Origin of the sequence: Hyphomonas sp. CY54-11-8, from assembly GCF_000682735.1 — a bacterium.
Taxonomy (GTDB): domain Bacteria; phylum Pseudomonadota; class Alphaproteobacteria; order Caulobacterales; family Hyphomonadaceae; genus Hyphomonas.
Genome location: NZ_AWFD01000012.1, coordinates 163,669 through 215,541 on the forward strand (window position 1 = coordinate 163,669; position 51,873 = coordinate 215,541).

Annotated in this window: 75 protein-coding genes and 1 tRNA gene (2 of these 76 cut by a window edge); 44 read left to right on the plus strand and 32 right to left on the minus strand. The window is 59.3% G+C overall.

The genetic code is table 11. The features are described 5' to 3' along the window. From HY17_RS09280 to HY17_RS09375, 22 genes are all read right to left on the minus strand, one after another. On the minus strand, positions 1-497 hold the 5' portion of the coding sequence (locus tag HY17_RS09280; protein WP_197020255.1) for a site-specific integrase. Its footprint begins 313 nt before the window's first position; only the first 497 of its 810 coding nucleotides appear in the window; it begins with the start codon at positions 495-497; its stop codon lies off the left edge, out of view. A gap of 59 nt (positions 498-556) precedes the next feature. Beyond that, positions 557-841 carry a helix-turn-helix domain-containing protein gene (locus HY17_RS20695; protein ID WP_034766100.1) on the minus strand — a complete coding sequence of 95 codons (285 nt, stop codon included), beginning with the start codon at positions 839-841 and terminating at the stop codon, positions 557-559. Further along, positions 838-1,326, minus strand: a complete 489-nt coding sequence (locus HY17_RS09290; RefSeq protein ID WP_034766102.1) for a hypothetical protein — start codon at positions 1,324-1,326, stop codon at positions 838-840. The genes HY17_RS20695 and HY17_RS09290 overlap by 4 nt, the downstream gene beginning before the upstream one ends. Continuing rightward, positions 1,313-1,510, minus strand: a complete 198-nt coding sequence (locus tag HY17_RS09295; RefSeq protein WP_034766107.1) for a hypothetical protein — start codon at positions 1,508-1,510, stop codon at positions 1,313-1,315. The genes HY17_RS09290 and HY17_RS09295 overlap by 14 nt, the downstream gene beginning before the upstream one ends. Continuing rightward, complete coding sequence (locus HY17_RS19365; RefSeq protein ID WP_197020256.1) at positions 1,500-2,195, minus strand: Lar family restriction alleviation protein; 696 nt, start codon at positions 2,193-2,195, stop codon at positions 1,500-1,502. Before HY17_RS19365 ends, HY17_RS09295 begins: the two co-directional genes overlap by 11 nt. A 119-nt stretch (positions 2,196-2,314) precedes the next feature. Continuing rightward, on the minus strand, positions 2,315-2,728 hold the full coding sequence (locus tag HY17_RS09305) for a hypothetical protein (RefSeq protein WP_034766109.1): 414 nt from the start codon (positions 2,726-2,728) through the stop codon (positions 2,315-2,317). Continuing rightward, positions 2,715-3,188 carry a hypothetical protein gene (locus HY17_RS09310; RefSeq protein ID WP_034766113.1) on the minus strand — a complete coding sequence of 158 codons (474 nt, stop codon included), beginning with the start codon at positions 3,186-3,188 and terminating at the stop codon, positions 2,715-2,717. Before HY17_RS09310 ends, HY17_RS09305 begins: the two co-directional genes overlap by 14 nt. Further along, on the minus strand, positions 3,185-3,544 hold the full coding sequence (locus tag HY17_RS09315; protein ID WP_034766117.1) for an HNH endonuclease: 360 nt from the start codon (positions 3,542-3,544) through the stop codon (positions 3,185-3,187). Before HY17_RS09315 ends, HY17_RS09310 begins: the two co-directional genes overlap by 4 nt. Beyond that, on the minus strand, positions 3,544-3,792 hold the full coding sequence (locus HY17_RS09320) for a hypothetical protein (protein WP_034766120.1): 249 nt from the start codon (positions 3,790-3,792) through the stop codon (positions 3,544-3,546). The genes HY17_RS09315 and HY17_RS09320 overlap by 1 nt, the downstream gene beginning before the upstream one ends. Then, positions 3,789-4,181 (minus strand): recombination protein NinB, encoded by a 393-nt coding sequence (locus tag HY17_RS09325; protein ID WP_051599882.1) that lies wholly within the window; start codon positions 4,179-4,181, stop codon positions 3,789-3,791. The genes HY17_RS09320 and HY17_RS09325 overlap by 4 nt, the downstream gene beginning before the upstream one ends. After that, entirely contained in the window at positions 4,181-4,870 is a 690-nt protein-coding gene (locus HY17_RS19370) for a hypothetical protein (protein WP_155843569.1), read from the minus strand. Before HY17_RS19370 ends, HY17_RS09325 begins: the two co-directional genes overlap by 1 nt. Next, a complete protein-coding gene (bet, locus tag HY17_RS19920; protein ID WP_081813073.1) occupies positions 4,854-5,750 on the minus strand; it encodes a phage recombination protein Bet in 897 nt (298 codons plus the stop codon). Before bet ends, HY17_RS19370 begins: the two co-directional genes overlap by 17 nt. Beyond that, a complete protein-coding gene (locus HY17_RS20220) occupies positions 5,743-5,916 on the minus strand; it encodes a hypothetical protein (protein ID WP_155843571.1) in 174 nt (57 codons plus the stop codon). The genes bet and HY17_RS20220 overlap by 8 nt, the downstream gene beginning before the upstream one ends. Further along, entirely contained in the window at positions 5,916-6,098 is a 183-nt protein-coding gene (locus HY17_RS09340; protein WP_034766122.1) for a hypothetical protein, read from the minus strand. The genes HY17_RS20220 and HY17_RS09340 overlap by 1 nt, the downstream gene beginning before the upstream one ends. After that, entirely contained in the window at positions 6,091-6,450 is a 360-nt protein-coding gene (locus HY17_RS09345; RefSeq protein ID WP_034766124.1) for a hypothetical protein, read from the minus strand. The genes HY17_RS09340 and HY17_RS09345 overlap by 8 nt, the downstream gene beginning before the upstream one ends. Before the next feature lie 3 nt (positions 6,451-6,453). Further along, on the minus strand, positions 6,454-6,951 hold the full coding sequence (locus tag HY17_RS09350; RefSeq protein WP_034766127.1) for a hypothetical protein: 498 nt from the start codon (positions 6,949-6,951) through the stop codon (positions 6,454-6,456). 1 nt (position 6,952) lies between these two features. Continuing rightward, a complete protein-coding gene (locus HY17_RS09355) occupies positions 6,953-7,150 on the minus strand; it encodes a hypothetical protein (RefSeq protein ID WP_034766128.1) in 198 nt (65 codons plus the stop codon). Further along, positions 7,147-7,560: a hypothetical protein gene (locus HY17_RS09360; protein WP_034766129.1), complete on the minus strand. Its 414-nt coding sequence runs from the start codon at positions 7,558-7,560 to the stop codon at positions 7,147-7,149. The genes HY17_RS09355 and HY17_RS09360 overlap by 4 nt, the downstream gene beginning before the upstream one ends. Further along, positions 7,553-7,762, minus strand: a complete 210-nt coding sequence (locus HY17_RS09365) for a hypothetical protein (RefSeq protein WP_034766131.1) — start codon at positions 7,760-7,762, stop codon at positions 7,553-7,555. Before HY17_RS09365 ends, HY17_RS09360 begins: the two co-directional genes overlap by 8 nt. Beyond that, the gene (locus HY17_RS09370; RefSeq protein ID WP_034766133.1) at positions 7,759-8,013 is read right to left on the minus strand and encodes a hypothetical protein; all 255 of its coding nucleotides are present in this window, start codon (positions 8,011-8,013) and stop codon (positions 7,759-7,761) included. The genes HY17_RS09365 and HY17_RS09370 overlap by 4 nt, the downstream gene beginning before the upstream one ends. Next, a complete protein-coding gene (locus tag HY17_RS20225) occupies positions 8,010-8,186 on the minus strand; it encodes a hypothetical protein (protein ID WP_155843575.1) in 177 nt (58 codons plus the stop codon). The genes HY17_RS09370 and HY17_RS20225 overlap by 4 nt, the downstream gene beginning before the upstream one ends. Continuing rightward, complete coding sequence (locus tag HY17_RS09375) at positions 8,186-8,467, minus strand: hypothetical protein (protein ID WP_034766135.1); 282 nt, start codon at positions 8,465-8,467, stop codon at positions 8,186-8,188. Before HY17_RS09375 ends, HY17_RS20225 begins: the two co-directional genes overlap by 1 nt. A 121-nt stretch (positions 8,468-8,588) precedes the next feature. On the opposite strand from HY17_RS09375, the gene HY17_RS09380 reads away from it, so the two are divergent. Then, entirely contained in the window at positions 8,589-8,954 is a 366-nt protein-coding gene (locus HY17_RS09380) for a hypothetical protein (RefSeq protein ID WP_034766136.1), read from the plus strand. Here the strand turns inward: HY17_RS09380 and HY17_RS09385 are convergent. Next, a complete protein-coding gene (locus HY17_RS09385) occupies positions 8,951-9,262 on the minus strand; it encodes a helix-turn-helix transcriptional regulator (RefSeq protein ID WP_051599884.1) in 312 nt (103 codons plus the stop codon). The two genes, HY17_RS09380 and HY17_RS09385, sit on opposite strands and share 4 nt — an antisense overlap. A 74-nt stretch (positions 9,263-9,336) precedes the next feature. Here HY17_RS09385 and HY17_RS09390 point away from each other — a divergent pair, with 74 nt between their 5' ends. The 35 genes from HY17_RS09390 to HY17_RS09570 all read left to right on the plus strand — a co-directional run bounded on the left by HY17_RS09390 (position 9,337) and on the right by HY17_RS09570 (position 40,127). After that, positions 9,337-9,597, plus strand: coding sequence for a hypothetical protein (locus tag HY17_RS09390; RefSeq protein WP_155843577.1), 261 nt, complete (start codon positions 9,337-9,339; stop codon positions 9,595-9,597). Between the two features lie 719 nt (positions 9,598-10,316). Beyond that, positions 10,317-10,469: a hypothetical protein gene (locus HY17_RS20230; protein WP_155843579.1), complete on the plus strand. Its 153-nt coding sequence runs from the start codon at positions 10,317-10,319 to the stop codon at positions 10,467-10,469. Positions 10,470-10,473: 4 nt separating this feature from the next. Next, positions 10,474-11,235 (plus strand): DNA cytosine methyltransferase, encoded by a 762-nt coding sequence (locus HY17_RS19925; protein WP_034766139.1) that lies wholly within the window; start codon positions 10,474-10,476, stop codon positions 11,233-11,235. Beyond that, positions 11,232-11,624: a hypothetical protein gene (locus HY17_RS09405; protein WP_034766140.1), complete on the plus strand. Its 393-nt coding sequence runs from the start codon at positions 11,232-11,234 to the stop codon at positions 11,622-11,624. Before HY17_RS19925 ends, HY17_RS09405 begins: the two co-directional genes overlap by 4 nt. Further along, the gene (locus tag HY17_RS09410) at positions 11,621-12,028 is read left to right on the plus strand and encodes a hypothetical protein (protein ID WP_034766141.1); all 408 of its coding nucleotides are present in this window, start codon (positions 11,621-11,623) and stop codon (positions 12,026-12,028) included. Before HY17_RS09405 ends, HY17_RS09410 begins: the two co-directional genes overlap by 4 nt. Positions 12,029-12,454: 426 nt before the next feature. Continuing rightward, positions 12,455-12,817: a hypothetical protein gene (locus HY17_RS09420; RefSeq protein ID WP_034766146.1), complete on the plus strand. Its 363-nt coding sequence runs from the start codon at positions 12,455-12,457 to the stop codon at positions 12,815-12,817. Further along, complete coding sequence (locus HY17_RS09425) at positions 12,814-13,002, plus strand: hypothetical protein (RefSeq protein ID WP_034766147.1); 189 nt, start codon at positions 12,814-12,816, stop codon at positions 13,000-13,002. Before HY17_RS09420 ends, HY17_RS09425 begins: the two co-directional genes overlap by 4 nt. Before the next feature lies 1 nt (position 13,003). Then, the gene (locus HY17_RS09430) at positions 13,004-13,681 is read left to right on the plus strand and encodes an endonuclease domain-containing protein (protein ID WP_034766148.1); all 678 of its coding nucleotides are present in this window, start codon (positions 13,004-13,006) and stop codon (positions 13,679-13,681) included. Further along, entirely contained in the window at positions 13,678-14,436 is a 759-nt protein-coding gene (locus HY17_RS09435; RefSeq protein WP_034766149.1) for a DUF1376 domain-containing protein, read from the plus strand. The genes HY17_RS09430 and HY17_RS09435 overlap by 4 nt, the downstream gene beginning before the upstream one ends. Then, complete coding sequence (locus tag HY17_RS09440; protein WP_034766150.1) at positions 14,433-14,612, plus strand: hypothetical protein; 180 nt, start codon at positions 14,433-14,435, stop codon at positions 14,610-14,612. Before HY17_RS09435 ends, HY17_RS09440 begins: the two co-directional genes overlap by 4 nt. Continuing rightward, positions 14,609-15,013 carry a hypothetical protein gene (locus tag HY17_RS09445; protein ID WP_034766151.1) on the plus strand — a complete coding sequence of 135 codons (405 nt, stop codon included), beginning with the start codon at positions 14,609-14,611 and terminating at the stop codon, positions 15,011-15,013. The genes HY17_RS09440 and HY17_RS09445 overlap by 4 nt, the downstream gene beginning before the upstream one ends. 77 nt (positions 15,014-15,090) lie before the next feature. Further along, positions 15,091-15,876, plus strand: a complete 786-nt coding sequence (locus HY17_RS20615) for a site-specific DNA-methyltransferase (RefSeq protein WP_197020258.1) — start codon at positions 15,091-15,093, stop codon at positions 15,874-15,876. Positions 15,877-15,973: 97 nt separating this feature from the next. Next, positions 15,974-16,531: a hypothetical protein gene (locus HY17_RS09455; protein WP_034766152.1), complete on the plus strand. Its 558-nt coding sequence runs from the start codon at positions 15,974-15,976 to the stop codon at positions 16,529-16,531. Positions 16,532-17,018: 487 nt separating this feature from the next. Next, positions 17,019-17,345 (plus strand): hypothetical protein, encoded by a 327-nt coding sequence (locus HY17_RS09460; protein WP_034766153.1) that lies wholly within the window; start codon positions 17,019-17,021, stop codon positions 17,343-17,345. Positions 17,346-17,369: 24 nt separating this feature from the next. Continuing rightward, entirely contained in the window at positions 17,370-17,594 is a 225-nt protein-coding gene (locus HY17_RS09465; RefSeq protein ID WP_034766154.1) for a hypothetical protein, read from the plus strand. Between the two features lie 180 nt (positions 17,595-17,774). Then, positions 17,775-19,439 carry a hypothetical protein gene (locus HY17_RS09470; RefSeq protein WP_197020259.1) on the plus strand — a complete coding sequence of 555 codons (1,665 nt, stop codon included), beginning with the start codon at positions 17,775-17,777 and terminating at the stop codon, positions 19,437-19,439. Positions 19,440-19,590: 151 nt separating this feature from the next. Then, complete coding sequence (locus HY17_RS09475; RefSeq protein WP_034766156.1) at positions 19,591-20,325, plus strand: hypothetical protein; 735 nt, start codon at positions 19,591-19,593, stop codon at positions 20,323-20,325. Positions 20,326-20,327: 2 nt separating this feature from the next. Next, positions 20,328-20,954 carry a hypothetical protein gene (locus HY17_RS09480; protein ID WP_034766157.1) on the plus strand — a complete coding sequence of 209 codons (627 nt, stop codon included), beginning with the start codon at positions 20,328-20,330 and terminating at the stop codon, positions 20,952-20,954. Between the two features lie 84 nt (positions 20,955-21,038). Beyond that, complete coding sequence (locus HY17_RS09485; protein ID WP_051599888.1) at positions 21,039-21,509, plus strand: hypothetical protein; 471 nt, start codon at positions 21,039-21,041, stop codon at positions 21,507-21,509. After that, positions 21,478-22,995, plus strand: coding sequence for a hypothetical protein (locus tag HY17_RS09490; RefSeq protein WP_051599889.1), 1,518 nt, complete (start codon positions 21,478-21,480; stop codon positions 22,993-22,995). The genes HY17_RS09485 and HY17_RS09490 overlap by 32 nt, the downstream gene beginning before the upstream one ends. Next, positions 22,995-25,211 carry a hypothetical protein gene (locus HY17_RS09495; protein WP_034766158.1) on the plus strand — a complete coding sequence of 739 codons (2,217 nt, stop codon included), beginning with the start codon at positions 22,995-22,997 and terminating at the stop codon, positions 25,209-25,211. Before HY17_RS09490 ends, HY17_RS09495 begins: the two co-directional genes overlap by 1 nt. A 56-nt stretch (positions 25,212-25,267) precedes the next feature. Next, positions 25,268-25,654, plus strand: a complete 387-nt coding sequence (locus HY17_RS09500; RefSeq protein WP_034766159.1) for a hypothetical protein — start codon at positions 25,268-25,270, stop codon at positions 25,652-25,654. Then, positions 25,647-26,555: a hypothetical protein gene (locus HY17_RS19395; RefSeq protein ID WP_051599890.1), complete on the plus strand. Its 909-nt coding sequence runs from the start codon at positions 25,647-25,649 to the stop codon at positions 26,553-26,555. The genes HY17_RS09500 and HY17_RS19395 overlap by 8 nt, the downstream gene beginning before the upstream one ends. Next, entirely contained in the window at positions 26,548-27,195 is a 648-nt protein-coding gene (locus HY17_RS09515) for a hypothetical protein (RefSeq protein ID WP_034766163.1), read from the plus strand. The genes HY17_RS19395 and HY17_RS09515 overlap by 8 nt, the downstream gene beginning before the upstream one ends. 19 nt (positions 27,196-27,214) lie before the next feature. Beyond that, positions 27,215-27,808 carry a hypothetical protein gene (locus HY17_RS09520; RefSeq protein ID WP_034766166.1) on the plus strand — a complete coding sequence of 198 codons (594 nt, stop codon included), beginning with the start codon at positions 27,215-27,217 and terminating at the stop codon, positions 27,806-27,808. A 3-nt stretch (positions 27,809-27,811) separates the two neighbouring features. Continuing rightward, a complete protein-coding gene (locus HY17_RS09525; protein WP_034766167.1) occupies positions 27,812-28,723 on the plus strand; it encodes a Mu-like prophage major head subunit gpT family protein in 912 nt (303 codons plus the stop codon). After that, positions 28,723-28,974 (plus strand): hypothetical protein, encoded by a 252-nt coding sequence (locus HY17_RS09530; RefSeq protein WP_034766169.1) that lies wholly within the window; start codon positions 28,723-28,725, stop codon positions 28,972-28,974. Before HY17_RS09525 ends, HY17_RS09530 begins: the two co-directional genes overlap by 1 nt. Next, positions 28,974-29,660, plus strand: coding sequence for a hypothetical protein (locus tag HY17_RS09535; RefSeq protein ID WP_034766171.1), 687 nt, complete (start codon positions 28,974-28,976; stop codon positions 29,658-29,660). The genes HY17_RS09530 and HY17_RS09535 overlap by 1 nt, the downstream gene beginning before the upstream one ends. After that, complete coding sequence (locus tag HY17_RS19400; RefSeq protein WP_051599892.1) at positions 29,660-31,102, plus strand: packaged DNA stabilization protein; 1,443 nt, start codon at positions 29,660-29,662, stop codon at positions 31,100-31,102. The genes HY17_RS09535 and HY17_RS19400 overlap by 1 nt, the downstream gene beginning before the upstream one ends. Position 31,103: 1 nt before the next feature. Continuing rightward, a complete protein-coding gene (locus HY17_RS20235) occupies positions 31,104-31,295 on the plus strand; it encodes a hypothetical protein (RefSeq protein WP_155843584.1) in 192 nt (63 codons plus the stop codon). Then, positions 31,288-31,878, plus strand: coding sequence for a hypothetical protein (locus HY17_RS09550; protein WP_034766174.1), 591 nt, complete (start codon positions 31,288-31,290; stop codon positions 31,876-31,878). Before HY17_RS20235 ends, HY17_RS09550 begins: the two co-directional genes overlap by 8 nt. A 10-nt stretch (positions 31,879-31,888) precedes the next feature. After that, the gene (locus tag HY17_RS09555; RefSeq protein WP_034766177.1) at positions 31,889-32,791 is read left to right on the plus strand and encodes a hypothetical protein; all 903 of its coding nucleotides are present in this window, start codon (positions 31,889-31,891) and stop codon (positions 32,789-32,791) included. After that, positions 32,791-34,173, plus strand: a complete 1,383-nt coding sequence (locus HY17_RS09560) for a hypothetical protein (RefSeq protein WP_034766178.1) — start codon at positions 32,791-32,793, stop codon at positions 34,171-34,173. The genes HY17_RS09555 and HY17_RS09560 overlap by 1 nt, the downstream gene beginning before the upstream one ends. After that, entirely contained in the window at positions 34,173-37,475 is a 3,303-nt protein-coding gene (locus HY17_RS09565) for a hypothetical protein (protein ID WP_034766179.1), read from the plus strand. Before HY17_RS09560 ends, HY17_RS09565 begins: the two co-directional genes overlap by 1 nt. Positions 37,476-37,514: 39 nt before the next feature. Then, complete coding sequence (locus tag HY17_RS09570) at positions 37,515-40,127, plus strand: hypothetical protein (RefSeq protein WP_034766181.1); 2,613 nt, start codon at positions 37,515-37,517, stop codon at positions 40,125-40,127. Here the strand turns inward: HY17_RS09570 and HY17_RS09575 are convergent. Next, positions 40,124-40,897, minus strand: coding sequence for a bifunctional 2-polyprenyl-6-hydroxyphenol methylase/3-demethylubiquinol 3-O-methyltransferase UbiG (locus tag HY17_RS09575; protein WP_034766182.1), 774 nt, complete (start codon positions 40,895-40,897; stop codon positions 40,124-40,126). The genes HY17_RS09570 and HY17_RS09575 overlap by 4 nt on opposite strands. 28 nt (positions 40,898-40,925) lie before the next feature. Here HY17_RS09575 and HY17_RS09580 point away from each other — a divergent pair, with 28 nt between their 5' ends. The 6 genes from HY17_RS09580 (at position 40,926) to HY17_RS09605 (ending at position 45,242) form a co-directional block, all read left to right on the plus strand. Then, the gene (locus HY17_RS09580) at positions 40,926-41,519 is read left to right on the plus strand and encodes a hypothetical protein (protein WP_155843586.1); all 594 of its coding nucleotides are present in this window, start codon (positions 40,926-40,928) and stop codon (positions 41,517-41,519) included. Positions 41,520-41,539: 20 nt separating this feature from the next. Further along, a complete protein-coding gene (locus HY17_RS09585; RefSeq protein ID WP_034766184.1) occupies positions 41,540-41,938 on the plus strand; it encodes a hypothetical protein in 399 nt (132 codons plus the stop codon). A 13-nt stretch (positions 41,939-41,951) separates the two neighbouring features. Then, positions 41,952-43,235, plus strand: a complete 1,284-nt coding sequence (locus HY17_RS09590; protein ID WP_034766186.1) for a hypothetical protein — start codon at positions 41,952-41,954, stop codon at positions 43,233-43,235. A 10-nt stretch (positions 43,236-43,245) separates the two neighbouring features. After that, positions 43,246-44,307 carry a lysozyme gene (locus HY17_RS19405; protein ID WP_051599894.1) on the plus strand — a complete coding sequence of 354 codons (1,062 nt, stop codon included), beginning with the start codon at positions 43,246-43,248 and terminating at the stop codon, positions 44,305-44,307. Next, positions 44,307-44,630: a hypothetical protein gene (locus tag HY17_RS09600; RefSeq protein WP_034766187.1), complete on the plus strand. Its 324-nt coding sequence runs from the start codon at positions 44,307-44,309 to the stop codon at positions 44,628-44,630. Before HY17_RS19405 ends, HY17_RS09600 begins: the two co-directional genes overlap by 1 nt. Before the next feature lie 156 nt (positions 44,631-44,786). Then, positions 44,787-45,242 carry a hypothetical protein gene (locus tag HY17_RS09605; protein ID WP_034766188.1) on the plus strand — a complete coding sequence of 152 codons (456 nt, stop codon included), beginning with the start codon at positions 44,787-44,789 and terminating at the stop codon, positions 45,240-45,242. A 113-nt stretch (positions 45,243-45,355) separates the two neighbouring features. Here the strand turns inward: HY17_RS09605 and HY17_RS09610 are convergent. The 4 genes from HY17_RS09610 to HY17_RS09625 all read right to left on the minus strand — a co-directional run bounded on the left by HY17_RS09610 (position 45,356) and on the right by HY17_RS09625 (position 47,561). After that, a tRNA-Pro gene (locus HY17_RS09610) sits at positions 45,356-45,432 on the minus strand. Between the two features lie 68 nt (positions 45,433-45,500). Then, positions 45,501-46,163, minus strand: coding sequence for a glutathione S-transferase (locus HY17_RS09615; RefSeq protein WP_034766189.1), 663 nt, complete (start codon positions 46,161-46,163; stop codon positions 45,501-45,503). Beyond that, a complete protein-coding gene (locus tag HY17_RS09620) occupies positions 46,163-46,564 on the minus strand; it encodes a GFA family protein (protein ID WP_034766190.1) in 402 nt (133 codons plus the stop codon). Before HY17_RS09620 ends, HY17_RS09615 begins: the two co-directional genes overlap by 1 nt. After that, entirely contained in the window at positions 46,557-47,561 is a 1,005-nt protein-coding gene (locus tag HY17_RS09625) for a rhodanese-related sulfurtransferase (RefSeq protein ID WP_051599896.1), read from the minus strand. The genes HY17_RS09620 and HY17_RS09625 overlap by 8 nt, the downstream gene beginning before the upstream one ends. A gap of 175 nt (positions 47,562-47,736) precedes the next feature. On the opposite strand from HY17_RS09625, the gene HY17_RS09630 reads away from it, so the two are divergent. Together HY17_RS09630 and HY17_RS09635 are read left to right on the plus strand one after the other, a co-directional pair. Beyond that, entirely contained in the window at positions 47,737-48,267 is a 531-nt protein-coding gene (locus HY17_RS09630) for a cytochrome c (RefSeq protein ID WP_051599899.1), read from the plus strand. Between the two features lie 6 nt (positions 48,268-48,273). Further along, complete coding sequence (locus HY17_RS09635; protein WP_034766191.1) at positions 48,274-48,945, plus strand: cytochrome b/b6 domain-containing protein; 672 nt, start codon at positions 48,274-48,276, stop codon at positions 48,943-48,945. A 13-nt stretch (positions 48,946-48,958) separates the two neighbouring features. Here the strand turns inward: HY17_RS09635 and HY17_RS09640 are convergent, their stop codons facing one another. From HY17_RS09640 to ispH, 4 genes are all read right to left on the minus strand, one after another. Further along, the gene (locus HY17_RS09640) at positions 48,959-49,669 is read right to left on the minus strand and encodes a glutathione S-transferase family protein (RefSeq protein WP_034766192.1); all 711 of its coding nucleotides are present in this window, start codon (positions 49,667-49,669) and stop codon (positions 48,959-48,961) included. Positions 49,670-49,843: 174 nt separating this feature from the next. After that, a complete protein-coding gene (locus HY17_RS09645; RefSeq protein ID WP_034766194.1) occupies positions 49,844-50,959 on the minus strand; it encodes a ferritin-like domain-containing protein in 1,116 nt (371 codons plus the stop codon). Positions 50,960-51,110: 151 nt separating this feature from the next. Then, positions 51,111-51,806 carry an alpha/beta fold hydrolase gene (locus HY17_RS09650; RefSeq protein ID WP_034766195.1) on the minus strand — a complete coding sequence of 232 codons (696 nt, stop codon included), beginning with the start codon at positions 51,804-51,806 and terminating at the stop codon, positions 51,111-51,113. Positions 51,807-51,818: 12 nt separating this feature from the next. Beyond that, a protein-coding gene (gene ispH, locus HY17_RS09655; RefSeq protein ID WP_034766197.1) for a 4-hydroxy-3-methylbut-2-enyl diphosphate reductase crosses the window boundary here: on the minus strand, positions 51,819-51,873 show its end. Its footprint extends 893 nt past the window's final position; 55 of the gene's 948 nt are visible here — the last part of the coding sequence; the start codon falls outside the window, past its right edge; its stop codon occupies positions 51,819-51,821.

A 51,873-nucleotide genomic window follows, 5' to 3' on the forward strand; every position in this document is an offset into this window, starting at 1 on the left:
GGCACGTAGGGCGTGCGGGACTTGCGCGAACCCGTCTGCGGGAAGAATATCCCCGCGCGGTTCCAGTCGATGCAATCCCATGTCAGATCCAGGATGGCTTGTTTCCGCTGGCCGGTGAACAGGGCAAGCGCGAGGAATGTGCGCAGGTGGGGCGCTGCGGCGTCATAGAGCGCCATGAACTCTTCCCATGACAGGAACCGTTCGCGCGGCGGAGCAGGCCGTGGCGCTTCGATATGGGGCACGCTGTCAATCCATCGCATCCGGTGCGCCCAATTGAGGGCAGCGCGCAGCGCGCGGCATTCGGCATTGATCGTGCTGTCTGATACGTCCTTGCGTCTCTGAGCGTGATAGAAGCGCACCTGCGGGCGTGTCAGGGCGTCCGGCTCATAGGCGCCAAGGATGGCCTTCACGGGCATTAGGCGAAAGCCTACGGTCGCAGGATCGGCAATCCCGTCCTCTATCCGGTCAGCAAGGTAAGCATCACAGATCGCGGACACGGTAGCCCCCGGTTCTGGCATTTCCATTGCGGTGATGAATCGTGCGCGCCATTCTTCTGCTAACCTTTCATTCGTTTCGCCGGTAGAGCGGCGATGACTGCGGCCATTCTCGGACCACGTGACGAACCAGACGCGGCTTCGCTTTCCATTGATGATGGGGCGTTTAAGGCTGTACTTTCGCATTCGATATAGTCCTCCAGCCACTCCACCCTGAACCGCAAAAGTTTCCCAAGTTTGACCGAGCGCAACTTACCTTCATCCACGCGCCTGCGCACTGTGGAATCCGAGCAGGCGAGGTATTCAGCCGCTTGCTGCACGGTCAGGAGAGGCGCGGGGCGTGTCACTGGCCGGGCTCCTCTGCTTTGGAGATCATGGCGGGTGGGTCTGGAAGTGGGCGCCAGTGGGTCGGGATTTCGACACCCTCAAGGCGCACAGCGCCGTTCGGGCCCCAATACCACCAGTCAAGCGCCTCAAGAGCCTCGTTAGACCATTGTCCGCTTTCGATCTCTTGCTCGGAGATGTATCCGCTTTCTTCCAGTGTCGTGCGCTCGCCCCAGAAAACGCCAGCGTCTTCCCGGTATAATTCGACTTCTCCGGTATATGGCGGCGCCGTCTCAATCGGCCTCCACCCCTGTTCGATCACATAGCCTTCTTCCGCTATGGCGGTGAGGTAGGCGGACAGAGCTGATTCCAGCATAGCATCCGTTTTTTCTGCGACGAGTGCCAAGTCGTCCCTATCGAGCGAACCAATTCCGATCCGTTGCTTTGTCATGGCATCTGCAAATGCCATTTTTGCGGCATGCAGAGCCTCTTCATCAATCTTCGTCATGGCTTCCCCCTGCGGCAAACACCGGTTGTTTGGCTGATACAGCCCTCGCCATGCCGTACACCGCTTTACGAGCCCGCTCAGCGCGCAACTTAACGTCCTCCGAGATGTCACCTCGCTGTTCGATCAGGAAGCAGAACGTCACGACCTCATTGCGGAGGTTTTCGAGTGCTTCATCAATCGTCATGGTTCACTCCCTCAATCACTGAAAGCAGGAAAGCGCGGTCTGAGAACGCATCGTCCGCGATGGTGTAAATGCGGTTGTCCCACTCATCATCTGCCATGTCCGCGACTGACTCATGCCGCGCACGTATCCCCGCGATCTTTTCGGCATCTACGCTGGGGCGCATGGCTGAGAGGGCTGCGCGGGCTAGAGCATGAAATTTATGCCTTGTTGCGTTCCCTTTTCCGAGAGTTGCTCCAGTGTCCCAATCTGGCCCGATCATACCTGCTGGCGGGTCCGAAACAAACATGGCCCGAGCCACCCGCTCCACCACGTCCGCGTCCGGCTCACTGGCTGGCGGGACAGCGGAGAGGAGGGAGGTGGCGCGGCGGTTCCAGTTCGAAACAAAGTTTTCCTTACGGTCAAACTCGATATTTCCGCTGGCCATGCAACGCTTACAGCACACGCACGACCCACCCGCGTTTTCGCCTTCGTCAATGTTAATAATCTCGGCTTCGCCGCCGCAGAACGGACACGGCCTCAACCCCTCCAGTTCAGTAATACGCTGGCGCATCTGTTCGGTGATGTTAGTCACGGTCAAAGTCTCCACTGTAATCGTAGTCTGAATACCGGCGCTCAATGCCACAGTAGTCGCAGGTCCAGCCTTCGCCATGATGGTACGTGAAGGAGTGCCCAGTCTCTTCGTCATGATGCATCGCTCCGTCTTGGCAGCACTCCCAGCAGATCGTCCGCTCAGGGTGTTTTGGATCCCATACGTAGACATCCACATCATTGCCGCATACGCGGCAGGGCGGGCATACATCGGGATCACCCATCTTCCTTCTCCTTCTCAGCGAGCGCCCTCAGCAGGGCGGCAAGGCGGGCGGCGGGTTCGGTGGGGGCGTGCACTTTATAGCGCCTCGCGCCTATGATGGCCGTGGCCCACCAGCAGTCTTCGCCTGGGCATCGACGCCCGGTCGATATTTCCCACTTTCCTTCCGGCAGCACTCTCTCAGTCAGTGCGGCGATGGCATCGAGAGAGGTGGTGATCTTCAGTGGCGTGTGTGTGCCGCCGACGTGATCCGGGTGGGTAACCATCAGAATTGGCTCGGTTCCGCCGACCAATGCCGCCTCAGATGGGACCCACCCCAATGCGACAAAAATCTCCGCATCCAGCTCCCGCCCCGTCTCCCCCGCTTCAACACGGGCGGCGAGGGCCAGTAGGGTTTCAGTCTTGGTCATGGGTGGGCTCCTTGAGGGCGCGGGTGACGGTCTCAAGATAGAGGCCAACCGCAGATGACAGCAGTATTGGATCAACCCACACTCCGGCGTGGGAAAGCATGGTCCGCATACGCTCTACTCCAGTCTCATTGATGTAGAGCGCCTTATCCAGTTCCTCCCACGCTTTCCGCAGAGCTGCGGTGAGGGCGAGGGTGGTGGTGGGGTCCATGCCTGCGATGTGCTTTGCGATATGGCAGGCGGATTCGCGCGTCGGCTCGTCATGGTCATCACCAAAATCAACGGTTGCAACCGGCATCGTTTCCGGCTCTGAACTCCATTGGATAAACCATGTGCCGTCTTCAAAAATCGGCTTGCTGCCATGCCAGCGGTACTGGCACTGGAACGCAAACCAATCACCGCCACGCTCGGTCGTTGCCGCCTTAGCCCGTGCTTCGATCTCTTCCAGTTGCTCGGGGGTCATTTCTTGCTCCATTGGTACTTGTATCCGGCTGGCTTCGGCTGAAACCCGCGTGACTTGATCCGTGAACCGCCAGCACGTTTCCGCTTGTCGTATTGTGTCCGGCCTTCAGCGTAACGTTTCGACTTGGCACGGGGTGTCACTTCCTTGACGGTCTTCCCCTTGGCGCATTCGTAGCAATAGAGCGCGCGGTTGGTGATCTCGTTTCCGCCGCCGTCAGCGAGCGGATGAAGGTGTTCATCGACTACGCGCTTCGGTTGGGTAAAATCCAGCCGACAAGCGCACTTGCCGCATTTGCCTTCCTGCTGGATAATCAGGAGGCCGAACTCGCGACGGCTGAGGGGCTTGCGCTTCTCCACTACGAGTCCCCCAGATCATCCACGAGGCGCGTCAAAGACGTAACATTGTTGCCTTCGGAGTCGCAGGTAAGAACCACATAAGCGTGGTCAAAAGCTGGGTGGGACTTAATGTTCATTCCGCAGCTGTCGCGATAACCGCCGCGAACACCCGCCACGACAAGGCGCAGCAGCGCTTCCCGGTGCCGATCTCTTTCAGCGCATACACGGGCAAGCTGTTCCTGGAGGTCGTTTATGTGCGTGTTCATCATGCTGCGGCTTCCTTGTGTTCTTCCAGATCCACGCCGAAATCGTCAGCGCTCGCATATATCAACTCAATCATGTCGCTCATTTCCGCCTTTGAAAGCTGGCTGGAACGATGGCCTTCAGGAAACCAGGATTGCCCGTCCAGAGTCGGAAGGACGTGGACCTCGTGCCCCAGCTTCTGCATGAAGATGCACTTCCACTGTTCTTTGCTCCACTTCTGTCCACGGAGTTCCGCCTGCTTGGCGTACTGGGTCAGAAGCACCCACATCAAATCGTTTTGGTCATTGCTCCGCTTGTTCCTCCGCGCGGTCACCACGAAGCCCAAGGGCGCCTTCAGGATGTCCCTGATAAGCGTCTGGCGTTGGGCCTCGGATGACACGCGGTAGGTGGCCATCAGACCAGCGTATCCGTTTCGACAACTTCGATGCCAGGAATTGCGACCTGTGCACCCTTGGCCGCGCGAATGTCCGCATTCGCCAGACGCTCGCAAAGCTCAATCACTTCCGGCCGGCTCATGTAGTGCGTGACCAGCATTGTGGCGTTGGTGATCTTGGCTTTCCGGACAGTGCGAAGGCCGCTTGCCCGGAAACCCTCAGAGCCCTTGACGTTGCCAGCCTGCTTTTCTTCCGCGGCTACCAGCTTGGCTTCGTTCTCAGCGGCTTTCGCGGCGGCCGCGGCGTCTTCGGCCAGCAGGGCGTCGTTTTGCAGCCTGCGGGCTTTCTCCGCCTCTTCAGCGGCCTTGCGCTCTGCCTCGCGCCGGGCTTCCTCCGCCTTGCGCTTCTGCTCTACGACAAAGGCTGTCAGGGCTTTCTCGACGGCGGCAACCGCTTTCTTGGCAGCGTCTACCAGCGGATTGTAGGTGCCGTCGATCTGGCGCCCGGCGTCGAGATGCGGCTGCTTCTCTTCCTTGCGCTTGTCATCAATGTCCTTGGCCAGTTTTTTGGCCAGCTTGATAAGGTCGCTTGCCTCTCCGGCATTAGCATCAGTAACTTCACCGAATGCCTCAGCGCGGGCTTTCAGGCTGTCGATTTCCTCCGCAAAGAGTTCGGCGGCGGGCGGCGGGTTGTTATGCAGCATTGTCATGGGGCAGTCCTGTTTCGAGTTCTTGTTGTTCGCGGGCGGCTTCTTGTTCATCGTGGATGAAAGCCGTCAGCAGTTCGGAGTATTCGTTCTTGATCCCGCGATACCAGTCTTCTGGTAGCGCACGCAGGCGGGTGGCGTTTCCAGAGCCCCAGGCCTGAAGCTCAGCGGCAGACTCGCAATCCCGCATCTGCTTTTGCAGTTCAGCGTACAGATCACGGGACGCACCCTTTGTTGCCGGGGCCTTCTGTTCAGCTTCGACAATGGTTTCATCGTGTGTGACTTGCTGTGCCGGTTCCTCTGGCTGCGTTGCCTGACCCATTTCGTCAGCCGTGTAGAGCCCGGACAATTCCTGTGGGAAGGCCTTGCGGAGTGCGAGGCTTTCGGCGCACTTGGCAATCATGACGTCTCCCATCTTGGCCCACATCATTGTCAGCCCGCCATCTTTCTTGGTCTGGGCATAGGCATCGAAGCGCGCAACGCCCCAGCAGGGTTCGTTGAAGTCCGAGCGCATGACGCCAACCTTGGCAGCCACAGGCGGCTTCGATGAAAGCCACACGTCTTTCCAGACGCCATCATCGCCAGCCCAGTACGGGCCAACCTGGCCGGCATACTTTCCAGATCGCTCAGCAATCAGACGAAAGCCGTCGATGCTGAGTTGCACGCTCATGACTTCACGCTTTACCGAGCTGTCCCAGCGCTTCACCGCGTAGATCTGGCGAGCGAATGGGTCCAGTCCGGTGCGGTTGCACTGACTGATGAACAGCTGTAGTTCATCGTCTGTCGCGCCTTTCGCAATCGTGCGCTTGATTAGGTCAATCTGGTCACCTGCCAGCATTGGCGCGCGGTGCTCAGTCGTTGCGATTTGGTAGCCGTCAGCCATTGTCGTCGTCTCCGTTGGGTGGTGTTTCTTCAGGCAGGAGCATCTCGAAGGCGTTGAGCCACTTCACGAACTCTGCAATATCCGACCGACTACAGAGCGTTACGTTGACCTCAATTCTGCCTCCGCGCTTCTCGATATATCCTTTGAATGCAGGGCGTGGGTCCATCACATCGTCTCCTTGCTTGCCATCCAGCTATCCCTTGCCATCCTTGCGAGCCTTCTATGCTCCGGCATGGCAGCTAAGCGCTTTGCTTCAGGGGCTTTCTCAAGAAGGCGTGCTGAAGCTTTTGTTGCGCCTGAGAGGCGGGCGGCGGTGTTGCGGTGAATTGCGTGCTCAAGATCAAACATTGGCTGTCTCCGTATCCGGAATGTGGTACCGCTCTACAGCTTCATGAATTGTCGGGTGGCGCTCGTGCATCTTACCTTCGCGCTTGTGGCGCTTGTGTAGGATCATCCGGAATCGACCCGGATTGCAGCTTGCGATTTCAAGGCGAATGCACCTATCATGAGCCATGATGACGGCGCGGGTCAGGTAGTCGAAATCGAACGTTGCCATGCGTCTTCCGGGTTCGGCATACGCGATGCCTTCCCCGAACGGCTTGATTGGTCCGTAGATGTGATGAAATCCACGAAACAGGTCTGCGAGCATTTCCACGCATTCCCACTGATCGTCTGTCATCCAATCTTTGCGGTGTGACATCTCTCACTCTCCATCCAGCGCATCGCCCCGAAGGACAGATGCTTTCGGTTCATCGGCAACACGGCAGTAGAGGACAGCTTGAAAGAGCGTCACCCTGTCGTTCCGTGACTTGAGGGACATGCGCTTGGCGGCTTCGTTCGCCACAAGGAAGCGCTTCACAAACTCGATTTCATCCGTTGCAATGAAGTTCACAAATCCTAGCCGCCAGCTATTGAAGCGGCCTTCAGATGGATCGTAGTGTGCGCCGCCTAAAAGCAGGTCATACCCGAGCTTACCAAACACATCCGGAATCCGATCTTTCGACAGGACCAGAAAGTCGTAATCGCTGTCGTGTTGCGCGGCTCCGTCGATGGTACGAGAGCCAACCGGCCACAGATACCCGCCTGCATTCTTGATTGCTTCGTAGTGCTCAACTGGTATGATTTCCGGGCGCTCGATAAGCGGCTTCGGGTATTCAGCAAGCTGACTCTCAATCGTAAACGGGGTCAGTGTTTTAAGCATCTTAATTCTCCGTTTCCGCATTGCCCCGAAGGACTCTTGCTGCGCACTCCAGTTGCTGGTCTTCCCGTGCTTTCATTGCGCGATATCGTGCGAACTCGTTGTTCCTGAACCAGAGGGCCTGTATGTCCTCGCGGATTTCAGCGATCTTGGATTCCAGGCGCTCGCGTTCGTGCTCTTGGGTGATCGGGCCGTAGGTCATGGCTTGGCCTCCAGACGGGAGGACAACAGCGGGTGCTCGTCCAGCTCACCATAGGCAATCTCGTCTTCGGAAAAGAACGACCGCAGATCATCGAAGGCGCGAGCAAACTCTTCGGGAGAGCAGGGGGCGCCAAAGTCCAGTTTGCGGACAACCTTCAGAAGCGAAGGCCTGATCCGCTCCAGCGCTTCCACAAGCGCAACAATGTCTTCCGCGTGGTTCAGCAGATAGGCGATAAGCTCCGCCACGTTCTCCTGAAGCGGCCAGCCCTTGTGCATCGGATCAGTTTCAGCGACCCAGAAGCCAGTCTCTGTCACGATCCGTGTTGGATGCTTTGCGCTGACATGGAAGTTCGTCGGGTTTGACGCGCTACCAACCAGCTCTTTCAGTGTGTCTGTGAATGAGTCAGTCATCAGACGGCTCCCAGTAAAAGTCGCGCTTTCCGGCAGGCTTAATCCCGAACCGGTCACCATTGACGATCGCGACAAATGCAAAATCCTTTGGCGGACCCTTGCTGGACGGGTAAGGACCATTACTGGGGTAGGCCATGTACGGCTCCCAGAATCCCGATGAGCTGCCAAAAGCCAGAACGGTGATGCCTTTTGCGCCGATCATGCTGCGACCCTCACAGCCTTAACGTCCGCATACAGGTCACAAGAGAACCGGATGCCCCGTTCCACCTCCTCATAATGGGTCTCTGAAACGTCCAGACGATCCCACAGGCTTTCAGTGATAGACTCTGCCAGCAGGAGAACCTCGTCACGGTCAGGCTTGCCGAAGCTCACCTCCATTGCGGCAAGCGTCATGGAGAGGACTTCGCCAATCCGGACGCCGTGATCAAAGCAGCTGCTTTTATCGGAGATCATGCTGCGGCCTCCTCAAAAAGCTGTTCGATGAGGTCCAGAACTGCGGCCTCTTCGGTCGGTCCAGTTCCAATCGGATGACCGGGCTCGTAGCCGTCCTCCGTTGCTTGCCAGTCCATGCTGCGAAGCGGGATCGGCGGGCAGACGTTTTCTGTGTGGATGATGAGCTTGCGCATTATGCAGCCACCTCGACTTCGAGCGTGGCGGCGCGTGCGCGGGCTACCAGTTCAGCGGCACGGACCGGATCATCACCGATCCGATGCATGCTTTCTTCGCCGTAATAGAAGCCCGTGTCGCTGTCCCGAAACATATCGAACAGGGCCCATGCGCGGGCGGCGTCGATGCCGAAGAGGTTTACGTGGTCACCGTTTGCGACCAGCACAATCGACATGTTGTTGAGCGGTTGAAACAACTCGACCGCGATATTGCCGTGGGTGTGAATTGCAATGTCTGCCATCTGTCAGCCCTTTCTGCTATGAGCCCATTATGCGCATCGCATAAATCAATGCAAGGGAAAAGTTATGCAACGGGCATAATTATTTTCCGTAAGCTCTACCCAGCCACGAAAGGAGACCACTATGAGGGGAATGATTCTGGCTGGGGCTGTGTTGGCTCTGGGACTACCGGCGAGCGCGCAATGCTATGGAACAGATACGTTCAAGACCTGCAGGGATTCAGCCGGCAATACCTACACGGTGAACAAGTTTGGCAACACGACCATGATGCAGGGGCGCAACGCCAAGACTGGCTCTACATGGACGCAGAACAGTCAGACCTATGGAAACACCACGAACACGCAGGGCAGGGCGTCTAACGGCCAATCCTGGAACATGCAGCAGCAGACGTATGGCAATACGACCATAACGACTGGCAGGGACAGTAACGGGAAGCCGTTCAGCTACACGCAGACAAACCCCTACGTGAACCCTTACGATCCGAACTAGCCTTTCTTGGCGAGGCCGCGCAGCATGTTCAGTGCGGCCTGCCTATCCCTTTCGGGAATCCGGGACCAGATGTCGATGACTTCAGCGCGCTCGCCCTTGGCGGGCGTTTTTCCGTTCATGAGCCACATCACGTCCACGCTATAGTTCTTGGCGTAGCGTTCAGCCTCATCAAAATCGAATTCCCGTGAGCCGTTCTCGTGGCCCGCATATGTCGGGTACTTGTAGCCGAAAGCATCGCACGCGGCCCTGACGGTCGTGTAGCCCGCATCCATCCGGGCCTTTTTCAGTCTGTCGCCACGCGTCTCCATAGTCCGGCAAGCTACTTTGAAAAGTTATGCGCGGGGCATTGACACCGTTTTATGCGCAACGCATAATCCCTCCCATGATCAGGATACACGACATTTTTGATCGCTTGGGGGGAATCTCCTCAGTTCGCGACATCATTCAGTCCCGAGGTGAGGATGTGCCTTACCAGACGGTCGCTTCGTGGCGTAGCCGCAACGGCTACATTCCGCAACACTATCACCCGTCTATCGTGCAACATGCACAGCAGAACGGCATTGATGTTACCTACGAGCTTCTTGCAAAGGCAGCCGAGAATGAGCGCAAGCTGAAAGCGGCTGGCGGAAAGGCGGTGGCCTAGATGCTACCCCGCGCCCCGCTTCATAGCCCTGACGTTCTGTTCCGCCTGCATGGCCTCCCATTCCATGTAAGCAGCGAGCAGGGCTTTGCCATGAGCGAGGGCGCAGTGTGGTGTGAGGAGACATCGCTCCCCGGTTCGGACGAGACTGCATCCATCGACACCGTAAGTTTTGAGCCAAGCCCAGATGCCGTCGTTCCTGACTTCAATATCGGGCGGAATGTCAAACAGTCTGTCAACCAGATTCATGGCGTCTCCCCATCCTCAAATGTTCTTATTATGTTCTCCCGTTCTTGTGTGCAGGAGAATGCCGAAATTGGCAATAGTGCCCCCCCAAGGGGCTGTGGATACCGCAACGTTAACCACGCCGGAATCCGCGTGCAAGTGGAATCATTTTTCCCGCAAACTGTAGCGGCGACTCCACAACACGGGGTGCGCGATGACTGACGGTCAGAACAATCTCCACACAAGACCCCGTAGCGAACGCGCTTCGTTGACGACCTCGCCCCCGGCTGGGAGTGGCCCAGAGGGTATCACTGGCGAAGGTTGGAGAGGCGTTATTAGGGAGAATGGCGGGCTCCGGCTTCCCGCCAACTTGTCTGGGCAGGTGAGGACCACGATGGATTCCACCCAGTGCCCTGTGGCTGCAGCGCAGAGGCTAGGAACGGCGGACGGGTCAGGTGATGGCTCGTCCGTGCGTACCGAAAGCGTAGGGCCGTACAATGACTGACGGTCAGCAAGCCCCCAGCGAGTTCGCCACATACGGCTTCAATCTCTGCGGCCTCGTCATTGCGGGCGCTCTGGTCATTGGCGTGCCTCTGGTCGCGTTCTGCATCGGGGCTGTGTTTGGCTTCATCGCGGCGCAGGTGGGGTAGGGCGATGGGCGAGGGGCTTTCAATCCTTGATCTGTTTTCCGGCGCGGGCGGGCTTGGCTATGGCCTGGAGCAATCCGGCGTAGGCCATGTTGTCGCTCATTGCGAAATTGACCCGCACAACCAGCGCATTCTGAAAGCGCGCCATCCGGAGGCTTACATTCATGACGATGTGCGCACGCTCACTGCCGCTGTTCTCCACGAGCGCGGAATCTATCCAGACGCCATCGCGGCCGGCTTTCCCTGTCAGGACGCCAGTATCGCAAACCAATCTGGGCAGGGCACTCTTGGAGAGCGAACGGGCCTGTTTGTCCACGTCGTTCGTCTTGCACGCGACTTGGGATGCAAGGTCATCTTCATGGAAAACGTCCCAGAGCTGCTTAATCGCGGGTTCGGAGACGTTCTCGGAGCGCTGGCCGAAATCCGGTTCGATGCGGAATGGGAAGTCATATCAGCGTCAGCCATGGGCGCGCCTCACAAGCGGGAACGGCTCTATATTGTGGCCTACCCCAGCGGCCAGGGATGGCAAGGATCTGAGCCGGACAACAGCATATTTGGCCGCGCGTTCAAGGCATTCCCCGAGTATGGCCACACAGCTTTTGATGCTTGGGGTTACCTGGACGCAAGTGTCGAGCTGGTACGAGATTGCGATGGGCTATCCGTTGGGATGGAGCGTCGGCGTCTATACGCGCTAGGTAACGCCGTAGTCCCTCAGATCCCAGAACTCTTAGGCCGCGCCTACCTCTCCGCAATCGGGGAGGCTGCTTGACGGCTGAAGACCGCACCTTCACCTGTGCAGAATGCCGCCGCACATGGCCCTACGATGCCGTGGACAAGGTGCCGAGCCTTAAACACAAGGCTTGCATCTGCGAGACGTGCGCATCCCCGAAAGCCTTCAATCACTTCGGCGGGGCGACGTATGACCCTGCACGGGACCGCGAACGTCTGGGCGCCCAGTTCTGCACTGTCGTTGAACTGATGGCAGACGGCAAAGCGCGAACCCTTCAGGAGATCGCCCGCGAAACAGGCTTTCCAGAGGCGTCCATATCCGCCCGCCTGCGCGACATCCGGAAACACTATGGAACAGACGCCATGGAAAGCAAGCGGCTCTCAGGGGGCTGCTGGACGTACACGGCGCATATTGAGGTGGCGGCATGAGTGAGTGGCTTCCAGAGATTGAGAAAACCTACGCGGTGGCGTGGCCCTTTCTCAAGGTCGATAATTCGGAAGATCGCAACGAGTGGGATCTGCACGATCTCGGCGCATGGAAGCCGGGATTTGAGAACGAGTACGCAGATCCTTATGGAGAAAGCAGCTATCCGGTCTGTGACGGTATGGGGCAAATGCTTCTTACCGTTGTTTCGCTCCACAAACCCGGCCCGAAATACCCGACGCGCGTTTTCTACACGCGCAAATGGATTGATCCGGACGGCAAAGTTTTCGGCGCAAGCAAGTTGCGCACGTCGGTGGCGTGGGCCTTTCGGAACAAACTGAAGATACCAGAGTATCTGCTCGAACTGGAAATGCGCAGTGGTGGCGTCGTGTTCGTGGAGGCCGCATGACCTGCCGCTGCACCCCATCCCACACTTGCCTTAACTGCTCACTCGAAGCTGCCCGCATCGCACGCCTGAGAGCCAAGGACGCTGAAGAAGCAAAAGCCATTGGTGAAGCTCGGTACGAACGCAATTCCAAGTCCGTGCGGGGGTGGAGATGACAAAGAGGTCTGTCACATATCACCAAGGCGAAGACTGTCCAGTCTGCCCGCATTGCCGCGAAACAATGCACGATTTCCGGCCGCGTTGGGACTGTATCAGGCGGGAGCGCTTTGGTCGAAACGAGATAATCATCACGGCTGATGGCGATTGCCCAGAGTGCGGACGTCCAGTCGAGGTGCGCGAGTATTCTTCGCCTAGCGAGATGACTGGCCAGACGACCGCCAAGATGACCGAGACGGACTTTCTGTATCTCCACCTTACCGGAGGTGCTGCATGACCCCCCGCGACCGTGAAAAGCTCCGCATTGGCTGGGAAGTTGCAGCACGTGAAGGCTGCATGAGCGACTTTGCCAGTGCCTTGGGTGTCTCCCGTCCAGCAGTGACGCAGTTCCTCAAGAAGCACGACGACCTGCACCGCGCCCTGACGGATGGACGACACAAGTCCGGCCTGTCTGATCAGGAAACAGCGGAGCGCGCCCTGATGTGTGCACAGGCGCATCTGGGCCTGATGAACTGGACCCACGTAGGCCGCTGCTTTGGCGTAGCACGCAGCACCATGATCGGCTGGTCCAAGCGCCACGAAGACGAAATCCTGGAAGCCATCGAAGAACTCCGCGCTGAACGGAGGGCCGCATGAGCGACATCGACCGTTACGGCGCTCTCCTCCAAGCCATCGCCGCTGACGAACTGGCGCGGCTCTACAGGGGCGTGAACCCGAACAGCAACCTCCGCCTGCCCAGCAACCCAAAACGCGCGCTGGCGGACATGCAGGCAACGCTAAACGACATCAACGAACAGAAGAAGGAAAGGGGCTGGGGCTGATATGAGCACCGCTATTCAAAACCTGTTTCCGGGCTTTCCGGATGAGGGGCTACGTCGCCTTTACCCTGGTTCCTTTGAGCGGGACTGGGAGCGCCTGAACTACTATCACGGCGAGTATACCAACAACTGGACCGACGAACTTGAGTTCGACGCAGACTTCCGACCGCCGGAGGATCTGGGTGACCGTATCAACCGGCTCGGCCTGACCAACGAGACTGAGAGCTGGATCGAGTATCACATGATGCGTGCTCTGCTGCTGTCAGGCACGCTGGAACAGGAGGGCCGCGCGCCGGTTATCCTGCGGGCCGGCCATCAGCCCATCAAGGGCCTGCTTCGCGCCCAGATTATCCCACAGCTTTGGGTAGGCGGTTTCCGTCTGGACCTTGCCGTCTGCTACTGGCGCTATGGTTCGTTCGCCCGCATCGCTGTCGAGTGCGATGGCGCAGAGTTCCATTGTGACAACATGGATCAGGTCAACCGCGACAAGCGACGTGACCGCATCCTGATGCAGAACGGCTGGCCGGTTCTCCGCTTCACAGGAAGTGAAATCGCGGCTGGCGTTATCCCGCTGTCAGACGAAGTCGGAAAGGCCCTTGACGGCCTCCAGTGGGACATCGTGACAGCCTACCGCGCAGGGCTTGCGGAACTTCACAGAAAACAGAGAGGGCTGAGCAAATGAGCGTTTCCCCATGGTTCAAGTGTTATCCGGACCAGTTCATCCTGGGCATGGAGAATCTCGATACAGACGAACAGGCGTTCTACAACCAGATCGTCATGCGCATGTATCATGCCGGCGATGCGATCTATGTGGATGACCGCACGATTGCCCGCTGGTGCAACTCCAATGCCCGCAAATGGAACCGTGTGCGGCAGTCCCTTTTGGACAAGGGCCGCATCGTGGAAGTGCCCGGTGGCGGCATCGTTGACGAGCGCGCTCTTGAGGAGATGCACACCTATTGCCGGGAAAGTTCGGCGAAAGTTCCGGAAAGAGTTCGCGAAAGAATTGCGAAACTTTATGCACTTTTCGCGAAAGATACGGAAAAGAATTGCGAAACTGCCTCAGAAAATCCAATAAAATCTGTCCCTCTTTTAGAAGAAAGAAAAAAGAAAGAACTGCCGCCTGACGGCGCGCTTGCCTTGGACAGGCTACGCGCCGTCATCGGGGAAGGGGGAAGCCTCCGAACCGAATTGGACCGACTGGAGGACGCCGTTGCGGGCTGGTGTAGCGAGCACGACGCTTTCGTTGTCAGCAGCAAATTCTCGCGCAACCACTTTCAGGAAAAGCTCCGCGCTCCGCTCCGCGACCTGGGCCTGAGCATCACCTGTCCTGAGCAGCAATCGCATAAGCCACGCGAACACAAGCGCCCTGCCGTGATCATCCCGATCAACGGAGGGCGGAGCAATGAAGCACTGACAGAAGGGGAACGGGCATGAAGTGGACAACAGCAATAGCATTTTTGGGGCTCACTATCTGGGCGGCGTTCGATGAAGGAATTTGGCACCCGCCATTGTGGCTACTTTATTTGGTCATGTCCGGGCTTTGGACAATGAGCGCTATCGCGGATGCCGAAATCAAGATGTTGGAGAAAAAGCTGGGGGATGAAGCATGATCATCTCACCCGCACTAGCCCGCGCCTGCAAGGCTGCCGGCATCACGCTGACCCAACTCCGCGAACAGAACAAGCGCAGGGAAATCGCTCACAAGAGGTTCCAGGTATACCACCACCTGCTCATTGCAGAGCGCGTGCTTTACCCGAACCGCCCACCCATGAGCCAGCCAATCTGCGGACGTCTCTGCCATCGGGATCACACAACGATCCTGTACGGAGCCCGCCAGCATTCTGCCAAGCATTATGGCACGCGCCCTGAAGCCCTGACGGATGAAATGGTTGCGGCCTACGAGACACACCGCGCGCATATCGGGGCCATTTGGGCAGTCCAGTGGCTTGAAGGATATGGCGAATTTGAAATTCCACAGGGTGCTGTGGAAATCGTGGAGGACGCAGCGTGACTTATTGCCCGCGTAAAGACTCCGCTGCCAGCTACGACGCCGCGATTGATGCCATGCGGGAACGTCATGACGCCATCATGGCCGCAGGCGCAAAGCGGATTGAATATATCGGGGATGCTGTCCTGATTGAAGGGGACTGCCTTGAGATACTGCCAGCGCTGGGGCGGGTGGATCACCTGATTGCAGATCCGCCTTACGAAGATGAGCTGCACGAAGCCATTGGGCGCATCCGTCGCAATGACGGTCAGCAAATGATTCAATCGCTCGGTTTCGACGGGGTAAATGCCTCTCGCTCAAAAATTGCTGCTATGAGTGTCGCTGTGTGTTCCGGATGGGTGATCTTGTTTACGCTGGCCGAAGGCGTGCGGGAGTGGCGTGACAATCTGCAGGCAGCCGAAGCCAAGTTCGACACGACCTGTTTTTGGGTAAAGCCAGACTCCGCTCCTCGTTTTAACGGGCAGGGGCCTGCGCGTGGTGCTGAGTGCTTTGTGACAGCATGGGCAGGCACTGGGTATCGGTCGTGGAACGCAGGCGGCAAGCGTGGTGTCTACACGCATTGCGTCAACGGTTCGTCTCGGCACGGAGCGCACCCTACTGAAAAGCCTGTCAGCCTGATGCGCGAACTGCTGGGCGACTTCACAAACCAAGGCCAAACCATCCTCGACCCCTTCATGGGCTCCGGCACTACAGGCGTAGCGGCCCTACAGCTAGGCCGCCGTTTCATCGGCATAGAACTGGACCCCGGTTACTTCGACATCGCTTGCAAGCGCGTGCGTGAAGCATGGAAGCAGCCCCGCCTGTTTGATGAGCCGAAGCCCGCAAAGCCCGTCAATGGAAACCTTTTTGATGGAGGCGCAGCATGACCCCCTCCACAGACGCAACCCTGTTCCTGATCTTCCTGATCACCATGGGCATTGTTCCGGACAAGATACCGCATGACTGGATCAGGAGGCTTTCGAGATGACCTGGCTTTTGTACATGACCCCGCCATCAAAGCAGGCCTCTGCCGCCCGCGAACTCCGCCGCCGCAATATCGAGCCTTACATGCTGATGGCCTTCCCCCATACCCGCGTGAACCGCCATGCCAAGGCGAAGCGCCCGAACCCCAAGATCCGCCCGCGGTACGTAGGAAACTACGTGGCACTGGACCTGACCCCTCAGCAGGAATGGCTCCTGAGCCGTGAGGACTACATGCCGGTACAGGTGCGCCCTGTATTGGTCCGTGACGGAAACGGCCACCAGCGGCGCCCTGTGCTCTCTACAGCGGCAGTTCAGTTCTGGACCGCACCGCCCAGAGGGCTGTTCAGAGACGTGGACGTGCCGCGCCTGCATGAAGCCACGGGCGTGAAGTTTTCGGACGGCGAGAAGGTCGCCAGCTACAGCCACGGCTTTGCGGGCGTTGACGCGCAGGTGATCCGGGCAAGCGTCGTGAACGGCAAGATCAAGGTGGCGTTCAAGCAGGAGATGTGGGAACTTGAAGCAGAGGTTCCTGTTGAGCTGGTTGTAAAGGTTGCTTGACGCTTGACGTGGACGGCGAAACACTTCATGTTGTGCGTGAACTGCTGATCAGACGGCAGCCCTTGTGGCCGAGCCGCTAGCAGGGACAGGGGCGAACGGCTTACCGCAATAGCGAGGCGCTTCCCCCGGCGTGCGAAGCCTTGCCGCAATATAAGCACAATTCGCATCCAGATTCACCGGGCAGCGTAGTCGGCATCTCAGCCCCCCTAGACCCTCCGGCTACTAAGCGAGCCCCAGACCGCAATTGCCTATTTGGCTCCGTGGTCTGGGGTTTTCGCGTTCTAAAAGTGAGAGCGTGTTTCAAGTCCTTCTTGGCGTTCTCACCCATCTCCCTAGGCCCTCCTGTGATTCCCCAGATCTCCCTAGTGGCGGGAGGGCCAACTTTTCCCAGCATCGGCGTGTGTCGCCAAAGTCAACAACCCATCGAAACCATTGACTGCAAGTGACGGCAACGGCGGCACACTCCCATGCTGAGACAGGAGCACCCATGACAGACGAAGAACGCGAGCTTATGCGCAAGGCCCTGGAAGCCGCTGACGCACTGGACAGCCCGGAATACAAGGCTGCTTGTGAGGCTGCCGAAACTAAGGCGCGCATGGAACGCGAAGCCGAAGAGGCAATGCGCGTCTACAAGGATTACGGGAAGGTTTATGCGGCCACCGGCATCCACCCGCGCCCCACGCCAGAGCCCGGCTTCTGTACGCCCGGTATCGACGCCAGCATCTTCGATCCGCCCTCCAGCGATCCCGCCCATTACGAGCTCCCTGAAGACGAAACCGCCACCGCTAAACCCAACGGCGGCCTTTCAGACTAACCCGCGCCAGCAAGGAGAACACCGATGGCCTTTCTTACCCCTGAGCAGAAGAAGTCCTTTGGCGGTGCCATCAACTTCTTTGGCTACCTTCTCGCTGCAGCCGTCATGGTTGCGCTTGCCTGCAAGTTCATCCTGTCCGGCTATCCCCCGCTGTTTGCGTGGCTTGAGCCGCTGAATGAACTGATCATCATTGCGGGCGCTATTGCTACCGGCATCGTGGTCTACAGCAACAACAAGCTGGTGAAGTAATGGCCGCCGCCCTCATCTGGGGAACAGCCGTCATAGCGCTGCTCTGCGCTCTGGGTGGCATGGCGGGCATTCTGAACAAGGACGGCTAGCTTGGTCCTTATCCGATCTCCTATCCGTAGCGTCATCAGGTCGCCTGTCAGTGGCGTGCTTGGGAGTGCTGCTGTCACGTATGACTATTACGTGGACAGCGTGAGTGGGTCGGACAGTAATGACGGGACCAGTCTGGCGGGAGCGTTCCAGACACTCGGGGCGGTAGAAACGGCCGCGCTGGCTTTCGGGGATAATGTTCGGATTGCGCTGGTGGCCGGAAGCGAATGGCGGGAGCCCCTGGAACTATCCTCCCTGAGCGGCGTATCGGTCACCGGCATCGGGGCGCTGCCTGCAAATGGCCTTCCGATTGTCCGAGGTGACGATGTTGTCACAGGCTGGACGGCCCACGCCACGCTCAGCAATGTCTGGGAGAAAACCGGCTGGACGCATGATGCCTCAGGCACCGAGCGCTTGATCATGTTCAAGGACGATGCGCTGATGACGCGCATTGCCGACGCGGCGAGCCTGACGGCAGACGGCCAGTTCGTGACCGCTGTCGGGTCTGACGGGTCGCCATGGACGCTGCAGATTTATTCAACAACAGACCCGAACAGCGACGGGAGTGTATACGAGGCTGGCAAGCGGCGCCGGGGCATCTTCCTCGGCAACAGCGGTACGGTAAGCCTTCTGGAGACGGCCCGAACGCTGGCCAATAATGGTTCATTTGACACGCTGAACAAGACCGGTGCTTCTGTGTCCCGAATGGTTTCGGCGGATGGCGGCAAGCACAACCATTCTATCGGCTCCGGAGAAGTCACCGACATCGTGACGTTCCGGTCTGACCCGCCGACCGTATCGGAGCCAGCAAATACGCTGTTCGTGGCCTATGTGGACAACCCGACTTCCCTGTCGGTGGCCTATACGCGGTGCTTTGCAGCAGACACTGCCCCGGTAAACGGAGTGACCGGGTTTTATTCCCATGGCGCCTCGTCCCCGAGTGACTATTTTGCCTCGCTGACGATGGACCAGTGCGGTGCGAGTGGCGTCAAGAGTGGGTTTTCCGGTCTGTCTCTGGCCCGCACGCTGACCAATATCTACACGCGCAAGACGCCCCAGCCTGTCGCCGGAAATGACGGCACCCTGATCGTCCGGCGCGGCATCTTCGATATGTCAAACCCCGGCAACGGCCTGTTCGACAAGATCGTGTTCACGAAGCTGACGGCTGCTGGAAGCCTGTCCGTGACGTTCGTGGATTGTATATTCTACTCTGCCGACGCCAGCGGCGTTGAGATGATCCGGTTCAATACGGTTGGCGCGTTCACGTTCACCAACTGCATCTTCTACAGCGGCTCGGCGAACCGCCCCAAGATGATCCAGCTTGCGGGGTGGGCGGGCTCGACGATGAACGTCAACGGTTGCATCTTTTATGGCCCCGGCAGCTATATGCTCGATATCCCGAGTACCGTGACCTATGTCGGCAACAACAACGTGTTCTACAATCCGACCGGAAACGTGAACCTCCGGTTCAACTCCACGAACTACACCGACATCGCAAGCTGGCGCACTGCCACGGGGCAGGATGCCAGCAGCGTGATTGCAAACCCGGATTTTTCCGGAACGGTTGCAAACGGGGATTTCCGGCTTACCGCCAGCGGCGGCGCTGACGCCATTGGTGCAGGAGTTCAGAACCACTGGGGTTGGAACACTCGCGCGATTGTCTCAGGCCCTCCGTCTGTCTGGCCGGTCATTCCTGAATCCCAGGCAGATGCCCGTGACTATTGCCTTGATCCTGAAGCTTGGGACTTCTCCACCTGACCCGTCCTAACCTCTCAATCCCTTCAAAGAATACAGGAGTAAGCCTATGGCTTTCGGCTCCTGCTTCCTGATCGCTTAACATTTCCGCGCCCTGGTGTGCGATCCACTGGCCTTCTCCGGCTGGGGACGCGGAGCAATGGAGACTACAGACATGGCATCCCCAACACGTTTCCCGAACGGGATCACCAATGTCAGCCCGACGAGCGCTTACGCTTCGCTGCCATTCCCGAGCCCGATTGCCTACCAGACCTATTTCAACGACTTCCACACCTACGCCGCTGGCGACTGGCTGGTGACGGTTGTTGATACGGACACGGGCGGCGCTGCAGCACGCACCATCGACGCCACGACTGGCGGTGTCCTCAACATCCTGAACGAAGACAACGCGGCTGATTCCACTCAGCTTGCCCTTGGCGGCACGGGCGCAGAGCCCTTCAAGCTGACCATCGGCAAGAAGTTCTGGGTTGGGGCAAAGTTCTCTTCCTCCGATGTGGACAAGAACTTCCTTGCGATTGGCCTTGCCTCGACTGACACCGACCTCCAGGGCGGACTGCCGCAGGATGTGGTCCTATTCCGCGTGGACACCGCTGATGCCAATATCGACTTCGTGATTGGCAAGGGCGCCAGCGCCTCCACCACAACGGCAGTTGGCACCGTCGCAGATTATGCTGAAGGTACGAACAACCTCACCGAAGTGCTGGCCTATTACGATGGCGTCAAATACGTGCATGTCTATGTCGATGGCGTCCTGAAGAAAAGCGTGGACGTGGCGACTACGGACTACATCCCGGACACGGACCTGACGCTGGTGATGGAGATTCACAATTCCGATGCCGCGGCTGATTTCATGGCCGTGGACTGGGTTCTGGTGGCCATCGAGCGCTGATCATGAGACCGTTTGCAAAAACCTACAGCCCGTCCGATGAGGACACTAATGGGCTTGTTGCTGCTGCGACGGGGGCGACAAGCCCTGTCACGCAGGCGGCAACTTCGGCAGGTGACGGCCTTGCTCACCTGGTCACGATCACCAGTGCTGCCAACATTTCAGCCCTGACGATTACCATCACGGGCACGGATGCAGATGGTGGTGCGCTTACAGAGGCTATCACCGGCCCAAATGCCACGACTGTTACGGGAACAAAGTATTTCCTCACAGTCACGAGTGTCGCTATATCCGCAACGCTTGGTGCCAACACGATGGATGTGGGCTGGGCTGATGAGTTCACCACGCCAACGCTCCCGCTCAACTGGCGCAGTCACCAGGCAGCCGGATGGGTCACTGTTACCGGAACGATCAACTACACCGTACAGGCAACGCTTGATCGTATGGGCGCAGGCATTACCCAGCAGGACATCGATTGGCAGGACCTGCCTGACGATACGGTGGATACTTCGGATATCACGGCTTCGGTGAAGTTCGTACTTGAACCCGCAACCACAGCCATGCGCCTGCAAGCCAATAGCTACAGCTCTGGCGCTTCCCTGAAACTGAGTGTCAGCCAGCCTGACATATAATTGCGCCTTAGAGTAGCATAAGTGTCAAAAATCACGGGGCTGAGACTTTTTTGAGCTGAAATCCCGTAACCGAAAGGTGAAATCATGGCCAAGAAGCCCGCAAAGGACAAGCCTGAGCGCGGTAGACCCTCGAAGTATGATCCGAAGTATGCAGAACAAGCCCGAAAGCTCTGCCTGCTCGGAGCAACCGATGAGGAGTTGGCCGGCTTCTTCGATGTCTCGGTCGCCACAATCGATAATTGGAAGAATGCGCACGCTGATTTTTTAGGGGCCCTAAAGGCTGGTAAGGCGCAAGCCGATGCCGAAGTAGCGGATAAGCTCTACCAGCGAGCCCTTGGTTACAGCCACCCGGAAGACAAGATTTTCAACGATAGTGGTGAGCCACTGATCGTGCCGACGACCAAGCACTATCCGCCCGATACGGCAGCGGCGTTCATCTGGCTCAAGAACCGACAGGGTGCGCGCTGGAAGGACAAGCAGGAATTTGAACACAACATCAGCGACGACCTCGCAGCCCTCCTAGATGCCCGCCGCAAGAAAACTGACGCAAGCTGAGTTTGATGCAGCCCTGGTGGAGGACATTGGCGGATTTGCTGGTGATCCGCACCGGTTCTGCATGTACGCATTTCCGTGGGGAGAGGAAGGAACCCCACTTGCGAATGTAGACGCGCCATACGAGTGGCAGCGCGACCTGATGAACGACATCCGGGACGGGCTGGTAACGGTAGAGCAGGCGATCCAGATTGCCACGGCTTCGGGCCACGGTATTGGCAAGTCAGCCTGTGTTGCGATGATCGTGTGCTGGGCCATGGCGACGATGCCACACACGCGCGGTGTCATCACGGCAGGCACGGAAAACCAGCTGAGGACAAAAACGCAGCCTGAGATCGCCAAGTGGTTCCGCATGATGATCTGCGCTCATTGGTTCGAGTGCACGGCGACGAAGATATTTGCCAGGCAGCATCCGACGAGCTGGCGCATCGATTTTATCCCATGGAGTGAGAATAACCCGGAAGCCTTTGCGGGCTTGCACAACAAGGGCCGGCGCATCCTGGTCATCATCGACGAGGCCTCGCAGGTTGCAGACATCATCTGGGAGACCATTCGCGGCGCCCTGACGGATGAAGATACGGAAATCATTTTCCTCACCTTCGGTAACCCGACACGCAATAGCGGCGAGTTCCGCATGTGCTTCGGTCGAAACAGGCACAGGTGGGTTACACGGCAGATCGACAGCCGCTCAGTCCCTGGCACGAACAAGGATCTTTTTGAGGGCTGGGTAGAGGATTACGGCGAGGATTCGGACTTCGTTCGTGTTCGCGTTCGCGGTGTCTTTCCCCGAGCTGGCTCGATGCAACTTATTCCGTCCGATGTGGTGGCCGAGGCGCGCCAGAGAGATGCGGAAGCGCTGGTTACCGATCCGGTTGTCATCGGGGTAGACGTTGCGCGTTTCGGGGATGACCAGAGCGTGATTGCGTTGAGACAGGGACGTGATGGCAAGTCAAGACCGTGGAAGCGGTTCCGGGGCATCGACACAATGACGCTCGCTTCGGAGGTGCACGCACAAGCGTGGCAATACCGTGCTGATGCCATCTTCGTGGATGGCGGCGGCATGGGTGCTGGTGTTGTAGACCGGCTTGAACAGTTGAACCTTCCGCCCGGCTGCCAGCTGTTTGAGGTGAACTTCGGCGGCTCTGCGATGACCAGCGGCAGGATACAGGATGCAGGCGCCAAGTGCGCGAACAAGAGCACGCAGATGTGGTGGGACATGGGCCAGTGGTGCCAACGCGGTGCGCTCCCGGACGAACAGGAAATCGAGGACGACCTTTGCGGGCGTGAATACGGATACAACGCCGCGAACGAGATCCAGGTTGAGAAGAAATCTGACATGAAGAAGCGCGGCCTTGCATCACCAGACAATGGCGATGCCCTCGCGCTGACCTTCGCCCTGCCGGTGGCGCCGAAAGCCATGCAGGCACAGCAGTATGAAATCAGCAACATGCGCTCGGATGAGAGCCGCAACGAAGCGACGGGGTATTGATGGAAGACGAAGACCTCCTCGACCTTGAGCCGGGCCTGCAGGACTCGCCCGCTGACATGGCAGAAGATGCCATGGAAGGGGAGTATGCGTCTGAAGAGGACGAAGCGCAGGAGCAGAACCTGCTGATCGAGGACGTCGCCGGACAGGGCATGGACCTTGCCTTTGCGCTTGAAGACTCGAAGCTGGACCGTATTGCCCAGCGCTGCCTTGAAGCCTACCGCCGCGACCGTGAGGAGCGTGAGGATTGGGAGCAGGGCTTTGACAAGATCATGGCTCTGGTCAAGGCAAAGCGGACGGCGAAGTCATTCCCATGGCCGGGCGCTGCAAACGTCAAGTATCCGCTGATCTCGAAGGCTGCCCTGAAGTTCGGTGCCCGCGCTTATCCGGCCATTGTGAACGGCACAGATGTGGTGAAGCCCGCAACGGTTGGTGAAGACCCGGACGGAGAGAAGCGCAAGCGCGGTGACCGTGTGGCAACCCACATGAACTACCAGCTGCTGATCGACATGCCGGAATGGGACATCGACACCGACCGGCTGTGCCATACGCTGCCATTGCAGGGCACCATGTTCCGGCAGGTCATCTGGGATGCGGAATACACGCGCCCGCTGACCACGCTGATTTCAGGCAAGGACCTGGTTGTCACGCAGGCCGCAAAAGACCTTGAGACGGTCCCGCACTTCGCCAAGGAATTCCCGCTGTTCGTGCACCAGATTCAGGAGCGCATGAAGTCCGGCCAGTATCGTCAGGTCGATCTTGGCATGGACGATCCGGAGGACAGTGACGAGGCGGGAAAGCAGGAAATGCTTGAATGCCATTGCCGCTACGATCTTGATGAAGACGGTTATGCCGAGCCGTGGATTGCGGTCATCCACAAGGAAAGCGAAAAGCTGCTGAGCCTGAAGGCCGGGTTCTGGCCACGAGGTGTTAAGCGCAACGAGAAGGGCGAAGTCCAGTCGGTCAAGCGCCATGTGGAGTTCGTGAAATACGGGTTCATTCCGGACCCTGAAGGCCAGTTCTACGATATCGGCTACGGCCAGCTGCTGCTTGAAGACAGCGAGATCATCAACACGGTCCTGAACCAACTGATGGATGCTGCGACAGACCAGAACCTTGGTGGCGGGTTCATCGGGCAGGGCGTCTCGCTGAAGGGCGGAAACCTCGAATTCCGGCGCGGCGAGTGGAAGTTTGTCAACGTGGCCGGTGACCAGCTGCGCAACAACATTGTTCCGAGGCCTACGAGCCAGCCCAGCCCGGTCCTGTTCAATTTGCTGACCATGCTTGTGGAAGCGGCCTCCGACCTCGCCTCCGACAGCGACATCATGAGCGGCAATGTGCCGGCCAACACGCCTGCCACGACCGTTCTGGCCTCCATTGAAGAAGCGCAGAAGGTCTTCAACTCGATCTACAAGCGGATCTACCGGTCGCTCTCTGAAGAGTTCTACCTGATCGCCCAGCTGAATGCGGCTTACCTCCCGCCAGAGGAATACCAGAAGGTCCTGGATACACCGGTGGGCCAGCCTGACCAGATGCAGCCCGGTATGATGCCCGGCCAAATGCCTGGAATGCCGATGCCGCAGATGGGGCCTGACCCGTCCGTGGATTATTCCGAGCAGGACCGTGACATTGTTCCGGTGGCTGACCCGTCCATGACGACGAGCGCGCAGAAGATGATGCGGGCGCAGTTCCTGCTCCAGATCGGCGGCGGCAACCCGATGTTTGACCAGCGGGAGATCATGCGCCGGGCGCTGGTGGCGGCCTCGATTGATGACATTCAGTCGCTAATGCCTGATCCGGGGCCGGAACAAGCGGCCCAGCAACAGCAACAGCAGCAAATGGCGCTCCGTGCGGCCATGGCTGAAATCCTCGGCAACGAGGCGAGCGCTACCGACGACATGATGAGCGCCCGCCTGAAATTTATCGAAGGCAATGTGAAGGCGCAGGAAGCAATTCTTGAGGCAGCCGCCATGCGCATGAGCCTTATGAACATGATGGGAGTCATGAATGGCGCTTACGGACCGGCAATGGGAGGAATGGGCGGAATGGCTTACCCAGCCCAAAACGGTGGAATTCCTGGACCTGCTCCGGGGCCGGGCTTCGGAAATGGAAGCGGAATGGAAGGAGGCGGTATGGCAGGGCCTCAAGCCGGATTCGGGCAACCTTCCAACGCTCCGCCCAATGGCGCTGGCCTACCAGCAGATAGCCTCCCTGTCTGACACAGACGAGGCGCGCGAAATCATCAACGAACTGCAAAAGCAAGAGGAGCTTGAAAATGCAGAACACGAGCGGGATCAGCCCGACTGAGTACAACGTCCTTGTGCATCGTCACGAGGTCGAGACAACGACGAAGGGCGGGATCGTGCTGGCAGACACGACTCTCGACCGCAAGCAGGCGATGGCGACGAAAGGCACGCTGATTGATGTATCCCCGCTGGCCTTCACCTACGAACGCTGGCCGGAAGGCACCCGCAAGCCACAGATCGGTGACACGGTAGTCATCACAAAGGCCGCTGGCGTCGATGTGGAAGGCGAAGACGGCAAGACCTACCGCCTGCTGAAAGACAAGGACATCGCTGCGGTGATCCTACCTGCGCACAACACGATTGCGGGTCTTGAGGCAGACATTGCTGAAGCGAATGCGGAGGTGAGCCATGTCTGATACACTCGCCCCTGACGTTTCCGCTGAAGAACTGGCAGCAATGGCTGAGCTGGACGCCGCAATTGATGGCGGACGGATTGAAGAACCTGCAGCCACGCCAAAGCCTGAAGCGAAGGAGCCTGCGCCTGCTGCCGAACCAGAGCCAGAACGCGATTACGAGGCCGAAGCCAAGGCAGACGGCTGGACCACGCTGGAAGAATGGGTTGCTGCGGGCAAAGACCCGGAAAAGCACCGTGATGCCAAGACGTTCGTGGAGCTGGCAGACAATGATCCTGCGGTGTTACGCAAGAAGTACACCGAAGAGGTCAAGAAGAACGAGGAATTCCAGCGCAAAATCTCGGCAGCAACGCAAGCCCAGATCGAACGGGCCAAGCAGGAAGCCGACGCGCAATACAAGCAGCAGATCAAGGCGCTCGAAAAAGAGCGCGATGAGATGATCGAGCAGTACGCGGGTGATCCGGCCTCAATCCGTCAGATCAACCAGAATTTCGAGGCCGCCCGCGAGAGCGTCCCACAGCCAACGCCTGAAGAGTCGCTGAACTGGATGGCGCAGCACCCGGAATTCCAGACTGACGCCGTGTTCAAGGCCGCAGCCGTCCAGATCTGCGAAAAGCACAAGGACAAGCCGTTTGCTGAGCAGCTGGCGGAAGCTGACAAGGAGCTGGCTCGCAGGTTCCCGGAATATTACGGGACGCCCGAACCGAAATCTGACCCAAAACCCGCAAATGGCGCGCCTCCGGCCAACAGCCGATCAATTGACGGCGCCAGGACTATCCAGACCCGCGATGTAAAGAGCTTTGACACGCTGCCAGCCGAGGCGAAGGCAATGTTCAAGACGCTCGAAGCGGATGGGATCAAGATCAAGAAAGAAGACTTCGCAAAGGATTTCTACAATGGCTGATGACGTGACCGAAGAAGCCGTGAAGCCGCGCAAGGCGCCCGCAACGATCATGAAGGAAAAGATTGAAGCGCTGGAGGCCGAGAATGCGCGCCTGAAGGCGTTGGCGGAGTCTCCGGTAGTGGAAGCCCCAAAAGCGGCCGAAGCGCCTGCACCGGCCCGCTCACGCGAAAACACGGAAAAGCGCGCCCGCCGCGCCCGTGGAAAGAACGATCTGTCTCACCAGATGAAACTCGGGGTCTCGTTCGACCTCGACCCGAATTACGAGTACCGCTGGATCAATGGCGGGCTCGATGACCAGCGGTTCCATGACAAGACGCAGACTGACAAGCAGGGTGCGGACTGGTCACCATTGACGAGCAATGGCGAGGAACCGTCTGACTCCACCGGGACCGTGCTGCGCAGAGCAGTCGGAACCAACCAGGCAGGACAGGTTGAATATTCCTATCTGTGCCGCAAGCCGAAGGATCTTTACGAGGAAGATCACGGCGCAATCCAGGCCCTGAACGACAAGCGTATGCAGGCCATTTTCGAAGGCAGGGGCCAAGCCCTTGGCGAAGCAGCGACCCCGGACGACGACAAACTCGGATACGAGCAGCGTACCGAGATGACCGGAGTGGGGCGCAAGGCCATCAAACTCTAACCAATAAAGGTACGCTACTATGGCGAACACAGACGCAGCGTTTGGGCTCAAGCCCATCCGCTACCGCGACGGTGCGCCCTATAACGGGGCCGTTAAGCGGTACTACATTGGAACGGGCGACTCCAACAACCTCTTCATCGGGGATGTTGTGGCTCTGTCCGGTTCCGGAGACAGCGCAACTGGTGTGCCCGGCATTGTCCGGCATACGGCAGGCGCTGGTTCATCGGCAGGCGACGGTCCTGTAGGTGTTGTCATGGGGTTTGAAAACCTCACATCCGACAACCTCTCCCGCACCTATCGTCCTGCTTCCACAGCCATGTTCGTGTTTGTTGCGGACAGCCCGAACCTCGTGTTCATCGCACAGGAAGATTCCGACACCAGCACGCTGGATCAGGATGACATCGGACTGAATGCCAACATCGTTATCGGCACCGGCAGCACCACAACGGGTGTCTCTGCGGTCGAGATCGACTCGAACACGGCAGCAACCACAGCAACGCTGGACCTTCGCATTCTCGGGCTGCACCGCCGCCCGGATAACGAAATCGGCACGAATGCCATCTGGGAGGTGATGTTGAACAACCACCCATGGCTGAGCCTTGAAGGGGAATAACCAATGACTGAGAACAGAGGAACACTCCCCAAGAGTCTATGGCCGGGCGTCAAAGCCTGGTGGGGTGCTGACTACAAGCAGTATCCCGAAGTCTGTCGTCAGATCTTCGACGTTCAAAACTCCAAAATGGCGTTTGAAGAAGACGTGCAGATCACCAGCATGTCGGCAGCCCCGGTGAAGGATGAGGGCGGCTCCCGCACCTACAACAACATCGGTCAGGGCTACACCACGCGCTACACGCACATTGCGTATGCGAATGGTTACCAGATCACGCGGGAACAGTTCGCGGACAACCAGTACGTCAAGGTTGCCCGTGCACGTACCCGCGCGCTCTCGAAAAGCCACCGCGTGACCAAGGAAACGGTTTCGGCAAACGTTCTTAACCGGGCGTTCACGTCCGGCTATGAGGGCGCTGATGGCGTAACCTTCCTGTCTACGGCTCACCCGGAAAAGGTCGGCACGTTCTCCAACCGCCTCGCTGTTGCAGCGGACCTGTCGGAGTCCTCGCTGGAAGACCTGATCATCCTGATCATGACGGCGACCGACAGCGTAGGCGATCCGGTTCAGCTGGAAGCCAAAAAGCTGATTGTTCCGCCGCAGCTCATTTTCACGGCAACGCGCATCCTGAAGTCCACGCTGCAAAGCGGCACGGCCAACAATGATGTGAACGCCATGAAAGAGATGGGACTGCTTCAGAATGATCCGGTCAAGTGGAACTACCTGACCGATCCGGACGCATGGTTTGTGCAGACGGATGCTCCAGAAGGCATGAAGCTGTACCAGCGTGAAGCCCGCGAGATCAAGAAAGGCCAGACCGATGACGACACGGACAACCTCAAGGTCAAGTCCTATGAGCGTTTCTCGGTTGGCTATACCGATCCACGGTCGCTGTACGGGTCTCCCGGAGCAGGCTGATGAGTGACGAGGCGGACTGGGTATACGGCTACTGCCAGCGCACGGGGTTCAAGGTGAAAGCCTCTGACCTCGTGGAAGAATGGACAGGGCTACTGGTCCGCCCGCAATCACTTGATCCAAAGCATCCATTGCTTGATTTTCCGGCCCCGCGTGGTGAGGAGCTGCGCGCCAATCCCACGGGGCCGGAACAATTTACCGATGAAGGGGATAGCGACATCCCCACCATCTCCGAATTAGGGGCCAATAACTGATGGCGCTTTCCGGTACACGGGACGATAGCTACACGGTGGCTAACCTGCTTGATGAGGTGTTCACGCATCTCCAGGTCAAGCGGGGCGGCAATCCCATTTCTTCCGTGCAGGCAGCCAATGGCATTGCGGCGCTGAAGGGGATGCTGCGTACATGGTCCGTGAAGGGCATCCGGCTGCACCTCTGGCAGGACCAGACGGTGACGCCGGTAAATGGCACATCGAGTTATGCCCTGACGATCCGGGCGCTGGAGGTTGCGCAAGGTTGGCGCAGGACGGCCGGCAATGACACGCCTCTGCGGATGTATACCCGCGAGGAATATAACCGCCTGCCGAACAAGACGGCGAGCGGAAGCCCGTTCGTGGCATTCGTGGACATGGACAGGGCGGCGACGAATATTGTCACCTATCCGGTTCCCGACACGACAAGCGCGGCAAACGATGTGCTCTATTTCCCTTGCAAGGTTGCGCTCCAGGATGCGCTCACCACTGCACAGGACTTTGATTTGCCCCCGGAGTGGTCCGAAACGGTCATGTGGAACCTGACAAAGCGGCTTATCCCGCAATATCCGGGCCTCGATCCGCAGGCCCTGCAAATCATCTACGAGATGGCCCAGACAACCTATGACGACCTTGCGGGCCATGACCGCGAAGGGTCTGTCTTCATGCGGCCCGCACGCCACGGCTGATGTCCGCTGCAGTTATCTCCTCAAGCCATTACGAGGCGGATTCCTACGGGGATGCGCGCAAATGGTGCATCAATTATTATGCGGAGAAGAACCCGACCGACCCGCAACGGCCCATGCGTCTTGTGACAACGCCGGGTAGCGTGATTGTGGACAATGGGTCCGTGCTTGGCGGCATTCCGCGCGGGCTGTTCCAGGCGGACGGCTTTGCCTCGGGCAAGCTGGTGGTCCCGGACGGCACGACAATCCGTCTCTATGACCCGAACGTGGATGCATGGACTTCTCTTTCCGGCCCCATAACGGGCTCAGATCGCGTCAAGGCAGCGTTTGGAGAAGTCGAGGCAGCGTTCCTTGCCAATGGCGCGCTGTTCGTCTCTGACGGCTCCTCCGTGGCGGCTGTGACGGATGCAGACTTCGCAACGCTCCTGTCTGACCATAGCCAGACGGCTTTCTCCAGTGTCGTGACTATCGGCCAGCGCATGGTGTTCACCTATGGCAGCCGGTTCGGATACTCGGCAGCGCTGGATTTCGACAATACGACGACGCTCAATTACTACACCGCTGAGAATGCGCCGGATGGCATTGTTGCGGCTGCGGTCCTCGGGGACATGCTCTGGATCTTCGGGACGCAGACGATTGAACCATGGGTGCAGACCGGGGACAATGACGACCCGTTCCGCCCATTGACGGCTCAAGTTGTGCGCCGGGGCTGCATGGCACGCGATACGATCCGCGTCCTCGACAACAGCCTGTTCTTCATTGCGGATGACCGCACGGTAAGACGGCTTGATGGGCTGGTGCCAACGATCCTCAACGCAGACGATGCGTGGGTGACGCGCCATCTTGAAGGCGTGAGTGCGTCGGACGTGATCTGTTCCACGATGGAAACGGATGCGCACAGCTTTTACATCATCAACACGCCGACCGCCTGCATTGTCTATGACGTGGCAACCGGCCAGTGGCACAAGCGCGAATCCTATGACGAAGACACATGGGAGTGGGCCTATATTGTCCGCAAGGATGCGACCTTCTACGCCGGGAGCAGGCTTTACAGCACGCTGGTGACGCTGAGCCGGTCCTATCGCTCCGACCGCATGGCGGATAGTTCCACGTTCGGGACGGAGATCGTGCGGAAGTTCAGTGCACACCTGCCTGTGATGAAAGGCGTTCCGCCAATCCATTGTGTGCGCCTCGACACGCTAAGCGGCGTCGGCCTCAACAGCGGGCAGGGATCAAGCCCGGTCATCTCGCTGGAAGTCAGCGCTGATCGCGGCAACACGTTTTATGACATGGGCGATGCAAGCCTTGGTGAGATCGGAGCGTACGACGCGCAGGTCTATTGGGATGGCTGCGGACGGATAGAGCCACAAATGGGTGTACTCCTGTTTTCCATGTCTGATCCGGTGGCTTCAGCTCCGGCGATGGTAGCGATCAACGAGCGCTGAGATGACCAACGGACAGAGAGCAGGCGCCCGCAGGGGACTGCGTGGGCATGAGGCACGGGCGGTGGAGACCGAAACCGGCCTGCGTATCACGCTCGGCGCCAATTACCGGGATGTCGCCGTGTCCAGGGAGATGACGGCGGACGAAATCGAAAAGGCGGTTCGTGTCGCCTGCATCCAGTTGACCAATGGCTGACAAGAAGCGCCAGCTGCCTGACAAGATCGTGGACGCGGATGGACGGCCTACGCTGGATTTCCTGACGTTCATGGATGACCTGATCTATGGCACGGCGCCGGACAGTATCGGCACGCTGCTTTCCGGGCGGAACACGGACAGCGCTCAGATTACAGGCATCATTGCGGGAACGGTTGCCATTGACCCGCTGATCGATAGCAGGGGCCGTCTTTCAGAGGAACTGGATGCAACCAACGCAAACATTGCCAGCACCGCGTCATCTGCCTCTGCAGGCGCCCTGACGGCATCAATTTCTCCGGTTTACGCCTACGCATCGACAACCGGCGGCGCCACCGGAACAACCAACAGTGTCACCGTTACGGCAGCAGGCGGCACCCCGACATACACTTATGCATGGACCAAGAAGTCCGGCGACACTGTGACGGTGAATAGCCCAACAGCTGCAACAACCACGTTTTCAGGAGCGGTGGGCGTCGTCGGCGGGTTCCTTTCCGCTGTCTACACCTGCACGGTTACGGACTCTGCAGGGTCGCCCGCGACATTCACAGTCGATGTGAACGTCACAATCAACGATTTTACCTAGGAGGCGCCTGATGGGATTCCTGTCTGACATCATTGGCGGCATTTTCGGAAACGAAACGGCTGACAAGCAGGCTGACAGCATCGTCAATGCTCAGAAGCAGGCGAACCAGACGCAGCTTGACATGTTCAACCGGGCGGTGGCGCTGAATGAGCCATACCGTCAGGCGGGCCTCAACGCGCTGTCCGTGCAAGGCGGACTGCTGGGTATGTCGAACCTGGTGCCACAGGATGCCGTCACGGCCAGCATGGCATCAGACCCGAACTCGACCGTCTGGTCACAATACCTGCAGAACAACCCGGATGTGGCGCAGTGGGCGAGCACGTCAGCGGGCCAGCCATTCTTCACAAAGGGTGCGGGCAAGTCAGCGGATTACAATGGGGACGGCACTGTCTCAGCCAATGAGATGGCGCAATACCACTACAACAATTACGGCAAGGGCGAGGGCCGCACGATTGGGCAGGCGCCGCAGTCCACGGGACAGGTCGGAACAGCCCAGCCGGTCGGGCAGGGTTATACTCCGGACTCTGCCTATGACATGTTCAACAATAGCGGCTTTGCCAAGTCGATGCTGGAAACGACCAGTGCGGACATGGACCGCATGGTCGGCGCGTTCGGAGCGGGCGGGAATGCACTATCAGGTTCAGCCATCGGTGCGCTGAATGACCGTAACCGGCGCAATACGTCCGGCGCGTTCAACAACTACTACAACGCGCTCTCCGGCATCTCGAACACGGGTGCGAACATCGGCTCGCAGCAAGGCCAGCAGGCGATCAGCACAGGTCAGAACATTGCGCAGGGCCAGATCAATAACGGCTACACGCGGGCGTCCAGCTACGGCCAGCAGGGCCAGAACAACGCCAATATCCTGAACAGCGGCGCCAATGCGCTCGCCATGTGGTTCGGAGGTCAATGATGCAGAACGCCCTCGGATTCATGCCCGGTGAACACAACTGGATGGAAGGCAAGCCCATGCCGGGGCAAACCGCCCCCATGCAGGAGAAAAAGCGCGGCCCCGTGATGGGTGCCCTGAATGCCCTGTTCCAGTACGGCGCCCCGGAAGCGTATCAGGCTGGCGTCCAGCAGAAGATGAACAAGGGCATTTCCAACGCGCTGGCCGGTGGCGACTATGGCGGGGCCGCACAGGCTGCCTACGGCGCAAACGACTGGCAGACCGGAATGCAGCTTGGCCAGATGGGCCAGCAAGCACAGGATGCCCAGCGCCAACAGGAAGCACAAGGCGTGCTGAACCTGTTCTCTGCCGCCCAGCCAGCCCAGATCAGCGAAATGGCCATGACAGATCCTGTCGGATTCGAGCGCATGACCGGCATGACCGCAGACGAGTACATGCAGGCAGGTCAGCGCATGGCGCAGGCAGGCCTCTCTCCGGAGCAGTTCCATCAGTACGTGATCCAGAAGGCGCAGGCCGAGCTGGGGATGGCGCCTGCCGGACCTGTCGAGGGCAAGGCGATCAATAACCGCCTCGTGGACCCGTACACCGGCAAGGTGATGGGTGACTACAGCGATCCAGCGGCGCCGGAATACGAACGCGTCACGACCGCTGATGGCATTTACGAGTACATTCCCGGCCAGCCTGAGAGCATGCGCAAGATCGGGGAAGCGCCGGTCAAGTCTCCGCTGGTCAATGTGAACACGGGCGATGTGGGCGCGGGTGACCGCCCTATCGTGGACAAGCCGCCGAAGGGCTACCAGCGCGTGTGGGATCCGGAGTCCCAGACCTACCGCGACATGCCGATCCCCGGAAGCGCGGACGAACGCGACGATGCAGCGATGCGCCTGAAAGCCACTCAGAGACTGGCTGCTGAAGGCGAGCAGTTCAGCACCATGGTTAGCAACATTGATGATGCCATCAACATGGTGGACAACACGTCTGCGGGCTTTGGCGCGATGACTGAGGGCATTCCGACAACGCCAGCCCGAAACCTGAAGGCCAAACTTGAAACGGTGCAGGCCCTGATCGGCTTCGACAAGCTGAACGAGATGCGCCAGACCAGCCCAACCGGTGGTGCACTTGGCAACGTGACAGAGCGCGAACTTGCGTTCCTGCAATCAGTTCGCGGCTCGCTTGATACGCGCCAGAGCCCCGAACAGCTGAAGGCTACACTGGCGGACGTAAAGGCGTCCCTGGAGCGCTTGCAGGAAGTGCGGGAAATCGCATTCCGCATGGAAAACGGATTGCTGGAACCGGGGCAGGAAAAGCCGAAGGTGTCTGTTGCTCCGCCTGATCCGGCTGAGATCGACGCATTGGTCAATCAGTACCTGAACGGACCGCAATAATGCCAACCCGCGAAGAACTTGGTATTGCGCTGAAAAATGCGCATACGGCTGGCGATGCCGAGGCGGCACGCAAGCTGGCAGCGGCTATCCAGCAGATGGATATGCAGCCTTCCATGGCTACCACCACGCCCGACTTCCAGAACGGCGGCATGGACCTTGTGTCTGAGGGAGGGCCTCAGTCGCAGCCAAAGATGGGGCGCGCTCAAAGCGGCTACACAGGCGCACAGAGCGGCTTTGCATGGGGCACGGCAGATGAGCAGGCCGGCATCAAGCGCCTGCGTGCGGACAAGCTCGGACGCGTGGGCGAAGGCGTGAACTTTGCCGCTAGATTTATTCCAGGCATGGGCGTGGCTGATGCTGCGGCGGGCACAATCGCAGATATGCGCGGCATGGGCGGCTCGTTCCGTGAGGGCGTCGAAGACCGCCGTGCGCAGGAAACAAAGGCGCGCACGGATAATCCGGTCTCGTACATGGCGGGTGAAATTGTCGGCAGCTCTGTCGCGCCTGTCGGTGGATCGGCAAGGGCTGCGACGAAAACGGCACAAATCGGTAAGGGAATGGCGACAGGCGCAGGCGCTGGCGGTGTTTACAGCTTCGGCGCTGAAGACGGAACCCTTCTGGACCGTGCAAAAGCTGGGGGAATTGGTGCTGTGGGTGGCGCTGCCTTCGGTGGTGCGCTCTCAGCCGTCATCCCGCGTAACATTCCGCTTGGCGACGTCCTCAACGCCGAGCTGTTCGGTGCCAAGGTTGAGCGGCCCGTCCTCAAGACCATCGAGCGTATGCTGATCGACAGTGGTGTCTCCCCGAACGACATAAGTGCGGGGATAGTAAACATCCGCCAGAGACTGCAAAGCGGCGATGTTTCGTCTGGACTGCCGACGCGGTTCAAGGATGAGCTGGTCAAAGAGTTTGGCGAGAAAGCGCGCGGGGTAAGTAAGGCGGTCGAAAACCAGATACGCGGCGGCGCAGCACGCTCTGGCAGCGCGTCGGATGCGGCTGTCGCGGCGGCTGTGAGTGAGGACAACGCGGCTGCTCGTGAGCTGTTTAGTCGTTCGCTGGATCAATTTGCTGGCACCGCCTCCCGCCCGGAACTCCGTGGCCAAGCCATCGATCAACTCGGCCAGATTGTCGAAGAACAGTATAAGCCGATTTTGGCGCAACCGATAGTCGATCCTGCGAAAAAGCAGGCGCTTGTTGATGTGCTGAACCTGCCGCGTATGCAGAAGCTTACGACAGACCTCGCAGAAGATGCCGAACGCGAAGGTATCGACCTTGCGCAGATGATCCAGAACAACCCCGCAGAGGCGGCGCACTGGATGCAATCCAAGGCTCGCCAGCTGGCTGATGATCGGGGCCGTGTCTCGGCTTCGGGGCGTGTCCTGCCAGACCGCACCATGTCAAACCGCCGGCAGGACATCCTGAATGCGCTCGAAGATGCCGTTCCAGGATACCGCGAAGCCCGCATGGAGTTCGGAGACAAGTACGGCGTCACGCAAGCCGTTAACTTTGCCAAGGGCTTTCTGAGCCGCGCAAAGGACGATGTGGCCGTATCTGACATGGCGGAAGAGTTCTCAAACATGTCGCAGGCCCAGCAGCAAATGGCCGTAGCGTCCATGCGCAGCATTCTTCAGGGCTCTGCTGAAAACGTCCGCTACGTTGATCCGGAAGTTGGCGCTTCAGCGCTCAGGACCGCTGAAATCGGCAAAGAGCCTGTATTGCGCGCTCTCTCGGATGTGTTCGGAGAACAAGGCACAAAGATCGCTGACGACATCAAAGCGATTGTGTCGCGCACAGATGCCAATCGTAGGATCAATCCGCAGGCCACCGGTTCGGACACCACCCCGAAAGCCGAGGCAATCAAGTTCGCTATGCGCAACACACGCGGCCCGCTTCAGCGCGGGATCGGCGCCGTGTTCGGCAGCGTGCCGTCTGACCTGCTTGGCTCGGCCCTTGTTGGCGCACCCACACCGATCGGTGCAGCCCGTGCGGCATCTCAGGGCGTCGGCAAAATGGCTGACCGCCGCGCCATGTCCACCGTGGACAAGGTGACGGAACTTCTGCTGGCGCGTCCGCAGAATGCTCTGGCGCCGAACAATGCCCCGCGTGGTGGATCACCACCCGTTAGCGGTGGCAGCATTGTGGACCAGATCGGACAGGAAGCGCAAACGAAACCAGCCAATGCGCTGGCACCTCAGCAGCCCATGAAGTCATCCGGCACAGCCACTTTCGGAAACGACCTCGCCAATGCAGCAGTCGGCGGAACAGTCGGTGGCATGGGCGGCAGCTTCTCCGGTGAGTTTATCGACTACAACAAGGACGGCAAGATCGATGAGACCGACAAGCAGATCGGTTTCCTGATCGGCACGGGTGTTGGGGCCTTTGGTGCGCCTGCTGGCACGCGGGTTGGGGTCAAGGGTCAGCGGTTCGACATGAAGGGCTCCGGCCCATCCGGCAAGCTCCCCAAGCTGAAAGGTTCAGCATCCGTAGATGTCTCCAGACAGGGCGATACACTCACCATCAATATGTTGAAGGTTCCAGAAGGCTTGCGTGGAACAGGTGAAGCATCACGCGCTGTAGATGATATACTAAAACAGGCTGATGCCGAAGGGCTCACGGTTTTCTTGACTGCCGATCCAGTCGGCTCTGGTGGCCTATCAAAATCCCAGCTTGAGGCGTTTTATAAGCGCCGCGGATTCGTCTCGAACTCTGGCAGAAATAAGGACTTCCGCGCCCAAGCGGGAATGGTTCGACACCCACAGACACCGATGCGTGGAGCCGGAATTTCTGGTCCTCCCAAGCCCCCCAAGCTGATGAAGGATGTCCCCAGAGGAAAGCCCCCCAAAGGCGGCAACCCGAACCTCGGGCAAGGCAACCTGATCCGCCAGCAGTACGAGGGCAAGAACCCGCCACGTCTTCCGGAGGGGCCTATGACGGATGCGCAGATCAAGGCCCGCAAAGCCCGCGAAGCCGCCATGCCGCTGATCGAGCAAGGCCTGTCAGGTGAAGCCATCCGCCAGCAAACCGGCGTCCAGACGCTCACTTACAAAGGCCAGACGGTCATCCTCCCGCCATACCTGAACGGCGTGAACAATGAAGCCATCCATCGCTTCTTCTATGACAGCCTGAAGCAGCCTTTCGAGAAGCGCCCGAAATGGGTCCAGAATGCCTTGCGCCAGATAGCAAGCAGCGAAGATGACGCCCTGCGCCAGCAGTCGCTCTGGGACCAGAAGAACCCCCTGGCTCTCGGCACGGAACGCACGCCGATGGTGAAGCCGGGCAAGAATGCCCTCAGCGGCAAGTAGAATTTCCTGAACAATCCAATCAATTAGCGGGGTGACCAAATGGCCACGGCAATTCCTTTCGGGGACGTCCCACAGGTATACGACAATGGAAGCCCGCTTTCGGGTGGGAAGATCTATTTCTATGCGCCTGGCACCTCGACGCTGCGCACACCGTATTCCGACACGGCGCTGAGTGTTCCGACGACAAACCCCGTCCTGCTGAACTCTGCGGGCTGGCCAGCCACGAATGTCTACCTCGATAGCTCTCAGGCCTATGACTACATCATCAAGTCTGCAGACGATGCCGAGACGCTCTGGCCGCGCACGACAATTCCATCCAATGCGTCTGCTTCCCAGCCGGTGGACGCGACCCTGACGGGCATTGCCGCGCTTGTTGGCACAGATGGCGACAGTGTTGAATGGACCGGCACGGATACGTTCCGCACTGTCAAGCGTACGGTGGCCACTTATTCCGCACTCAAGGCAATCACAGGCCAGCAGTCAGGTGACGAGGTTGCTGTGCTCGGTCGCACTACGGCGGGAGACGGTGGTAATGGGCATTTCCGCTGGGCAACGGGTGACCAGTCCACCAACGTGACTAATGATGCCTCCAGCGGCATTTATGTACCGCCGGACAGTGACACAGACGGCTCCAGTGGGTGTTGGGTGCGGCAGACGGATGGATCACGGCGATTCAATGGCCTCTGGTTTGGTGCGGTTGGAGACGGCGCAACAGACAACGCAACTGTCATGAACAACATGGTCGCCTTTATCGATGCCTTCAGCGTCGATGGCGGGGAGTTGTATTTCCCGGCTGGCACATACCAGATTGCAAGCGAAGTGACGCTGGACGTCATTGGGTTCCGGTTGACAGGGGATGGCCTGATTTCCGATGGCGACATAGCCACATCGGCCCTGACGATATTCGAGGGCACAGGCACAACGGCGCCTGTGTTTCGCATCAAAGTGGACAGGTTCCACCTGAATGGCTTCATGGTGTCGTCTGACGCAACCAGGTACGCGGCGACAAAGGTTACGGCTTCAAATTATTCGGGGCTGTCCCTGACGCGCAACGACCAGAACTTTGGTATCTGGATTGAGCCTGACGATAGTGCGTCCTCCGATGAGGTGGGCAATTTCCACGTCGAAGATGTCTGGATTGAGAAACAGCCTAATTCCAACTGGGTCATTTGTGGCAAGACATATGTGTCGGTGATCGAACGGTCTGGTTCCCGGTATTCCGGGGAACATGGCTGGGTTTTTGACAAAGGCACCTACACAGGCCGCACGAATGTTGAAAGCACAGGCATTATCGATGTCTACGGGTGTGAGGCCTATCAAAATGACGGCCACGGCCTGTGTTGCGGGCACCCTGATGATGATAGCGGTCCTTCTACGATCCGCATGACAATCATCAATTTTGACTCTTACACCAATGGGCAGGATGCTGCCGTCCTTCACGAAACATATGATACCTATTTCATTGCGGATAACAGCCGGATTGAGTACTCGGCATTTAACGGAAACAATACGCGCGGCGGCGTCTACACCGCAGGGTTAGGTATTGAACTCCTGAACAACAGATACCTTGATATCTCTTCCTCGCTTGAGCCGGTCATGGTGGACGGCACGCATTGCACGGGTACGCCGCGAACCACTTACGGGGTCAGGGTCTGGGGCGGATATGTGACCAGCTCCGGCACCTGCACAAATTTTGTCAGCACGCAAAACTCCCCAAACAATGTAGATGTCGAGGTGGACGTCCTGACGGGTGCATTCACCAATGCAGCTCCTACCTCCGTCATGGTCCGGCGCAAGCAGGGCGCGCTCCTCTGGAACGTGAACCTGACCCAGACCGGAACGCAGACACTGACCGGCAATACGACCCGTACCGGGACACTGACCCAGACCAGCGACATGACCGTTTCTGGCGGCGTCCTGAATGTTACGCGGGACTCAAATGTTGTTGCTGTCATCAACCGGACGACCAATGATGGCGACCTGATTTTCCTCCGACAAGACGGAACGACCGAAGGCACAATCAGTGTTTCAGGAACAACGGTCACCTACGGGTCATTCAACGGGTCGCACTGGTCGCAGTTTGAGGACCAGTCCTATCCCGATCTCCTGCCAGGCACGATCCTGTCATCTGTTGACGCCCTTTGCTCATGGAAATGGGACACATGGATGGAATGCGTGGAAGAAGCGGTTGTGAACGTCTTCACGGATGGCACCCAAGAGGAAGCGAGCCCGGCCCGCTATGAAGATCGCAGCGTCTGGTACACGGGCGACTTGCTGGATGGCGACACCTATACAGATGAACAGGGCAGGGTTCACACGATCGCAGAAGACGGCAATGACCGATTGCCAATGGTGGAGGTGAGCCAGTCAGCCGGGGATACGGCGGTCTATGGTGTGTTCCAGGGGCTTAGTAATTCAGACGGCGAGCCGGATATGTTTGTCGGAGCGCTTGGCGCCGGAAACATCAGGATTGCAGCTGGTGAGACCGTCCAGCGCGGCGACCTCATTGAAAGCAATGGAGACGGTTGCGGCAAAGTGCAGGCAGATGACGTCTTCCGGGCCTCTACCGTGGCAAAAGTCACATCAGCGGAAGTGATCGAGACTTACCCGGATGGGAGTTACCTGGTGCCGTGCACGCTGCACTGTGGCTAGATGAACCGCGTCATCTCGACAAGATGGTCAACCGGCTTGCCACGATCCGCGATGAAGTAGGCATTGTTTGTGGTTGTCTTCGCTCCGCCACGGTTCACATGGGGATGTTCGATCAGGCGGGGGTCAGACATGCCGGCCCATTCCAGCATCTTCAGGAACAGCGGCCGGGTCGCATGCCAGCCAAGCAGGGGCTGGTCACCAAGGTATTGAGGGGTGATGTCCGACCGGTTCTGGAGGAAGTCTGACTCGCCTTCGATGCATTGAGTTGAAACGACAAAGTGATCCGCATCGAACTGGCCGACATAATCGAGGACGAGTTGCGGGTAACGGAAATGGTAAGCGAGGCCGAGGAAGAGGACGACATCCATATGGCTGGTCTCTTCAGGGCGGATGTCAAAAAGCGCATCACCGGAGATGGAAAGCCGTTCTTCGGGAATTCCGAGCGTACCGCGTAGCCATTCGATTTTCTGCCGGTAGGGCTCATAGGGTTCCGCCGCATGGACCGTTGCCCCGCGCCGGACGAGTTCAACCGAAAGCCCGCCGCAATTGGCACCAATATCAAGGACGCGCTTGCCTTCCCAGAACCCTGCCGGAAAGCCCGCATCCAGAACCTTTGCAATATCCCAGCTCGCCCAGATGCCAGGAGTGAAAGCCCCTTCGCCAAGCATGCAGCGCTGCTGCCACGGCCCCATGGATTTCGCCTGCTCAACAGCCCGCAGATCTGAAGTCGAGAACGCAACGTCCGCAATTTTTTCCATGCTGTCAGCCATGGGTTTTTCCTTTCAGGAGGAGTTTGAAATGCAGCAGAAGATTGAATCCATCCTAGCTGGAACCGATCATGACGCCAACCCGGTCGGCCACCTTTGGGCGATCCGCGTTGGCAACCATTCCGGAGCACGTTCTGACGGTGTTGGGCTCGCCCGTGAATTGCTCTCGAAATACCGCCTTGAGCGCGGTGAACGCATCGCGCACCCGGAGCCGGTAACTGTCAGCGGCGAGGCGAAGCGCGGGGCGGTGCAGGAAGTAGAGTTACCGCCTGCACCGCCTACACCTGAAGTCGTGGAAAAGGTCATCGAAAACCCAGAGACACAGGAACGTCTCGCAGAGGCGCTGCGCAAGCTAGATGAAGCGAATGCCAAGCTGGAAGCGAAGAAGGCAGGGACTGACATTCCCCCGCCGGAAATCGCTGACCTGATCCGCCTGAACGAGAACTACGAGCGGACCAATGAACGGCTCGTAACCGGCTACCGCGAAGCTATGCAGCGCGCAGAGCTGGCCCGCACCCGTGACGGCATCTTTGAAGGCAAGTCCACCACGGAATGGCTGCGCAAGGCAGATCGCTATGACAGCGCGATCCGCTGGAACAAGGGCCGGAGTGCCGAGACTATCTAACTGACAGAAAGGGCGGGGGCATGGACGACGACCTGCACACGAGGCTTACCCTGTTGGAACGCACGGCAGTATCCAAGGACCAGCTGGTAGAGCGTGAGGACAAGCTGCTTGGCCGCATGGAAGACATGCTGAAGCGGTATATCTCGCAAGCCTCGGATGACCAGAAACACCAGTTCAAGCTGTTCGGCCATGAAATGGCAGACCAGTTGCGGGCGTGGGAAAAGAAGATCCACAGCGACCGTGACGAGATCGATGAAAAGCGGGAAGCAGAACGCGCGCCGCCTCCGCCACCACCGCAAGCGCTTTCCCCGATCCGCACATGGGTTGTGGCCAATTGGGCATGGGCCATCGGCATTGCACTGCTGATCGTGGCGCTACGTCCTGACCTCGCTGCGGCAGCTTTTCGCGTACTTACCTGACAGGGGCTGACAGATGAAAGAGTTCTTCACGTCGCTATGGGGCGGCACGACCGCATGTGCATCATGGATGCGTCACCAGTTCGCGGCGTTCTTTGCCAGCTTCTGGCTGTACGTCATCCTCTGGACGGTGGTGTTCGGGGCGTTTGTTGTCCTGCTCTACATTGACGGCAAGTTCAGCCGGCACCTTGCAGAAGGGGCGGCAATTGCGCCGCTCAGCTTCCAGGCAATGGGCTGGATGTACCGCCTGTTCGCTGCATCCTTCCTGATGGCCGCTGCCCGGTGCGCCTACAAGGGCATCAAGGGTAGGGCGACGTTCTATTTTCTGGGCGTGTTTGCGTCGATCATTGTCTGCATGCACGCCTTTGGGTTTGGCTTCGAGGCCCTGAGCGACAGGCGTGACCAGGCGATGGCCGCCCGTGAAATCGTGGCCGTCAAATCCGAGTCCAATGACGAAGTGATCAACGCCCTGAAAGAGCGCAAGGTAACCATTGACGGCGACCTTGAACGCGCGGTGGCCACACTGGATGCCGAAATCACGCAATACATCACGGACGGCAAGAACAACGACTATCTGGCAGACGACGCCCGTGTTCGCCGCAATGCGCTGCAGGACGAGGCACGGCTGGCCAAGCAGGACATTGACGCCCAGATCATCAACCTGATGACGGCAAGCGTCACGGACCGTCAGGAGGCCGTGGAAACGGCAGCAACGGCCAAGCCATGGGCGCCCCTGTTCATCGGTATTGCCCAGCTTGTCACATGGTCCAAGGAACCATCGGATTGGGCCATCTACCTGTGCGCCATCGGGTTCATCATATTCTGGGTGCTGCTCGGGGAAAGCCTCGTTATTTTCCTGCCGGAGCGCATCTATGTGATGCACCTGCATGACCGTCAGGAGCAAATCGACGCCAAGCGCTCCGAAGCCGCCAAGAAAGGCTGGGAAACCCGCAAGGCGAAGGAAGAGGCCAAACCGGAAGAGAACATCCCCGTCCGTGACGATGGCTACTGGTCCGAGCGTATCCGCAAGGCCTTGCGTACCAAGATGAAGAACCCGACCGCAGAGGGCATGTGGAACACGTATTTTCCCGGCCTTGCCTCTGTCCATGAACTGCGCGGCAAGCTGAGCGTTCGCCTGAAGCGCGGGCAAATGAGCCAGGACGAGTTCGACTTCATCATGCGGGAAGGTGAGTACGCGCCCCCGCCTCCGAAGGAATACCCGGTCGCACGTCAGGATGATCCTGAAATTGAACCGGACAATGAGGACGAAGACGAGGCGCCGCCCGTCGCTGCCGAGTAGGGGCTGAACCATGCTTACAACATCGAACCTTGCGAGTTTCCTGCTAGTCCGTGAAGGCTTCCGGAAGCACGCCTATGACGACGCGCAGCCGAATGTCACCCTTACGGAAGACACGGAGATCAAGGGCACGCTGACAATCGGAGTCGGGACGACGCATTACCCCGATGGCCAGCCTGTGCGCTGGAACGATTCTGTTTCCAAACAGGAAGCCCTCGATTACCTCCAGCACTATATCCAGACGGTCATTGAGCCCGCGCTTGAGAACCTCATTCACGTCCCGCTGGAGCCGCACCAGTATGACGCCCTCGGAAGCCTGCTTTACCAGTACGGCGAGCCCGAAGTTTCCGGCTGGCGCCTGATCAACCGCATCAACCGCGGCGACGACTGGCGCAATATCATTCTGGAATGGGTGACCGGCACCATCATGTGGATGGGCAAGCCGCTGTTCTGGCCGCGCCGCGTGGCCGAAGTCCTGATGTTCATGGGCCTCGACTGGCGGGCAGGGGACAATGTGCCGGCCGATTCCAACATCATCGACGTTGTGGAGGCCATGAAGCCGCCAGAGAAGCCGAAAGCCCTGCCAGCCCCTGAACTGCCAAGCCCCAAGCCGGAGCCCGCCATGAACGAAGCGCAGAAGAAAGCCCGCAGTGTGCAGGTTCCAGACAATTGGGATGACTACACCGACAGCGAGAAAGTGGCGTGGCTGAACGGTGACCAGAAAGCAAAGCTGCCCAGCAAGGCCGTTCGCGCGAAGGCCGTGATCGACGCGCCGAACGTGAAGGCCGAAGCCCCGCCCAAGCCCATGGAGGACAGCAAGACCTTCAAGGGCCTCTCCAAGAAGGAAAGCGGGCAAGAGGCCGTCATCATCGGCGGCACGGCAACAGTTGTCACGGGCGCCATGCCTGTTGCCAAGGAGATGGCCGGGTTCTTCAAGTCCTATGACCTGAAAGTCATCCTGACTGCCGGTCTGGTGTTTGGCGGTATCCTGCTGGCAGTCGGTGCATGGCGCTGGTGGCGCGGGGCCGTGCTGGCATGGGAAGGCCGTCAGGAAGCCGACGCGCCGAAGATCTGATGCCCTTCTACGTCACAGCCTGGAACTGGCTGGCCAAGAACCCGGTTGCCCAAGGCATCGCCGCTGCAATCGGCGTGGTGCTGGCATTCATGTTCTGGCTGGCAGCGTTCCACGATCCGCGCATTCGCAGGGAAGCCCGCGCAAAGGCGGAGAAAGCAGCCCGCAAAGCCCAGACCAAAGCCATCAGGGAAATTGAGGAGGAAGCAGATGAACGCATTGAGAAAGCTAAGCAGGCCCGCGCTTCTGTGCCTGATACTGACGTTCTCGACAGCATGTCAGACGACGAATACGAGTTCCTCTTCGGTCGTAAGCGAAACGGCTGATCTGGCCTCTGAAAAGACCGCACAGAGCATGTGCGAGGCAACCCGTCCTGACAGCATTGATGACGTGTCTGATGACGAGTTCCGGGGGCTTCCGTTAGACGTGCAGAAGAAGATTCTGGCGGACTATCGTGCATGGAAAGCTATGGGGTGCGAGTGATGACCAAGCGCCCATCAGCCCGGTATGCCGGTGATCCGTCAGTAAAAAGACATCACCACTGGACCGCCAGTGCCGCACACCTTATCATGGTCCTGTTCCCGTGGCTGACGATTGCCCTGCTGGCAGGATACATCACCATCCACAAGGACCGAAACGAACTGGAAGCCTTCTGCGCTACCGCTGGCATTGTCCCTGATCGCTTTCTCTGCACCGACATTCGCAAGTGCGGGGACGTGCCATACTGGTCCAGCACCGCGGCCCTATCAATGAATGCACAAGTCAGAGCCCAATGCGGGCCAATCACAAACGAAGTCACCATGACCATTCCTTACGAGACTTACGCGCCTTCAGAGGAAACCATTGCGCTGATCAAGGCGGAGATTGGGGACATCAAGGCATGGCAGCGGGATAAGGTTATTCAGTCGGCGGTTGCTGAGATGGGTGGTCCGGATTGAGACCAGTATCCGTGAACGCGGGGACCGGTGTGCCGGACCTGTGAAAATCGGCCCGATACGCGCATTATGCGCACCAGCCCCGAATGGCGTGCTTCAAAAAATGTAATGGAAACTGGTCGGAGTGAGAGGATTCGAACCTCCGGCCCCTGCCTCCCGAAGACAGTGCTCTACCAGGCTGAGCTACACTCCGCGCCGAAGAACGGGCTGTTTACGCCCCGCGGCGGATTTTGCAAGGGGGCAAAAGCGGGCGGGTGCAGCTTATCCGGCAACAGGAAGCGCGGGCTCGGCCGCGCCGGGCGCCCATTGCGGATATTTCGCCATGATGGCGCGGAAGCGGGCACTGTCCTTGTGCCCGGCCAGCCAGGTTTTGACCGGGCCGGGCGCGGCGGTCTCCCACCAGTCCAGGTCGATGTGGGCGAACTGGCGCACGAAGGGGAAGATGGCCATGTCAGCCAGCGTCGACGCCGGGCCGAAGAGCTGCCCGCCATGGTCCGCGATCCGCCCCGACAGGCTCTCGAGGATGGCCAGCCCCGCGTCGCGGTTCTCCACCGGGTCTGCGCCCTCATCCTCATACCGGTTCGGGTATTTGTAACGGTCGAGCGCGCGTTTGAACGGCCCGTCATTCTGGGCGATCAGCGCGTCGGTCTCCGCCGCATCGGCGCTGAGCCAGCCTTTGGGATCCGCCTCAGCCAGCGCCCAGCGCATCACGTCGAGGCTTTCGTCGACCACCTCGCCGTTTGGCAGCACCAGCACGGGCACAGTGCCTTTGGGGCTCGCCTTCAGCATCGCCGCCGGCTTGTCGCGCAGCACCACCTCCCGCACGCGAATGTCCAGCTGCGCCACCGACAGGGCTAGCCGCGCGCGCATGGCATAAGGACAGCGGCGGAACGTGTATAGGATCGGTGCGGCTGGGTCCGGCATCACTTCGCGGGAAAGCCTTCCGGGTATTCCGGAAGAGCATCTTTCGGGTCGTACCAGCTGGCGCAATCAGACCGCCAGATATGGCCTAGCGGATTGCCTTCGATCTCTGTGTCGAGGCAGCCGAGCCGCAACAGCACGACAGGCTGGTTCACCCGCTCCGCCATGATCTGAGATCCGCATTTGGTGCAGAAGTGGCGGAATTTGCCCGTGCTCGATTCAAACCGGTTCAGCGCCTCTTCGCCTGCCGTCCAGCGGAACGCGTCACGCGCGACCGGCATGACGGAGGAAAACGCCGCGCCGTGCGCCTTGCGGCAGGTGTGGCAATGGCAGTGGATGATCGGGCCAGGATCGGCGATCACTTCGTAGCGCACCGCGCCGCAGAGACAGCTGCCCTCAAGCATCTTCGGTTCCGGCAGCCTCAGCCTCTGCCTCTTTTGCCTCCAGAGCTTCTTCGCGGCGGCGGGCGGCGACGGCGGCAGCGTCGGGGCCCATATGCGCCTCGCCGCGTTCGCGCGCGAGGTTGATCTGCTTCTGGCGCTCGGCGAAGCGGCGCTTCTGGTCCAGCGTCATTTCGTCGATACAGTGCGGGCAGGACACGCCGGGCACATAGGCATTGCCCTTCTTGTCGTCCTCGGTGATCGGCCGCTTGCAGGCGTGGCACATGTCATAGTCGCCGGGCGTCAGATCGTGCTTCACCGAGACGCGCTCGTCGAACACGAAACATTCGCCGCGCCACAGGCTTTCTTCTTCAGGAACCTCTTCCAGGTATTTCAGGATGCCGCCGTGCAGATGGTAGACGTCGTCGATGCCTTCAGCCTTCACGAAGCTTGTCGCTTTCTCGCAGCGGATGCCGCCGGTGCAGAACATGGCGATCTTCGGCTTGCGGCCTTCGGCTTCGAGTTTTTCGCGGAAGGCACGGAACCATTCCGGAAATTCACGGAAGGTCTTCGTCTCCGGGTCGATGGCGCCCTCGAACGTGCCGATGGCGTACTCATAGTCGTTGCGCGTATCGATCAACACCGTCTCCGGGTCACTGATCAGCGCATTCCACGCGTCCGGCGCGACATAGGTGCCGACGAGGGCATTCGGGTCCGTGCCCGGTACGCCCATTGTGACGATTTCCTGCTTCAGGCGCACTTTCAGGCGCAGGAACGGGTTCTCGTCCGCTTCGGAGAATTTCGCCTCCAGCGCCTCGGCCCCTGGCAGGGCACGCAGTGCGGCGAGCGCCGTATCGATGCCTTCTGGGCTGGCGGCGATGGTGCCGTTCACGCCTTCGGCGGCCAGCAGCACGGTGCCTTTGACACCGGCCGCCTCCAGCGTGGCTCGCAGCGGCTCGCGCGCGGCCTCGAATGTGGGGAACGGGAAGAACAGGTAGAAGGCGGCGATACGTGTGGTCATGGGCCGAGCTTATGACAGATTGTCCGGCAGATTTGAACATTCGGCTGCACGCGGCAAAAAGCCGGTGCGCCGTTCATAGGCATCCGGTTCGCTTTGCCGCATGCAGGTCCGGTTTCGATTGCACCGCACCGGGGCTTCGCTTACCGTCCGCTAGGTAAAGCCCATGGAGACTTTAATGAAGATTCGTCAAACCACCTTTGCCGTCGCCGCGATTGCCGGCGTTTCCCTGCTCGCCGCTTGCGGCGGCAGCGACAGCAGCGCGCCAGCAGCAGACACCGCCGCGCCGGCGGCTGAAGAAGTCGTGCTCGACAACGGCATGACGCCGAAGGAGCAGATCGAGCTGCGCCAGGGCCAGCTGAAGAAAATGGGCAAGGCGTTCAAGACGATCAGCGACGAGCTGAAAGCCAGTGAGCCGGACATGGCCGCCATCCAGGCGGCTGCTGCCAGCGTGCCGGTGGAATCAGAAGGCATGGCAGACTGGTTCCCGGCCGGCACCGGTCCGGACTCCGGCGTGAAGACCGATGCGCTGGCGGCCATCTGGGAACAGCCGGACCTCTTCACCGAGAAAGTCTCCAACTTCCAGATGGCAGCAGGCGCTCTGGCAACGGCCGCGGAGACTGGTGATCTGGCTGTTATCGGCCCTGCCTTCGCCACGACCGGCGGCACCTGCAAGTCCTGCCACGAAACCTTCCGCGCGGACGATTGATCCGTCATGGCCGGCAGCACGCGCATCCTCGTCTGGGACGGGGCCCTGCGCCTGTTCCACTGGTCCGTTGTCCTTCTCGTCGCTGCTATGTGGTGGACGGCGGAGAATGGCGTGATGGACTGGCACAGGCGGATGGGCATGATCCTTGTCGGCCTGCTTGCCTTCCGGATCGTCTGGGGGCTGATCGGTCCGCAGACGGCCCGGTTCGGCAGCTGGCGCATCGGCCCGGCCGCCATCCTCGGCTACATCCGGAATCTGCGCAGCGGCGTCCACAAGCCGAGCTTCGGGCACAATCCCATGGGCACGCTCAGCGTCATTGCCATTCTGGCGGCGCTGTTCGTGCAGGTGGGCACGGGCCTCTTCGCGGTGGATGTGGACGGTCTGGAATCCGGCCCGCTGGCGTCGCTCGTCTCGTTCGAGGCCGGGCGCCAGGCGGCGGAGATTCACGAGATTAGCTTCAACGTCCTGCTGGCCCTGATCGGACTGCACGTTGCGGCTATTGTCACTTACCTGTTCTTCTTCAAGGACAATCTCGTCCGCCCGATGGTCACCGGCCGCCGGGCCAGTGAAGACTTTGGCGATGCTTCCTTAAGCGATGCAAGGCTTTCCTGGCTGCGCCTCACCATTGCGGTCGCCGCAGCGTTTGCCGCCATGTGGGGCGTTTCGAACGCGGGCTGATCGACCCCCCCCGCTAGTTGCCTGCCATTGCCTCGTCAGCTGCATGCTCGATCATCCGGCTGATGTGGGAGTTGCGGTTCCGCAGAAACTCCGTCAGCAACTCCGGATAATCCGCACGCACCGCGCCGCGCACCGAAGTGCGGGCAGCAAGGCCTGCGCGCCATTCGGCCAGCGCCGGAAGGCCGTCCATCAGCGACAGGCCTGCCTGCGCCTCGAATGTGTCGAAGTACCGGAAGACCGGGCCATAGACAGCGTCGACCAGCCCGAACGTCCCGCCGTTGAAATAGGGTCCATCCGGACGGCTGGCGCGTTCCGCTTCCAGGCGTTCGAGGCTCGTTCTCAGCGCGTGCGCTTCCTTGTCCAGGGCTGCTTCGTCTTCCGCGTTGTAGAGACGGGATATGCCGGACAGAATGGCAGAGCCGAATTCCATCCAGCCGCGCTGGCGTGCGCGTTCCAGCGGTTCGGAAGGATATAGCGGGTTCGGCTGGGTCTCTTCGAGATATTCGAGGATCACGGCGGATTCGAAGATCACCGCTTCGTCGTCGCCGGTGCCGACCTTCAGGAGCGGCACCTTGCCCAGCGGCGACATATCCAGAAACCAGTCCGGCTTGTTGGAAAGGTCGATATCGATACGCTCGAACGGGATGCCTTTTTCGGCAAGGGAAATAGCGGCGCGTTGCACATAGGGGCAAAGCTTGTGGCTGATAAGGGTCAGGGGCGCCATACTCTCATCCTCCTCTTGGAGGGACGACGTGGGAATGGCTCCGGCAGGCACAATACGCGCTAACGGGAAGTTGATCAGTACGTCAGCCAGTCCGGCACAGCTTCCAATGCCGGCTGATGAAAAAAGCCGGGGACGCGGCAGCGCGCGTCCCCGGCCTTCCGAGGCAACCCCATCCTACTCGGCAGCGACGGGTTGGATCCGACCGGTTTCAAGCGGACGCTCAAGCGCCGCCCAGTCGATCTCCGCATCGGTTGCCGCATTCTCATACTGCAACACGCCGAGCGCCTCGAACTTTGGCTTCACTTTCTCGGTCAGCAGGCCGACCCGTTTCAAGTTCGGGATCATCCGCTCAAAGAGGAAATTGCGGAAGGCCTGTCCGCCCGCTGAGTCGATGGCGGCGCGGCGCGCTTCCTCGCGGTCGAAGCCGAACTCTTCCTCCACCACGGTGGAGAACAGCCGTTCGCGCATGATGGCGCAGGCTTCATAGGCGAACTGGGCGCGTTCCTCGATTTCCTCTTCCGGCAGCGACTTGATCCAGTCTTCCAGATAGTTGACGCCGAAGGCGACGTGCCGGCCCTCGTCACGCATCACCAATGTCACGATCTGGCGCAGCAGCGGATCGCGCGTCGTCTGCGCCATGGTCTGGAATGCGGCCAGCGCGAGCCCTTCGACCAGCACCTGCATACCGATGAATTTCAGGTCCCAGCGCGGATCGGTCAGGATCTTGTCGAGCAGCAGCTTGAGGCTCGGATTGATCGGATATTCCACCCCGCAGCGCGTGCGCAGGTATTTGTTGAACACTTCCACATGGCGCGCCTCGTCGAACGTCTGCGAGGAGGCATAGAGTTTCGCGTCATAGGTCGGCGCGCAGGAGACGAGCTGGGAGGCGACCATCATGGCGCCTTGCTCACCGTGCAGGAATTGCGACAGCACCTGTGCCTGCGAGCGCCAGGCATATTCATTCTTTTCCTTGTCGCTCATGGCGCGATAGATCGGATGATCGTGCAGCGGATTGAGGCCGGCCTGCGAGGGGCCTTCGCTCTTGTCGAAGGGCACGTCCCAGTCGACATCGAGCTCGGCGTTCCAGTTGAAACGCTTTCCGAGTTCATAAAGGCGGCGGATCTTCGCGTTCGCGCTTTCATAGTCCCAATTGTAGGAGCCGGTCAGCGGCGTGTTGAAGATTTCGCGGATGATTTCGACGTCTTCGGGCGTCAGCTTGTCTGCCAGTTCACCGGGATCCTCGAAGGTGCGGACATCGGTGGGCGGGGCGTCGACGAGATGGACTTTCATGGCATTTCTCCCAGTTTATCGCCGGCCATGAACGGGCGGACTGGCCGGATTGGAGAAACGCTAACTCCTCAAAAACAGGGGCAAAATACGGAAAATGACGTAGGCGTCATTTTTTTAGGTTAAATTTTGGACAGGTTCGGCGGGGCCGTTTCTATGCTTCCAGCCAGTTCCGCAGGGCCTGCGTCATGGCCTCCGGCTGTTCCAGCGGGGTCATGTGGCCGGCATTCGGGATCATGACGAGATCGGCCCCCGGTGTCAGGGCGGCCATCTCGCGGTGGCTTTTCGGCGTGGTGAGCATATCCTCTTCTCCGCAGGCGACAAGCACAGGGCAGTCCAGCGCTGCCAGCGCATCCCGGTTGTCGGGGCGCGGCAGGCGGGTCTGGCGGGCGAAGACATCGGCGCCGAGACGTTCGGTCATCGCACGGATCTCGGCCACCAATGCTGCATTCTCCCGGTTCTGCGGGGAGAGATAGGCCCCGGCCAACTGGTCGCTGAAGCCATGGAAGCGCGTCGAGCGTTCTGCCATATCGGCCGTCTTGCGCCGTGCGGCGAGCGTCTCCGGCGTGTCGGGCATCATGGTCGTATCGAGCAAAGCGAGCCGGCTGATCCGCTCCGGCGCCTGGCGCACCATGTCCATGGCGACGATGCCGCCAAAGGAGAAGCCGGCGAGCGCGAATGTGTCCTCCGCCATTGACAGCACAGACGCGGCCAGCTCCGCGAAGGAGCGTCCGCGTGTCACATCTGCAACGACCGGGCGGCAGACATCGGCGAGGGCTGCGACCTGATGGCGCCAGAGGCCGTCATCATTGAGCCGGCCGGGAATGAGGATCAGCTGCGGCAGGGCCATGCGGGTCGGGTCTTATACGGTCAGGACGCGCGGCAGCTTGAAGGTCACCGTTTCGCGGGCGGTCTCG

What these genes read in the sequence shown, in the direction of transcription:
- HY17_RS09290 (WP_034766102.1), bottom strand. Translation starts at nt 1,326, where the DNA reads ATGACGAAGATTGATGAAGAGGCTCTGCATGCCGCAAAAATGGCATTT.
- HY17_RS09295 (WP_034766107.1), bottom strand. Translation starts at nt 1,510, where the DNA reads ATGACGATTGATGAAGCACTCGAAAACCTCCGCAATGAGGTCGTGACG.
- HY17_RS19365 (WP_197020256.1), bottom strand. Translation starts at nt 2,195, where the DNA reads ATGACGAAGAGACTGGGCACTCCTTCACGTACCATCATGGCGAAGGCT.
- HY17_RS09305 (WP_034766109.1), bottom strand. Translation starts at nt 2,728, where the DNA reads ATGACCAAGACTGAAACCCTACTGGCCCTCGCCGCCCGTGTTGAAGCG.
- HY17_RS09310 (WP_034766113.1), bottom strand. Translation starts at nt 3,188, where the DNA reads ATGACCCCCGAGCAACTGGAAGAGATCGAAGCACGGGCTAAGGCGGCA.
- HY17_RS09320 (WP_034766120.1), bottom strand. Translation starts at nt 3,792, where the DNA reads ATGATGAACACGCACATAAACGACCTCCAGGAACAGCTTGCCCGTGTA.
- HY17_RS09325 (WP_051599882.1), bottom strand. Translation starts at nt 4,181, where the DNA reads ATGGCCACCTACCGCGTGTCATCCGAGGCCCAACGCCAGACGCTTATC.
- HY17_RS19370 (WP_155843569.1), bottom strand. Translation starts at nt 4,870, where the DNA reads ATGACAATGCTGCATAACAACCCGCCGCCCGCCGCCGAACTCTTTGCG.
- bet (WP_081813073.1), bottom strand. Translation starts at nt 5,750, where the DNA reads ATGGCTGACGGCTACCAAATCGCAACGACTGAGCACCGCGCGCCAATG.
- HY17_RS20220 (WP_155843571.1), bottom strand. Translation starts at nt 5,916, where the DNA reads ATGGACCCACGCCCTGCATTCAAAGGATATATCGAGAAGCGCGGAGGC.
- HY17_RS09340 (WP_034766122.1), bottom strand. Translation starts at nt 6,098, where the DNA reads ATGTTTGATCTTGAGCACGCAATTCACCGCAACACCGCCGCCCGCCTC.
- HY17_RS09345 (WP_034766124.1), bottom strand. Translation starts at nt 6,450, where the DNA reads ATGTCACACCGCAAAGATTGGATGACAGACGATCAGTGGGAATGCGTG.
- HY17_RS09350 (WP_034766127.1), bottom strand. Translation starts at nt 6,951, where the DNA reads ATGCTTAAAACACTGACCCCGTTTACGATTGAGAGTCAGCTTGCTGAA.
- HY17_RS09355 (WP_034766128.1), bottom strand. Translation starts at nt 7,150, where the DNA reads ATGACCTACGGCCCGATCACCCAAGAGCACGAACGCGAGCGCCTGGAA.
- HY17_RS09360 (WP_034766129.1), bottom strand. Translation starts at nt 7,560, where the DNA reads ATGACTGACTCATTCACAGACACACTGAAAGAGCTGGTTGGTAGCGCG.
- HY17_RS09365 (WP_034766131.1), bottom strand. Translation starts at nt 7,762, where the DNA reads ATGATCGGCGCAAAAGGCATCACCGTTCTGGCTTTTGGCAGCTCATCG.
- HY17_RS09370 (WP_034766133.1), bottom strand. Translation starts at nt 8,013, where the DNA reads ATGATCTCCGATAAAAGCAGCTGCTTTGATCACGGCGTCCGGATTGGC.
- HY17_RS20225 (WP_155843575.1), bottom strand. Translation starts at nt 8,186, where the DNA reads ATGCGCAAGCTCATCATCCACACAGAAAACGTCTGCCCGCCGATCCCG.
- HY17_RS09375 (WP_034766135.1), bottom strand. Translation starts at nt 8,467, where the DNA reads ATGGCAGACATTGCAATTCACACCCACGGCAATATCGCGGTCGAGTTG.
- HY17_RS09380 (WP_034766136.1), top strand. Translation starts at nt 8,589, where the DNA reads ATGAGGGGAATGATTCTGGCTGGGGCTGTGTTGGCTCTGGGACTACCG.
- HY17_RS09385 (WP_051599884.1), bottom strand. Translation starts at nt 9,262, where the DNA reads ATGGAGACGCGTGGCGACAGACTGAAAAAGGCCCGGATGGATGCGGGC.
- HY17_RS09390 (WP_155843577.1), top strand. Translation starts at nt 9,337, where the DNA reads ATGATCAGGATACACGACATTTTTGATCGCTTGGGGGGAATCTCCTCA.
- HY17_RS20230 (WP_155843579.1), top strand. Translation starts at nt 10,317, where the DNA reads ATGACTGACGGTCAGCAAGCCCCCAGCGAGTTCGCCACATACGGCTTC.
- HY17_RS19925 (WP_034766139.1), top strand. Translation starts at nt 10,474, where the DNA reads ATGGGCGAGGGGCTTTCAATCCTTGATCTGTTTTCCGGCGCGGGCGGG.
- HY17_RS09410 (WP_034766141.1), top strand. Translation starts at nt 11,621, where the DNA reads ATGAGTGAGTGGCTTCCAGAGATTGAGAAAACCTACGCGGTGGCGTGG.
- HY17_RS09420 (WP_034766146.1), top strand. Translation starts at nt 12,455, where the DNA reads ATGACCCCCCGCGACCGTGAAAAGCTCCGCATTGGCTGGGAAGTTGCA.
- HY17_RS09425 (WP_034766147.1), top strand. Translation starts at nt 12,814, where the DNA reads ATGAGCGACATCGACCGTTACGGCGCTCTCCTCCAAGCCATCGCCGCT.
- HY17_RS09430 (WP_034766148.1), top strand. Translation starts at nt 13,004, where the DNA reads ATGAGCACCGCTATTCAAAACCTGTTTCCGGGCTTTCCGGATGAGGGG.
- HY17_RS09435 (WP_034766149.1), top strand. Translation starts at nt 13,678, where the DNA reads ATGAGCGTTTCCCCATGGTTCAAGTGTTATCCGGACCAGTTCATCCTG.
- HY17_RS09440 (WP_034766150.1), top strand. Translation starts at nt 14,433, where the DNA reads ATGAAGTGGACAACAGCAATAGCATTTTTGGGGCTCACTATCTGGGCG.
- HY17_RS09445 (WP_034766151.1), top strand. Translation starts at nt 14,609, where the DNA reads ATGATCATCTCACCCGCACTAGCCCGCGCCTGCAAGGCTGCCGGCATC.
- HY17_RS20615 (WP_197020258.1), top strand. Translation starts at nt 15,091, where the DNA reads ATGGCCGCAGGCGCAAAGCGGATTGAATATATCGGGGATGCTGTCCTG.
- HY17_RS09455 (WP_034766152.1), top strand. Translation starts at nt 15,974, where the DNA reads ATGACCTGGCTTTTGTACATGACCCCGCCATCAAAGCAGGCCTCTGCC.
- HY17_RS09460 (WP_034766153.1), top strand. Translation starts at nt 17,019, where the DNA reads ATGACAGACGAAGAACGCGAGCTTATGCGCAAGGCCCTGGAAGCCGCT.
- HY17_RS09465 (WP_034766154.1), top strand. Translation starts at nt 17,370, where the DNA reads ATGGCCTTTCTTACCCCTGAGCAGAAGAAGTCCTTTGGCGGTGCCATC.
- HY17_RS09475 (WP_034766156.1), top strand. Translation starts at nt 19,591, where the DNA reads ATGGCATCCCCAACACGTTTCCCGAACGGGATCACCAATGTCAGCCCG.
- HY17_RS09480 (WP_034766157.1), top strand. Translation starts at nt 20,328, where the DNA reads ATGAGACCGTTTGCAAAAACCTACAGCCCGTCCGATGAGGACACTAAT.
- HY17_RS09485 (WP_051599888.1), top strand. Translation starts at nt 21,039, where the DNA reads ATGGCCAAGAAGCCCGCAAAGGACAAGCCTGAGCGCGGTAGACCCTCG.
- HY17_RS09490 (WP_051599889.1), top strand. Translation starts at nt 21,478, where the DNA reads ATGCCCGCCGCAAGAAAACTGACGCAAGCTGAGTTTGATGCAGCCCTG.
- HY17_RS09495 (WP_034766158.1), top strand. Translation starts at nt 22,995, where the DNA reads ATGGAAGACGAAGACCTCCTCGACCTTGAGCCGGGCCTGCAGGACTCG.
- HY17_RS09500 (WP_034766159.1), top strand. Translation starts at nt 25,268, where the DNA reads ATGCAGAACACGAGCGGGATCAGCCCGACTGAGTACAACGTCCTTGTG.
- HY17_RS19395 (WP_051599890.1), top strand. Translation starts at nt 25,647, where the DNA reads ATGTCTGATACACTCGCCCCTGACGTTTCCGCTGAAGAACTGGCAGCA.
- HY17_RS09515 (WP_034766163.1), top strand. Translation starts at nt 26,548, where the DNA reads ATGGCTGATGACGTGACCGAAGAAGCCGTGAAGCCGCGCAAGGCGCCC.
- HY17_RS09520 (WP_034766166.1), top strand. Translation starts at nt 27,215, where the DNA reads ATGGCGAACACAGACGCAGCGTTTGGGCTCAAGCCCATCCGCTACCGC.
- HY17_RS09525 (WP_034766167.1), top strand. Translation starts at nt 27,812, where the DNA reads ATGACTGAGAACAGAGGAACACTCCCCAAGAGTCTATGGCCGGGCGTC.
- HY17_RS09530 (WP_034766169.1), top strand. Translation starts at nt 28,723, where the DNA reads ATGAGTGACGAGGCGGACTGGGTATACGGCTACTGCCAGCGCACGGGG.
- HY17_RS09535 (WP_034766171.1), top strand. Translation starts at nt 28,974, where the DNA reads ATGGCGCTTTCCGGTACACGGGACGATAGCTACACGGTGGCTAACCTG.
- HY17_RS19400 (WP_051599892.1), top strand. Translation starts at nt 29,660, where the DNA reads ATGTCCGCTGCAGTTATCTCCTCAAGCCATTACGAGGCGGATTCCTAC.
- HY17_RS20235 (WP_155843584.1), top strand. Translation starts at nt 31,104, where the DNA reads ATGACCAACGGACAGAGAGCAGGCGCCCGCAGGGGACTGCGTGGGCAT.
- HY17_RS09550 (WP_034766174.1), top strand. Translation starts at nt 31,288, where the DNA reads ATGGCTGACAAGAAGCGCCAGCTGCCTGACAAGATCGTGGACGCGGAT.
- HY17_RS09555 (WP_034766177.1), top strand. Translation starts at nt 31,889, where the DNA reads ATGGGATTCCTGTCTGACATCATTGGCGGCATTTTCGGAAACGAAACG.
- HY17_RS09560 (WP_034766178.1), top strand. Translation starts at nt 32,791, where the DNA reads ATGCAGAACGCCCTCGGATTCATGCCCGGTGAACACAACTGGATGGAA.
- HY17_RS09565 (WP_034766179.1), top strand. Translation starts at nt 34,173, where the DNA reads ATGCCAACCCGCGAAGAACTTGGTATTGCGCTGAAAAATGCGCATACG.
- HY17_RS09570 (WP_034766181.1), top strand. Translation starts at nt 37,515, where the DNA reads ATGGCCACGGCAATTCCTTTCGGGGACGTCCCACAGGTATACGACAAT.
- HY17_RS09575 (WP_034766182.1), bottom strand. Translation starts at nt 40,897, where the DNA reads ATGGCTGACAGCATGGAAAAAATTGCGGACGTTGCGTTCTCGACTTCA.
- HY17_RS09580 (WP_155843586.1), top strand. Translation starts at nt 40,926, where the DNA reads ATGCAGCAGAAGATTGAATCCATCCTAGCTGGAACCGATCATGACGCC.
- HY17_RS09585 (WP_034766184.1), top strand. Translation starts at nt 41,540, where the DNA reads ATGGACGACGACCTGCACACGAGGCTTACCCTGTTGGAACGCACGGCA.
- HY17_RS09590 (WP_034766186.1), top strand. Translation starts at nt 41,952, where the DNA reads ATGAAAGAGTTCTTCACGTCGCTATGGGGCGGCACGACCGCATGTGCA.
- HY17_RS19405 (WP_051599894.1), top strand. Translation starts at nt 43,246, where the DNA reads ATGCTTACAACATCGAACCTTGCGAGTTTCCTGCTAGTCCGTGAAGGC.
- HY17_RS09600 (WP_034766187.1), top strand. Translation starts at nt 44,307, where the DNA reads ATGCCCTTCTACGTCACAGCCTGGAACTGGCTGGCCAAGAACCCGGTT.
- HY17_RS09605 (WP_034766188.1), top strand. Translation starts at nt 44,787, where the DNA reads ATGACCAAGCGCCCATCAGCCCGGTATGCCGGTGATCCGTCAGTAAAA.
- HY17_RS09615 (WP_034766189.1), bottom strand. Translation starts at nt 46,163, where the DNA reads ATGCCGGACCCAGCCGCACCGATCCTATACACGTTCCGCCGCTGTCCT.
- HY17_RS09620 (WP_034766190.1), bottom strand. Translation starts at nt 46,564, where the DNA reads ATGCTTGAGGGCAGCTGTCTCTGCGGCGCGGTGCGCTACGAAGTGATC.
- HY17_RS09625 (WP_051599896.1), bottom strand. Translation starts at nt 47,561, where the DNA reads ATGACCACACGTATCGCCGCCTTCTACCTGTTCTTCCCGTTCCCCACA.
- HY17_RS09630 (WP_051599899.1), top strand. Translation starts at nt 47,737, where the DNA reads ATGAAGATTCGTCAAACCACCTTTGCCGTCGCCGCGATTGCCGGCGTT.
- HY17_RS09635 (WP_034766191.1), top strand. Translation starts at nt 48,274, where the DNA reads ATGGCCGGCAGCACGCGCATCCTCGTCTGGGACGGGGCCCTGCGCCTG.
- HY17_RS09640 (WP_034766192.1), bottom strand. Translation starts at nt 49,669, where the DNA reads ATGGCGCCCCTGACCCTTATCAGCCACAAGCTTTGCCCCTATGTGCAA.
- HY17_RS09645 (WP_034766194.1), bottom strand. Translation starts at nt 50,959, where the DNA reads ATGAAAGTCCATCTCGTCGACGCCCCGCCCACCGATGTCCGCACCTTC.
- HY17_RS09650 (WP_034766195.1), bottom strand. Translation starts at nt 51,806, where the DNA reads ATGGCCCTGCCGCAGCTGATCCTCATTCCCGGCCGGCTCAATGATGAC.